Origin of the sequence: Aminobacter aminovorans (assembly GCF_900445235.1) — a bacterium.
GTDB lineage: Bacteria > Pseudomonadota > Alphaproteobacteria > Rhizobiales > Rhizobiaceae > Aminobacter > Aminobacter aminovorans.
The window spans coordinates 2,759,141-2,815,754 of the sequence record NZ_UFSM01000001.1 but is presented as its reverse complement, the minus strand read 5'-3'; the positions used below and the strand labels follow the sequence as shown (position 1 = coordinate 2,815,754).

The window sequence follows — 56,614 nt, the reverse complement described above, 5'->3', positions numbered from 1 at the left end:
AGCTCAACCTGTCCGATCGCGGCCGCCAGCAGGCGCGCAAGATCGGCGCGCTTTTCGACGCCCGCGCCGCGCCGGTCGAGCGCATCCTGGCCAGCCGCTACTGCCGGACGCTGGAAACCGCCCGCCTCGCCTTCGACGACCGCAAGGTCGAGCCGACCGCGGCCCTCGACAAGCCGACCGACGCCACCCGCGAGGCCGACGTCGCCACCGTCATGGACATCATCCGCAACTATTCCGGCTCCGACAACATCGTGCTCGTTACCCATCTCGAGAACATCCAGGCACTGACCGGTGCGGCCGCACGCGAAGGCGAAGCGCTGATCGTCGGCCTGCAAGGAGAAAAGCTGCATGTGCTTGGCCGCATCGTCTTCTAGAGCTTCAGGCGGCCTGCCTTCCCTTGCGTTCGGCGCCGGACGCCTTGACGAAAGCGCAGGATTTGGCCTTTTCCTGTCCGGAAAAACCGATTAGACAGCCCCTCAAAACTATACGCGTAGAATCTGTCCCGGGTTCATGATCGCCCTCACCAAAGGAAAAACCGTGTCCACGACCTTCGACAAAGTCGCCAAGATCATTGCCGAGACCAGCGAGATCGACATCGACACCATCACGCCCGAGAGCCACACCATCGACGACCTGGGCATCGACAGCCTCGACTTCCTCGACATCGTCTTTGCGATCGACAAGGAATTCGGCATCAAGGTGCCGCTCGAGAAGTGGACGCAGGAAGTCAACGATGGCAAGGCTTCGACCGACGAGTACTTCGTCATGAAGAACCTCTGCGCCAAGATCGACGCGCTCGTCGCTGCGAAGAACGCCTGAGCACGCTGAAGCCGCCCATGGCCAATCGCGACGTCGTCATCACAGGCATCGGCCTCGTCTCCTCGCTTGGAGAAGGCGGTGCAGCCCACTGGGACAAGCTGACAACAGCGGGCACCGCCCCGGTGATCGACGCCGAGCGCTTCCAGCCCTATGCCATCCATCCGCTTCCCGAGATCGACTGGGGCCTGCAGATCGCCAAGCGCGGCGACCAGCGCCAGATGGAAACCTGGCAGCGGCTTGGCACCTATACGGCCGGCATGGCGCTCGATGATGCCGGCATCAAGGGCAATGACGAACTCAGCGCGACCATGGACATGGTGGTGGCTGCAGGTGGCGGCGAACGCGACGAGGCGGTCGACGCCGGCGTACTCGCGGCATCCGAAAATCGCTCCGACCGCGACGTGCTGATCAATGAGAAGCTGACGACCGAACTGCGACCGACGCTGTTCCTGGCCCAGCTTTCAAACCTGCTCGCCGGCAACATCTCGATCGTCCACAAGGTCACCGGCTCTTCGCGCACCTTCATGGGCGAGGAAGGTGCCGGCGTTTCGGCGATCGAGACGGCGGCGGCCCGCATCCGCTCCGGCCAGTCGACGCATGTGCTGGTCGGCGGCGCCTTCCAGACCGAACATTCGGACATGCTGCTTGGCTACGAACTGGCCGGCTATCTCCATCGCGGCCCGTGGAAGCCGGTATGGCAGCGCCAGGGTTCGGAAGGCGGCGGAGTCGTCACCGGCTCCGGCGGCGCGTTCCTGGTGCTTGAATCGCGCGATCACGCCGAAGCACGCGGCCAGAAGATCTATGCCGAACTCGGCCCGGTCCTTTCCGGCCGCGCCAGGCGCCGCAATGGCAGCCTCACCGACAATATTGCAGGACTACTGGCCAAGGTCGATCTGCCGCATGGCGACCTGCTGGCGATTTCGGGCGCCTCGGGCGCACATGCCGCAACCGCTGCCGAAAAATCGGCCCTCGACGGCAACCCGGCAATTGCGGCCCGCGCCCTTTCGTCGCTGACCGGCCACATGAAGGAAGCACAGTTTCCGTTCGCGGTGGCGCTTGCTGCCTTGGCCGTCGACCGTGGAGCCGGCTATCCGGCCTTCGAGCCAGGCGAAAGAGCGTTTGCGGGCCAGCCACGCAATGTTCTCGCAACAGCGATCGGCTATCACCAGTTTGAAGGCATGGCGCTCGTATCCGCGCCGCGCTGAAGGGTGTCAGGACAAAAAAATGGCCAATCTGAAGGATCACCTCGGCAGACCCGTCGTCGCCGTCACCGGCATCGGCGTAGTCACCTCGCTTGGCGTCGGCAAGGCCGACAACTGGGCAGCATTGACGTCGGGCAAGTCGGGCATTCATCCGATCACCCGCTTCCCCACCGATCTGCTCAACACCCGCATCTCCGGCATGGTCGATTTCCTGCCGTCGAGCGCCAAGGGTGCCAGCGCGCTGACTTATGAGCTGGCCGAGACGGCAGCGCTCGAAGCCGTCGAAGAGGCAGGTTTTGCCTCCGACGACTTCGACGGTCCGCTGTTCCTCGCCTCGCCGCCGGTCGAACTGGACTGGCGCGACCGCTTCACGCTCTATGCCGGCGACGATGAAGGCTCGGCTTCCGAGCGCCTGCTCAAGGTGGCGCGCAGCCAGAACTCGCTCGACATGTTCGACACCTCGCAATTCGGTTCGATCGCCGACCGCCTCGCCGACCGGTTCGGCACGCGCGGCCTGCCGATCACCACCTCAACCGCCTGTGCATCGGGTGCCACCGCCATCCAGCTCGGCGTCGAGGCGATCCGTCGCGGCGAATGCGAGCGCGCCTTGTCGGTCGGCGCCGACGGTTCGGCTACGGCCGAAGCGCTGATCCGCTTTTCGCTGCTGTCGGCGCTGTCGACCAACAACGACGTGCCGGAAAAGGCCTCCAAGCCTTTCTCCAAGGACCGCGACGGCTTCGTGCTGGCCGAAGGTTCGGCGGCCCTGGTGCTCGAATCGCTGGAAAGCGCACTTGCCCGTGGTGCCGAGGTGCTCGGCATCCTCAGGGGCTGCGGCGAAAAGGCCGACGACTTCCACCGCACCCGCTCCAAGCCCGACGGCTCGCCGGCGATCGCCGCGGTCAAGGCGGCCCTTGCCGATGCCGGCCTCGCCGAAGACGAGATCGACTACGTCAATGCGCATGGCACCTCGACGCCCGAGAACGACAAGATGGAGCATCTGTCGCTGTCGACGGTGTTCGGCGAGCGCATCCGCAAGATTCCGGTGTCGTCGAACAAGTCGATGATCGGCCACACGCTGTCGGCCGCGGGCGCCATCGAGGCCGCCTTCTCGCTGATGACCATGCGTGAAGGCGTCATTCCACCGACCATCAACTACGACAATCCCGATCCTTCGATCGAGCTCGACGTGGTGCCGAATGTGAAGCGGAAGGCCGAGGTTCGCACTGTGCTTTCCAACTCCTTCGGCTTCGGCGGCCAGAACACCTGCCTTGTCATGGCGCGGGAACCGGTCTAAGCGACCGCCTACACGTCCCAGAGACAAGGATTTAGCGACATCATGCGCGCATTGCAGCTCGTTGAGGACCGCCGGCTCGAGCAGGTGGACATTGCACCGCCTCCCCCTCCCGGCCTTGGCGAAGTCACCTTGCGCATCAAGGCCGTGGCGCTCAACCACATCGACGTCTGGGGCTGGCGCGGCATGGCGTTTGCCAAGCGCAAGATGCCGCTGGTCATCGGCGCGGAGGCCTCTGGCGAGATCGACGAAGTCGGCCCCGGCGTTACCGGACTTGCGCCCGGCCAGCTCGTGTCGATCTACGGCGCCCGCACCTGCGGCCTGTGCCGCCCGTGCCGTGAAGGCCGCGACAATCTCTGCGAGCACGTCTCGGGCGTGCACGGCTTCCATCTCGACGGTTTCGCCCAGGAGAAGATCAACCTGCCGGCGCGTCTTCTTGTGCCGGCCCCTCCCGGCGTCGACGCCGTCGGTGCTGCGGTCGCCCCCGTCACCTTCGGCACTGTCGAGCATATGCTGTTCGACAACGCCAGGCTCGAGCCGGGCGAGACGATCCTGATCCATGCCGGCGGCTCGGGCATCGGCTCGGCCGCGATCCAGCTCGCCAAGAAGATGGGCTGCACCGTCATCACGACAGTCGGCTCCAACGACAAGATCGAGAAGGCCAAGGCGCTCGGCGCCGACCATGTCATCAACTATCGCGAAGACCGCTTCGAAGGCGTCGTGCGCAAGCTGACCAAGAAGAAGGGCGTCGACGTGGTGTTCGAGCATGTCGGCAAGGACACCTGGGCCGGCTCGATGTTCAGCCTCAAGCGCGGCGGCCGCCTCGTCACCTGTGGCTCGACCTCTGGCGTGTCGACCGAAATCAACCTGATGATGCTGTTCCAGCAGCAGCTCAAGCTGCTCGGCTCCTTTGGCTGCCGCATGGAAAACATGGCCGACGCCATGCAGAAGATGGCCGCCGGCCTGGTCAAGCCGATCATCGACACCGAGGTCGACTTCGCCTCCATCGACACCGCGCTGAAGCGGATGGAAGGTCGCGACGTGTTCGGCAAGATCATCCTGCGCATCGACTGAGGACGCCAGCGAATTGCCCCGCAGGAAGGCCAGCAAGATCCCCAGCCCCACAATGATGCGCATCATGGGGCGGCTGCGCATGCTCAACTACTGGCTGGTGGCCCAGGTCGCCCTGGTGGCGCTCAAGCTGCTGCGCCTGCTGCCGGTCGACAAGGCGCTCAATTTCGCCGATCGCGCCGCCCGCACCGTCGGTCCGTGGTTCGGCCGCCATCGCGTCGCACTCTCGAACCTGCGCGCCGCCTATCCGGACAAGAGTGAAGCCGAAATCGAAGCCATTGCCCTTGATATGTGGGGCAATATGGGCCGGCTTGGCGCGGAATACATCTTCCTTGAGCAGATTTTCGACCACGATCCTGAGGCCGAGACGCCCGGCCGCATCGAGGTGACCGGCCGCGATCATTTCCTCAAGATCGCCAGCGAGGACAGGCCGCACATCGTCTTCACCGGCCATCTCGGCAATTTCGAGCTGCTGCCGATCGCCGCCGCCACCTTCGGCATGAAGATCACGTCGCTGTTCCGCCCGCCGAACAACCCCTATCTGGCCGAATACATCTTCTCGACACGCGCCTCGAACATGGGCGACCTGCTGGCCTCGCAGCGCGGCGCGTCCTTCGCGCTCGCCGGCATTCTCGACCGTGGCGGCAATGTTGGCGTGCTCGTTGACCAGAAGTTCAAGCGTGGCCTCAGGACGACCTTCTTCGGCCGCGAATGCGAGACCAATCCGGTGCTCGCCATGCTCGCCCGCCACTATGACTGCGACGTCTATCCGGCGCATTGCATCCGCCTGCCCGGCGGGCGCTACAGGCTGGCGATCGAAGACAAGCTGGCACTGCCGCGCCGCGACGACGGCGCCGTCGATGTCCAGGCCACCACGCAGATGCTAAACGACACCGTCGAGCGCTGGATCCGCGAGGATCCGGGCCAGTGGATGTGGTTCCACAAGCGCTGGGGCTTGACCGAAGGCCGACGCCGCAAGGTCAACAAGTCAGGCAAGCTCTCGGCCGATAGCTGAAGCGCTATCCGTCGTAATAGTTCATGACTGCATGGCGGGCTTCCGCGAAAAACAGCCAGCGCTCGACGACAAGGCCAAGCGCGTAGCAGAACACGGCCAGCACGGCAGCCGGCATGGCGGCCGACCCGCCGGCAAGGATCGCCACCACCAACAGCAGCACAGGTGCCAGCCCGCCAGACAGGATCGCCAGCCTGGACAGCTTGAGCGCATGCTTGCGCGCGACCTTGAAGCCCATTTCACGGGTCAGGTAGTTCTCATTGACATGCGGCCGCTCGAACAGCCTGACATGGCCGATATGGCCAAGCCCGGTGGCGCTCTCGGGCGTCGACAACGGCGCGAGTGTCCGCAGCCTTGTCCACCACTTTTGCTTGCAGATCCACGCCGCCACGACAAACAGGATGGCGATTGCGGCGCAAACCGGGCCGCCGCTGCCGGATGAGTAGCCGGCGACGGCTGCGAGCAGGAAGCCCCCGGCTGCCGCGAACAACAGGTAGCAAAGCGGCGTAAGCCCTGTATTCCAGGCCTGGATCGAGCGCAGGGAACCGTAGATCATCGCCGTGCAGTAGACGGTGACGCCACACATCACCGTGCCGGCCAGGCCCGCAACCGCGAGGTAACGCCCCTCGACGATGGCAAACCATGCCGTAGCCGTCAGCGGCACGAAGCTGGCGGTTGCCATCACGCCTTCGCGCGACAGCCAGCTCGAGCGCCATTGCGACAGCGCCCGCCATGCCCGTTGCGGGTTGCCGAGATGCAGTGTCGACGACAGCAGGCCTGCCGCGATAATTGCCAGCGCGCCGAGGTGCGCAAGCTTGACCGACAGGGTCGAGGCGTCGAGCAGGCCAAGTCCGAGCACAGCCGCCAAGCCGTAGCCGAGCCCGGAAAGCGTGGTGAACACGATGATGGAGAATGCGGGATGCATGGTTCAGATCCGGTCCAGCATGCCGTCGAGCCAGGCAAAGAAACCTTTGGCGCCGTCGGTGTTCTCGGCCAGCACGGCAGAACCGGCAGGCGCGGCCAGCGGCGTGCGCGGCCGTGGCGGCAGGTACTTGTTGGTCGGGCGCGTGCCCTGCTCCGGCATCAGGTCGTAGCCGCCGCGCTCGGCCACCATGCGCGAGACCTCTGATGAGGCATCGCCGAGATCGCCGAAATGCCGGGCATTGGCCGGGCACGTCCGGACACAGGACGGCACCCGGTCGACCTCCTTGAGCGTCTCGTTGTAGATGCGGTCGACGCACAAGGTGCATTTCTTCATCACCCCGGCGGCCAGATCCATCTCGCGCGCGCCATAGGCGCACGACCAGGCGCACAGGCCACAGCCGATGCATTTGCTCTCGTCGACAAGCACGATGCCGTCTTCGGCGCGCTTGTAGGAGGCGCCTGTCGGACAGGCGGTGACGCAGGGCGCATCGTCGCAATGCAGGCATGACTTGGGGAAATGCACGATGCGTGCCTCTCCCGCCTCGCCGATCACGTGCCCGCCCTCCGGCACGACCTCGAAGGTGTGGATGCGATTGAGGAAGGTGCCGGAAACATCGGCCCCATACGGGTCCTGGTCGGACAGCGCCGCGCCATAGCCGCCGGTGTTCCACTCCTTGCAGCTGATGACGCAGGCATGGCAGCCGACGCAGACGTCGAGGTCGATGACCAGGCCAAGCTTCTTCGGTGTCGGCAGTGACGGCAGGCTGGTCATTTCGCCCACTCCTGGCCATAGCGCAGCTCGTCGACATGCGGACGCCCTCCGCCGGGTTGCGCGACGGCGGCAAGATGCGGCTCGCTGACCTCGGCCGGTTCGGCTTTCTCGATGCGGACGCGCAGGTCGTACCACGCCGCCTGGCCGGTCACCGGATCCGAGTTCGACCAGCGCATACCGTCGCCCTTCGGGGGTAGAAGTTCATGGATCAAGTGATTCATCAGGAAGCCTTTTTTGGCTTCGGGCGCATCCTTGTCGAGCGCCCAGGCGCCCGCGCGCTTGCCGATCGCATTCCATGTCCAGATCGTGCTCGAATTGACCGCCTCCATCCGCGCGACCTCGACCTTGATGCGGCCGTGATGCGAAATCACCCAGACCCAGTCGCCATCGACGAGCCCGATCTCGTCGCAGATCGGATCAGGCACATAGAGCGGGTTCCGTGTATGGATCTGCCTGAGCCAGGCATTCATCGAGCCCCAGGAATGGTACATCGCCGCCGGTCGCTGGGTGATGGCATGATAGGGATAGTCCTCGCGGCTGACCGCCGCCTCCTCGAACGGCCGGTACCACATCGGCAGCGGATCGAAGGTGGCGAGGATGCGCTCGCGATGCGTCTCGGGCGCCACCGGTTCACGCAGGCCTTCGGCCGAGAGCCGGAATTTCTGCAGTGATTCCTGGTAGAGCTGGAAGGTCACCGGCTTCGGCTCGTCGAAGAAGCCCATGCGCACGGCAAAATCCTGATAGGCCTTGTTGGCGTGCTTGAAGAACTGCGCTTCGAGCGGGATATGCGCTGAGAAGAACGAGCCGTTCTCAATGTAGCGATCGAGCTGGTTACGGTTGATCGCCCCGCGCCCGGCACGGTCGCCATTGCTGCCGCGGAAGCCGGCAAGCGGCCCGATGCCAGGCCGCCTTTCGTGGCGCACGATATAGTCGGCATAGTCCGCATAGAGCGCCTTGCCCCGGCTGTCGACGAAACCGGGCAGCTTGAGCCGTGCGCCAAGGTCGATCAGCACGCTCTGGAAGCCGCGCACATTCCGATCCGGCTCGACCACCGGCCAACGGATGGCGTCCTGGACCGCATCCGGCTCGGAGATCGGCCGGTCAAGCAGCGAAATGCAGTCGTGCCTCTCGAGGTAGGTCGTGTCGGGCAGCACCAGATCGGCATAAGCGACCATTTCGGAGGAATAGGCGTCCGAATATATGATCTTCGGGATGCGGTAGGCGCCCGTCGCGGGATCCTTGTCCTCGAGCATCTTGATGACGCCCGCGGTGTTCATCGACGAGTTCCACGCCATATTGGCCATGTAGAGGAACATCAGATCGATCGGGTACGGATCGCCGGCATGGGCGTTGGCGATCACCATGTGCATCAGCCCATGGGCAGAGATCGGCGCATCCCAGGAAAACGCCTTGTCGATGCGCATCGGTTTGCCGTCGGCGTCGATCAGCAGATCTTCCGGCCCACGCGGAAAACCGAGATGCGGGCCCGACAGCGGCTTGTTGGAGCCGAAATGCTCGGCCTTGCCGTGCGGCGTCGGATGCGCCTCGATCGGCTTGGGATAAGGCGGCTCGAAGCGGAAGGCACCGGGGCAGTCGACGGCGCCGATCAGCACCTGCAGCATGTGCAGGGCGCGCGCCGTCTGGAAGCCGTTCGAATGCGCCGAAAGCCCGCGCATGGCATGGAACGACACCGGACGCCCGACAAACGCCTCATGGCGCTCGCCATTCATGTCGGTCCAGGGCTGATCGATCGTGATCGCCTCGTCGAAGGCGACGCGCGCGATCTCGGCAGCGAGGCCCCGGATGACGTCGGCGGCGACGCCGGTTTCCCCGGCGACCGCCTCCGGCGCATATTGCGGGTCGAGGTATTTTTCGGCGAGCAGTTGGAACGACGGCACGGCAAAGCGGCCGTCGGGCAGCTCGACACGCCCGGAAAGTGCGGCCCGCGCGCCTTTGCTGCCCAAAGCCACGACCTGTTCGGTGACGGATTCGAAGATCTGCGGCTTGCCCTCGGCATCGCGGACGAATAGCCCGTGCTCGGCGGTTCCGGGCGCATCCACGACCAGCCAGGTCGCGTTGGAATAGCGCACGATGTAGTCGACATCGATTTTCCGCGCCTTCAGCAGTTCATGTATGACGGCGAGGATCAGCAGGCCGTCGGTGCCGGGGCGGATGCCGATCCAGTTGTCGGCGACTGCCGAATAGCCGGTGCGCACCGGATTGACCGAGACGAAGCGGGCGCCGCGCTTCTTGAGCTTCGAAATGCCGATCTTGAGCGGGTTGGAATCGTGGTCCTCCGCCACGCCGAACATCACGAACAGCTTGGTCCGGTCCCAGTCGGGCGCGCCGAATTCCCAGAAGGCCCCGCCGATGGTCATGATGCCGGCGGCCGCCATGTTGACCGAGCAAAAGCCACCATGGGCGGCATAGTTGGGCGTGCCGAACTGCTGGGCCCAGAAGCCGGTCAGCGACTGCGACTGATCGCGGCCGGTGAAGAAGGCCAGCTTCTTCGGATCGGCCTGGCGCACGCCGTCCAGCCAGCCGGTCGCCAGTTCCAGCGCCTCGTCCCAGGAAATCTCCTTGAACTCGCCCGAGCCGCGCGGCCCGGTCCTGAGCAGCGGCGCGCGCAGCCGCGCCGGCGCATAGTGCTGCATGATGCCGGCCGAACCCTTGGCGCACAGAACGCCGCGATTGACCGGATGGTCGCGGTTGCCCTCGATGTAGCGGACCTTGCCGTCCTTGAGATGGACGTCGATGCCACAGCGGCAGGCGCACATATAGCAGGTGGTCTTGCGGACCTCGTCGGAGACGGGTTCCGAAAGCGCTACATGCGGTTCTGACGTCATCCGGCGGGCCTCCCTGAACAAGAGTCCTAGCGAGGCGGCAGCTGAAAGGAAATGCCCGAAAACGGCTCTCTACGGCAAAATTTGTCTATAGTGCGACAAGAACTTAGACCAGACGGCTAAAGTCACGCCAGAAATGAAAGGCCGAGGAGCCCCCACTCCCCGGCCTTTTCGCAGGCACGTCGCCCCGAAACTCAATTGGCGGTCACATTAGCACCGTCTTGATCGACGGCAATTCTTGAGCCGTCCAGTTCAAGCTCTTTCATTGCGGCATGAAGCAATTCTGCAACAGAAATGCCGATATCGGCGCAAATGGCACGTATGTTTCCGCCAGCACGCGCTAATTGGTCACGACGATCCGCGTGTTGCCCGCACCGACTTCCCTGACCAGCGAATAGAATCTCGCGGCATTCGCCGTCTGCAGCCGGACGCAGCCATGCGATGCCGGACGGCCCAGTTGCCTGACCGCACCCGTGCCATGGATGGCGTAGCCGCCATTGTAGAACACCGAATAGGGCATAGGCGAATTGTCGTATTTCTGCGAGTACCACATCCGGTGCAGGCGCTTCGGCCGCCAGCTGCCGCGCGGCGTGACATATCCCCTGCGTGCCGTCGAAACCGGCCATTGATGGATCACCCGCCCGTCGAAGCTGACGGTCATGGTCTGCGTCGCGATACTGACCCGCGCGACAAGAACATCTGCAAGTGCCTGAGTTGGAACGCCAGCAAAGCCCAATGCGGCGGCCATGAAGAGAGCCTTGTACATCCTTCGCACACTCCCCGAACCGGCAGTATTTTCCCTGCCCACCGAAGATGGGAGCATGAAAATCTGTACGGATGGTAAAACTGAACGTGGAAGATGAATACAACCGAACTCACCACCTGAGGTAGTGATCGCGAATTTTGCCGGCTTTCAGGTGGCCCAAGTCAGTGCCCCTCGCCGCCCCATCTGGCCCAGTTGACTCGACCCGGCATGGGCATAGGCTGCCCCTCGCAGCTGGAGCCACGTTCCAAGATGCTCCAGCCGGATAACGTGCGGCCAACAGCGGACCGTCGCCCGGAGGATCTCAGAAATGCAACCATCCCAATATTTTAGCGGCCAGTACTTGAGCGGTATGAGCAGGCGAAACCTGCTGTCGTTGATCGGCCTTACGGCCGGCACGGCGGCGATGTACCAGGCGATGACCAGCCTCGGTCTCGCAGTCGAGTCAGGCTACAAGGGACCGGTCAAGCTGGAGGGCGATCCGAAAGGCGCCAGCGTGCTTATCCTGGGTGCCGGCCTCGCCGGCATGACGGCCGCACTCGAGCTCCGGCAGGCCGGATACAAGGTCAAGATCCTCGAATACAACAACAGGTCGGGCGGGCGTAACTGGACGCTGCGCGGCGGCGACACCTACACCGAGCTCGGCGGCGCGACGCAGAAATGCGAATTCGACGAAGGCCTCTACATCAATCCCGGCCCGTGGCGCATCCCTTATCACCACAACGGTCTGCTCGCCTATTGCCGGCGCCTCGGCGTCGCGCTGGAGCCGTTCCAGCAGCTCAACCACAACGCCTTCCTGCATTCGTCCAAGGCCTTCGGCGGCAAGCCGCAGCGCGTGCGCGACATCAAGATCGACTTCCAGGGCCATGTCTCCGAACTGCTCGCCAAGGTTGCCCACACCGGCAAGCTCGAAGGCGGCGTCACCAAGGAAGACCAGGAGATGCTGGTCGAGGCCCTGCGCTCCTGGGGCGCGCTCGACAAGGACTATGCCTACACTAAAAGCATAGCGACCTCCGAATTCCGCGGCTTCGCCAAGGACCCCGGCGGCGGCCTCGGTGCTGCCCCCGTGCCGAGCGATCCGATTGCCCTGACCGACATATTGAGCTCGGGCCTGTGGGGCAGCCTCGCCAATTTCGCCCTCTACGAGTTCCAGACGACGATGTTCCAGCCGGTCGGCGGCATCGACATGATCGGCAAGGCCTTCACCAAGGAGGTTGGCGACCTGATCACCTACAATGCCAAGGTCTCGAAGATCGATCAAGACGACAAGGGCGTCACCGTCACCTATGAGGACGTCCAGAAACCGGGCACGATGGCCGAGGAGAAGGCCGATTGGTGCATCTGCACCATTCCGCTGACCATTCTCAGCCAGATCGAGATCAATGTCGGCGCCCCGATGCAGGCGGCGATCGAAGCCGTGCCTTATGCCTCGTCGGTCAAGGTCGGCCTGCAGTTCAAGCGGCGTTTCTGGGAACAGGACGAGCTGATCTTCGGCGGCGTCAGCTACACCGACCTGCCGATCACCCAGATCTCGTATCCGAGCACCAGCTTCAACACCAACGGCAAGGGCGTGCTGCTCGGCGCCTACACCTGGAACGGGCCGCACTCCTACGAGTTCACCTCGATGGCGCCGGAGGAACGCGTCAAGCGCGCCGTCGAATATGGCACGATGATTCACCCGCAATACAAGGATGAGTTCGAGAACGGCATCTCGATGGCCTGGCACCGCTCGCCCTTCACGCTCGGCTGTGCCGGCGACTGGACCGAGGAGGCTCGCAAGGAACACTACGACAACCTTTGCCAGATCGATGGACGCATCGTGCTCGCCGGCGAACACGCCTCCTACATCCCGGCGTGGATGGAGGGTGCGATCCTGTCGTCGCTCGATGCGATCACCAGGCTGCACCATCGCGTCGTGGCCGGATGACGGCAGCACCGCTCATCCTTCATCCTCATTTTTCGCAAGGCATGTCGACATGACCCAGCAATCGAAACGCTCAACCGGCCAAATCGCCGCCGCCGTCATCTTCGCCACATTTCAGGCAAGTGCTGCCCTGGCCGACTCGGCCGGCGCAACCTTCAGCGACGGTGACAATTTCTCCGAAAAAACCGGCCAGGAACTCTACGCCAATGTCTGCCAGGCCTGCCACATGGACCAGGGCCAGGGTGCCGTCGGCGCGGGCAAATATCCGGCGCTCGCCAAGAACGAGAACCTGGAATCGGGCGGCTACCCCGTCTACGTCATCCTGCATGGCCAGAAGGGCATGCCGCCCGTCGGCAGCATGATGAGCGACGACCAGGTGGCCGCCGTGGTCAACTATGTCAGGACCAATTTCGGCAACGACTACAAGGATCCGGTGACGGCGGAAGACGTCGCCGGGGCACGCTGACGGATCGAGGCCCGATCGGCCACAAGACTGCCTGGATCTACCAGGTTTGGAGCGCCAGCTCCAGCAACCGAAGCAGCCGGTGATCCTGCTGGCTGCTTCATTTCATGCGGCAAAAGGAGAAAGACATGACAACACTGCGGATCTGCGCCGCCACGCTCGTGGCCGGGGTGTTCTTCTCGGGCAACGCGATGGCTGAGGACGTCGTGCGCCACAAGAACCCGAGTTCGGACTTTCCGATCGCCCAGGCCGTCGAAGTCCCCGCCGGCAAGACGACGGTCTATGTCAGCGGCGCGGTGCCCTCGGTCGTCGACGAGAAGGCCGAGAAGGGCAGCCTTGCCGCCTATGGCGACACCAGGACACAGACCGAATCGGTGCTGAAATCGATCGAAAAGACCCTCGAAGGCCTCGGCCTCAAGATGGGCGACGTGGTCAAGATGCAGGTCTTCCTCGTCGGCGATCCGGCACAGAGCGGCAAGATGGATTTCGCCGGCTTCATGGACGGCTACACCAAGTTCTTCGGCACCAAGGAACAACCGAATCTGCCGGCCCGCTCGGTCATGCAGGTCGCCGGCCTCGTCGCGCCCGGCTGGCTGGTCGAGATCGAGGTCACCGCCGTCCGCCCGTGAGTGGAATGGTTCGCGCGGGTTGCCCCGAAACAGGCAGCCTGCGCGCTCGACAGCGGCTGACGGATGCGTAAGACTGGCAACGATCCGGGCAAGGTGAAGCCAGACAAAGTGAACAATGTCGACCGCATGTATGACAAGCTTTTCAAGATCATAGACGACCGCCGTGAAGAACTGGCGGAACTGACTGCCGAGCTGATCCGTTTTCCCACCATCAATCCGCCCGGCGACGCCTATCGCCCTTGCGCTGAATATCTCGGCAATCGCCTGGCCAGGCGCGGCTTCGGCGTCGAATACATCAGGGCCGAAGGCACGCCAGGCGACACCGACCGCTATCCGCGCATCAATGTCGTTGCCCGTTTCGACGGCCGGGTTGCCGGACCCACCGTCCATTTCAATTCCCATATCGACGTCGTCGAGGCGGGCGAAGGCTGGTCGGTCGATCCATTTGCCGGCACGATCCGCGACGGTCGCGTCTATGGCCGCGGCGCCTGCGACATGAAGGGCGGGCTGGCGGCCTCGATCATCGCAGCCGAAGCCTTCATGGAAGCCAACCCGGATTTTCCCGGCGCCATCGAGATATCAGGCACTGTCGACGAGGAGTCGGGCGGTTTCGGTGGCGTCGCCTATCTCGCCGGCAAGGGATATTTCTCCAGGCCCAGGGTCGACCACGTCATCATTCCCGAGCCGCTCAACAAGGACCGTATCTGCCTCGGTCATCGCGGCGTCTGGTGGGCGGAAATCGAGACCAAGGGCGAGATCGCACATGGCTCCATGCCGTTCCTCGGCGACTGCGCCGTCCGCCACATGGGGGCCGTGCTCGAAGCCTTCGAGCGGGAGTTGTTTCCCGCGCTCGACCGCAAGGCGACGCGCATGCCGGTGGTGCCGGAAGGCGCCAGGCGCTCGACGATGAACATCAACTCGATCCACGGCGGCCAGACCGACGATTTTCGCCCCGGCCTGCCCTCGCCCAACGTGCCCGATTCCTGTCGCCTGACCATCGACCGCCGCTTCCTGCTGGAAGAAGACATCGTCGACGTCAAAGGCGAAGTCACCAGCATCCTCGACCGCCTCAAGCGCGAGCGGAAGAAGTTCGACTACGAGATCCGCGACATCATGGAGGTCCAGCCGCTGATGACCGAGCGCGATGCGCCGGTGGCGTCGGCCATCGCCATGGGCATACGCGAGATCTTCGACAAGGAGCCGGAATATGTCATCTCGCCCGGCACCTATGACCAGAAGCACGTCGCTCGCATCGGCCATTTGTACGATTGCATCGCCTATGGCCCGGGTATCCTCGACCTCGCCCATCGGCCGGACGAATGGGTCGGCATCGACGACATGGTCCAGTCGGCGAAGGTGATGGCAATAGGCCTCGATATCTTGCTGCGCGGCCAGTTCAACGGCTGAGCGGGCAAGCAACGGCTGTTGGGCGGTGAGAAATCATTTCCGCAGCACTGCTGCAATTGCAACAAACGCGATTTACTCGGCCGGGAAATCACGCTTCTATCCGGCCCGTCGAAGTCGAAGCGGGGAGATCTGAGCATGAAGCAATGGAAAACCATACTGGCGGCCGCAGCGCTGGCGCTGGCCTCCGGCACCGCCGCGATGGCCGCCCGCACCGACCTCGTGCTCGGCATGCCTTTGGAGCCGCCGCATCTCGACCCGACCGCAGGTGCAGCCGCCGCCATCGACGAAGTCTTCTACGCCAACGTCTTCGAAGGCCTGACGCGCATCGGTTCGCGCGGCGAGGTGCTGCCCGATCTGGCCGAGAGCTGGACGATTTCCGACGACGGCAAGACCTACACCTTCAAGCTGCGCTCCGGCGTGAAATTTCATGACGGCAGCGACTTCGACGCCTCCGACGTCAAGTTCTCGCTCGACCGCGCCCGTGGCGAAAGCTCAGTCAACGCCCAGAAAGGCCTGTTTGCGCCGATCGACACCATCGAGGTCGTCGATCCCTCGACTGTCAAGGTGACGCTCAAGAACCCCCTCGGCTCGTTCCTCTACAATCTCGGCTGGGGCGACGCGGTGATCGTTGCGCCGGAGAGCGCCGAGACCAACAAGGAAAAGCCTGTCGGCACCGGTCCGTTCAAGTTCCAGAACTGGGCCAAGGGCTCGTCGATCACGCTGGTCAAGGCCGATGGCTACTGGGGCGATCCGGTAGCGCTCGACAAGGCCGAGTTCCGCATCATCCCCGACGCCGCCGCCGCCATCCCTGCCCTGCTTTCGGGCGACGTGCAGGCGCTGCCCAACTTCGCGCTCGGCGACGCGCTCGCCCAGGTCAAGGCCGACCCACGCTTCAAGGTGGTCATCGGCACCACCGAGGGCGAAACGGTGCTGTCGACCAACAACAAGAAGCCGCCCTTCGACAATCTCAAGGTGCGCCAGGCAATCGCGCATGCCATCGACCGCAAGGCGCTGATCGACGGCGCGACCGGCGGTCTGGGAACGCCTATCGGCTCGCATATCGCCCCGCACAACCCGGCCTATGTCGACCTGATCGGCACCTATCCGCACGACATCGCCAAGGCCAAGGAACTGCTCAAGGAAGCGGGCCACGCCGATGGCTTCAAGGCGACGCTCAAGCTGCCGCCGGTCGGTTACGCCCGCCAGGGCGGCGAGATCATCGCCTCGCAATTGCGCGAGATAGGCATTGACCTGCAGATCATCCCGGTCGAATGGGCCGACTGGCTCAAGCAGGTGTTCACCGACAAGGATTACGACCTGTCGATCGTCTCGCACACCGAGCCCAACGACATCGATATCTATGCCCGCAAGGACTACTACTTCAATTACGACAACCCGGCCTTCAACAAGGTCATCGACGAGCTCAACCTGACCTCCGACGAGGCCAAGCGCACCGAGCTCTACAAGCAGGCGCAGAAGATTCTTGCCGACGATGCCGTCAACGGCTTCCTGTTCGAACTGCCCAAGGTCGGCATCTGGGACGCCAAGGTCGAAGGCCTGTGGGAAAACTCGCCCATCCAGGCCAACGACCTCACCAAGGTGAAGTGGGTCGACTGATGACAAGGTGGCGCGCCTTCGGGTGCGCCACCACCCGCTTGGCGGAAGCACGGCATGTTGCCTGCCCATGTGAAGCCGCTCACGACGAGGTTCAGCGCCGCTATTTCCGGGAGCATCGCAAGAGTTCTGTGAACTGCGCCTGTCCGCAACCCTGGCGAGCTTTCGAAGCGGCATTTTCTCGGGCAGTTTGCGCCTGATGACGATCTATCTGCTCAAACGCCTGTTGATCGGAATTGCGACCCTCGTCGTCGCCTCGCTCGTCGTGTTCCTGATGCTCGAGGTCGTCCCCGGAGATCCGGCCCGGCTGATGTTGGGCATGAACGCCAGTGACGCGCAGGTCAACCTGCTGCGCGAGCAGATGGGGCTGAACCAGCCGCTGATCCTGCGCTATGTCGACTGGATCCGCGGCCTGCTGCGGCTGGATTTCGGCAAATCCTACACCTATTCGGTACCGGTGATCGACCTGATCAGGGAGCGGCTTGTCGTCTCCTTCCCGCTTGCGGTGATCTCCCTGACGCTCTCGACGCTCATTGCCATTCCCGTCGGCCTGTTCGCCGCCGCGCGCCGTGGCAAGGCCGGCGACACCGCTGCCATGGCCATGGCACAGGTCGGCGTCGCCATGCCCAATTTCTGGTTCGCGCTGCTGCTTGTCTATGTTTTCGCCGTCTGGTTGCGGCTGGTGCCAGCCGGCGGCTTTCCCGGCTGGGGCAACGGAATCTGGCCGGCGCTCAAGGCGCTGGTCTTGCCGGCGCTCGCCCTCGCCTTGCCGCAGGCAGCAATTCTGGCCCGCGTCACCCGCGCCGCCTTGATCGAGGTGCTCAACGAGGACTACATCCGCACCGCACGCGCCAAGGGCATGCCGATGCGCGCGGTGCTGTGGCGGCACGCGCTGCGCAACGCCATGATCCCGGTGCTGACCATTATGGGCCTGCAATTCGCCTTCCTGCTCGCCGGCACCATCATCATCGAAAACGTCTTCTATCTGCCGGGCCTGGGACGCCTTGTCTTCCAGGCGATCACCCAGCGCGACCTGATCGTCGTCGAAAGCGTGGTGATGCTGCTGGTCGCCGCCGTGGTGCTGGTCAACCTGATCGTCGATCTGTCCTATGCGCTGGTCGACCCGCGCCTGAGGGCACGGCAATGAACGAAAAGACACCTCAAAGCGAAGGTTTCGGCGAATTCGTCGGCCGCGCGTTCGGCAACCGCTCCTTCGTCATCGGCCTCGTCATCACCCTGGTCGTCGCTGCCATGGCGGCCGTCTCGTTCTTCTGGACCCCCTTCGACGTCATCAGGCTCGTCGTCGCGGACCGCATGCAGCCGCCCTCCGCCGCGCACTGGTTCGGCACCGACCATTTCGGTCGCGACGTGCTGTCGATGATCATGATCGGGGCCCGCAACTCCATCGCCGTGGCGCTTGTCGCGGTCGTCATCGGCATGGGCATCGGCGTGCCGCTCGGCTGCTGGGCGGCAGCGCGTGGCGGCTGGGTCGACGAGTCGCTTATGCGCTTCAACGATCTCGTCTTCGCCTTCCCCGCCTTGCTGTCGGCGATCATGATCACCGCCGTCTTCGGACCGAGCGCGATCAATGCCATCATCGCCATCGGCATCTTCAACATCCCGGTCTTCGCCCGCGTCGCGCGTGCCGGCGCATTGTCGATCTGGCCGCGCGAATACATCCTTGCCGCCCGTGCCGCCGGCAAGAACAAGAGCCGCATCACGGTCGAGCATATCCTGCCCAACATCGCCAACCTGCTCCTGGTGCAAGGCACCATCCAGTTCGCGCTCGGCATCCTGGCCGAGGCCGCCCTGTCTTATGTCGGGCTCGGCACGCAACCGCCGATGCCGAGTTGGGGCCGCATGCTGTTCGACGCCCAGACGCTGATGATGGTGTCGCCATGGCTGGCGTTGTTCCCCGGCTGCGCCATCCTGATCACCGTGCTTGGGCTCAACCTGCTCGGCGACGGCATATCGGATATCTTCGATCCGCGGTCGAGGCGCCGCCCATGAGCCTGCTCGAGATCGAAAAGCTGTCGCTCAGGATCGGCCGGACGCAGGTGCTGAAGGAGGTCGACCTCGCCATCGAACCCGGCGAGGTGATGGGGCTCGTCGGCGAATCCGGGTCGGGAAAATCCATGACGGCACTTGCCGTCATGCGCCTCACGCCTGCAGCAACACAGATGACGGGGCGTGTCACCTTTGACGGCATCGACATTCTCTCAGCCACCGAGGCTCAGATGTGCGCGCTGCGCGGCGACGACATCGGCATGGTGTTCCAGGAGCCGATGACAGCGCTCAATCCGGTCAAGACGATCGGCGAGCAGGTCGCCGAAGGCATCAGGTGGCACACAAGGGCGAGCCGCGCCGAGGCTGAGGCGCAGGCACGCAAGATCCTCGACCGGGTCGGCATGCCGGAGCAGAAATTCCCGCTGTCGCGCTATCCGCACGAATTGTCCGGCGGCCAGCGCCAGCGCGTCGCCATCGCCATCGCCTGCGCGTTGAAGCCCAAACTGCTGATCGCCGACGAGCCGACGACCGCACTCGACGTCGTGCTGCAGGCGCAGATCCTCGACCTGCTCAAGGAACTGGTCCGCGAAAACCGGATGAGCCTGCTGTTCATCTCGCACGACCTCGCCGTCGTCACCGAAATGGCCGACCGGATCACCATCCTGCGCCAGGGCATGGTGACGGAGTGTGGCGACACCGCACGAACGCTGTCGGAGGCAACCCATCCCTACACCCGCCAGCTGGCGCTGGCCTCGATGCACGTGCCGGCCCGCGTCAGGCCTCATATCGACGAAACCGCACCCGACACACTGCTCGACGTCGCCAATCTGACCAGGGACTATCCCGGCCGGCGACGGTCGCTGTTTTCGAAGCCGGAACCCGTCCGCGCCGTCGACAACGTCTCGCTCAAGATGAAGCCGGGTGCTTCGGTGGCGCTTGTCGGCCGCTCCGGCTGCGGCAAGTCGACCCTTGCGCGGATGATCCTGGCGCTCGACACCCCCACCGATGGAACCATCAAGTTTCGCGGCATGGACATTACCCGCGCCGACGAGACCGCCATGCGCCGCGCCCGCCGCAACATGCAGGTGGTGTTCCAGGACCCTTACGGCTCGTTCGACCCGCGTCACACCGTCGAGCGGCTTGTCGGCGAACCGCTGCATCTTCTCGAGCGCAAGCCAGGCCGCAAGGAACGCCGCGACATGGTCGGTCGCGCCCTGCATGAAGTCGGCCTCAGCCGTTCCGACATGGAGAAATACCCGCACGAGTTTTCCGGCGGCCAGCGCCAGCGCCTGTCGATCGCCCGCGCCATCATCACCCGGCCCAAGCTGGTGGTGGCGGACGAGCCTGTGTCGGCGCTCGACGTCTCGATCCGCGCGCAGATCCTCGACCTGTTCGCCGAGCTCAACCAGAAGCTGGGCGTCGCCTATCTCTTCATCACCCACGACCTGACCGTTGCCCGCGCCATATCAGACGACGTTCTGGTCATGCATGAAGGGCGGATCGTCGAGCGCGGCAAGACATCTGACGTGCTCGACCATCCGCAGACCGAGGCCGCGCAGGCGCTTGTCTCGGCAGCCCCCGACCTGCACCGGGCAATCGCCCGGCGGCTGCAGGAACAGGGGTGAGCAGCCGGTTCGCGCAGCGAATTCATCGTGCCAGTTGCACGTTGAAAGGCTAGCCAACGCCGGGACGATGCGAAGCAGCGTGGACCCGGCGATCAAGCCTGGAAAAAAGCTAGATCGTCGGCTTCACCACATCGACAGGGCTGATGCCAAGCAGATCGAGCGTGCGGCGCAGCAGCTTGACCTCGTTTTCCGCCAGATGGGCGTCGGCCTTGGCGATCTCGGCCATATGGCGGGCCAGTTGCCGGCGTCGTTCGACATCGAGATCGCGGAACATGGCGATGGCCTGCGAACCGTTGGTCTCGTAGCCGAACTCGTTGAGATATTCGATGACGCCATCGATGCTGCTCTCGGCGATGCCGAAGGCCTCGGTGCAGATCCGGCGAAAGGCGATCATCTCGGCTTCACTGGCGACACCGTCGGCGAGGATCATCCGGAACAGCAGCAGCAGCTCGGCCGAAAGCACGGGATCGTCGGCGACCTTGCGGACGCCGGGGTCGCCCTCGAACATGTTCAGAATCTGGGTCAGCAATCCTGTTACCATGCGAATCCCTTCCGTCGAGGCAACTGCAGTTCCGATATAGAGCAATACACGGCGAAAAACACTTGGCCCAATGGCTGGGCCAGCATTGCCGCCGACGCGCTATTGCGCAAGCGGATGCGCTGTGGTCGAAGGCCTCATCCTCCTGGACAGATCTCCAACCGATGTTCGACATAGCCACCGAAACCCTGCTGATCCTGATCGCGGCCGCCTTCATCGCCGGCTTCATCGATTCCATAGCGGGCGGCGGCGGCCTGATCGCCATTCCGGCACTGCTGCTCGCCGGCCTGCCGCCGCTCGAGGCGCTCGGCACCAACAAGCTGCAGTCGCTGTTCGGCTCGGGCTCCGCCACCATCAGCTACGCCGCCAAGGGCCATGTCGACCTGCGCAAGCAATTGCCGTTCGCAGCCATTTCATTCGTTGGCGCGATGCTCGGTGCCATGCTGGCGACGGTCCTGCCCGGCGACATCCTGCGCATCTTTCTGCCGTTCCTGCTGATCACCATTGCGCTGTATTTCGCGTTCAAGCCCAACATGGATGACGTCGATCGCGTCGAACGCCTGCCGCCCCTGCTGTTCGGACTGACAGTGGTGCCGCTGATCGGCTTCTATGACGGCGTGTTCGGCCCCGGCGCCGGCTCGTTCTTCATGCTCGCCTTCGTCACCCTGGCCGGCTACGGCGTGCTCAAGGCCACCGCCCATACCAAGCTGCTCAACTTCGCCTCCAATGTCGGCAGCTTCATCGCCTTCGCGCTTGTCGGCGTGGTCGCCTGGAAGATCGGGCTTCTGATGGGCATTGCCCAGTTCCTCGGCGCACGGCTTGGCGCCCACATGGCAATGCGCAACGGCGCAAAGCTGATCAAGCCGCTGCTGGTCTGCACCTGCGTCGCACTGGCCATCCGCCTGCTCATCGACCCCACCAACCCGCTGCGCGTGATGATCGGCCTGTGACGGCGTTTTGACCGTCTGACCCCTGGCTGATATCGTCCGTTTGCCCCAGCGGAGCCATGACATGGCAAGCGGCCAACGCGACGAGACACCTGATGAGCCTGCCCCGGCGCAGTTCGAATTCGTGCGGCGCACGCCTTCGCCACAACTCGCCGGCATCGTCACCGAACTCATAGGTTTTCGCGAACTTGTCCCGGTCTATGTCAGGCAGACCGAGGTCGCTTCGCTACATGTTCCGCTGATCATCAGTTTCGGCGAAGCCTTCGCCATCGGCCTGAGCCGGGCACCCCTAGACAATGATCGCTTTGCAAGCTTTGCCGCTGGCATCCACGCCGGACCGGTGATCATCGATTCCTTTGGCCGGGCCTGCTGCATCCAGGTCAATTTCACGCCGCTTGGCGCCAGGCGCTTCTTCAGCCTGCCGATGAGCGAGCTTGCCGACCGCATGGTAGCTTTCGACGAGGTGCTCGGCAGCGCCGGCCATCGGCTTCGACAACGGCTTGGCGATGAAACCCAATGGCATCGGCGGCTCGACATGACCGAGGCTTTCATCATCGAACGGCTGACGAGGATGCCGGCCATCTCCGATGAAATCGGCTGGGCCCTGGCAAAGATCGTCGCCAGCGGCGGCCGGGCCCGTGTCGCATCCATCGCCGACGAGATCGGCTGGAGCCGCAAGCACCTGGCCGCCCGCTTCGCCGACCAGGTCGGCGTCGGGCCGAAATCCATCGCGCGTATCGTCAGGTTCAATCGCGCCGCAAACCTGTCAAAACGGGCGGATCGCACAGGCTGGGCCGATCTTGCGGTTGAGTGCGGATATGCCGATCAGGCCCACATGGTGCGCGAGTTCCGCGCGCTTGCCGGCGCCACACCGACCGGGCTCGGCTGAGCCGGTTACATTTGTTCAATACCGCCATCAGGCACGCGGCCACACTGGGTGATCGTTCAACGCCACAGGAGGCGCCAGATGCCTACCCCGGAAGCTCCCCGCATATTCCCGACGCTGCGCTACGCCAATGCCGCCGCCATGATTGACTGGCTCGCAACAGCCTTCGGCTTTCTCGTCCATGCCAAATACATGGACGGCGCCGACGTCGGTCACGCCGAACTCGGGCTCGGATCGTCGATGATCATGATCGGGTCGTCTCGCGCCGATGCCTTCGGCGCCATCGTTGGCGAACCCGGCCACAATGGCGGCAAGGCCATCTATCTGGCGGTCGAAGATGTCGACGTCGTCCATGCCAGGGCCAAGGCGGCAGGCGCCGATATCGTCCAGCAACTCACCGATCGCGCTTACGGCAGCCGCGAGTTCATCTGCCGCGACCCCGAGGGCAATGTCTGGAGTGTCGGCACCTACTGGCCGAAAGCAGGCGAACCGGCCGCCTGACAAACTTCAGCGCGCGGCAGCAAAAATCGCGTCGCAGTCGAGGTGGCGTTCGAGCTGTTCGGCAATCTCGTCGAGGGCGCGCTCGACTTCGGCGCGGTAGTCGATGCCGCCGCCCCTGATGCCAAGACTTTCGAGGAACCGCCCGCGGAAACCGTCGGCGCCGAACAGGCCGTGCATATAGGTGCCGAACACCTTGCCGTCGGCCGAGGTCGCACCATCATCGACGCCGTTGATGACGGCTGTCGGCCTGACGCAATCGGCGCCCGTGGTCTTGCCCAGATGGATTTCGTAGCCGGACAGTGGCTCGCCATAGCGCACCGAGCGCGCCTCGACATTGCGCACGGTCTTTTCCGGCGCCATCACCGTCTCGACGTCGAGCAGACCGAGACCTTCGGCGCGCGTCACGCTGCCTTCGATGCCCAGCGGGTCGTGCACAATACGGCCGAGCATCTGGTAACCGCCGCAGATGCCGACGACATGACCGCCGCGCCGGCGATGTGCCTCGAGGTCGCGGTCCCAGCCATTTTCGCGGAACAGCAGCAGGTCGCCGATCGTCGATTTCGACCCCGGAATGACGACCAGCCCGGCATCCTCGGGCAGCCGCTGCCCCGGCGGCACGAAAACCACTTCGACCTGCGGTTCGGCACGCAGCGGGTCGAGATCGTCGAAATTGGCGATGCGGCCGAGCATCGGCACGGCAACCTTGAGCGCCCGCTCTTCCCCGCCCGCCAGCCTTTCGAGGATCACCGAATCCTCCGAAGGCAGCAGCGCTGCCGCCTTGAGCCACGGCACGACGCCGAAGCATGGCCAGCCGGTGAAATGCCCGATTGCCTTGATGCCGTCGTCGAACAGGCTGGCATCGCCGCGGAACTTGTTGATCAGATAGCCGACGATCATACGCCGATCGTCTTCCGGCAGGATCAGATGCGTGCCGGCAACCGAGGCGATGACCCCGCCGCGATCGATATCGCCGACGAGGATGACGGGCACGCCGGCGCGGGTGGCGAAGCCCATATTGGCGATATCGCGCGGGCGCAGGTTGATCTCGGCCGGCGAACCGGCGCCCTCGACGACGATCAGCTCGGCGCCCTCGCCCAGTTTCTGCCAGGAATCGAGCACCGCGCCCATCAGCTTGGGCTTCAGTTCCTGATAATCGCGCGCCTTGGCGTAACCGAAGACCTTGCCCTGCACCACGATCTGGCTGCCGATGTCGCTCTGCGGCTTGAGCAGCACCGGGTTCATGTGGATCGACGGCTTGACCCCGCAGGCTATCGCCTGAAGCCACTGCGCGCGGCCTATCTCGCCGCCGCCTGCCGCGCCGGGAATGTCGGCGACCGCGGCATTGTTCGACATGTTCTGCGGCTTGAATGGCCGGACCTGCATGCCGCGATTGCGCGCCGCCCGGCACAGGCCGGCCACCAGCACTGTTTTGCCGACATCCGAGCCGGTGCCCTGGAGCATGATCGCCTTGGCCATGGTTCAGGCCCTTCCGCCAGCGGCTGTTCCTGAAACCGTCGACTTGGCCGCCAGCGGCCCGCCGCGCCAGAGATAGAGCGCGAGCAGCGGCTCGCCGCCGGTGCGCATGGCGTGGTTCACATTGGCGGCGTGGTGGATCACTTCTCCTGCATCGCGCGGGCCGAACGGCGCATCGCCCATTCGCCACGCCGTGCCGCCGGTCAGCGGGATGTAGATCTCTTCGGCAAGGTGGTGGTGGTCGGGATATTCGACATCAGGGCCAAGCACGAGGAAGCCGCCCGCCACCGTGTCGTTGGCATAGTGGCCGCGCGTGCCGAACATCTCCACCCAGCCGTAATTGTCGAGGAAGCGCTGCCCGAAATCCGCCGCCGTGTAGGTCTGGCCCCAGTGCAGTTCGCCGCGATGCCGCACCACAAGCTCAGCCAAGGGACGGCAGCCGGCCGTAGCCAATTCGACGGCGCGGTCGAGAAGGCGTGCGCACGCGACAGCATGCGGCTTCAACGGACGCACAGGCATGTCCCAGTCGATGTCGCCGAGGAATTCGCCCACTGGCGTCACCGAATCGGTTGCCTCGAGAAAACCTCTGAAGGCCTGCAGCAGCCCATCAAAATTTGTCGCCACGTTCGTTCTCGCCCATGCATTTGCGCACAGCCGCTCTGTTGAAGGTCGGGTTGCGCGGCCGCATCATTGGTCTAGATTGAGCCCCGCGCATAGCCAAAAAAACGACAGGGAGGCCGACATGGACGCCGCAATCGATGCGACCGCCGGTCAGTTTGAGCTCAATGAAGATCAGCTGGCCATCCGCGAAATGGCGGGCAGTTTCGCCGCCGAGAAGGTGGCGCCCTTTGCCCTTGAATGGGACAAGGCCAAGCACTTCCCCGAAGACGTCATCCGCCAAACCGGCCAGCTCGGCTTCGGCGGCCTCTACGTCAAGGAAGATGTCGGCGGCTCCGCCCTCACCCGTCTCGACGCCGTGCTGGTTTTCGAACAGCTGGCACATGCCTGCCCGGGCTTCTCGTCCTTCATCTCGATCCACAACATGGCCGCGTCGATGATCGACCGCTTCGGCAACGAGGAGCAGCGCCAGCGTCTCCTGCCCAGGCTGACATCGATGGAATGGCTCGCCAGCTATTGCCTGACCGAGCCGGGTTCCGGTTCGGACGCCGCAGCACTCAAGACCAAAGCGGTACGCAGCGGCGGCAACGGCAGCGACTTCGTCGTCAACGGCACCAAGCAGTTCATCTCGGGTGCCGGCGACAGCGACGTCTATGTCGCCATGGTCCGCACCGGTGCCGACGGCCCCAAGGGCATTTCGACGCTGGTCATCCCCAAGGATGCGCCCGGCCTGTCCTTCGGCGCCAACGAGCACAAGATGGGCTGGCATATGCAGTCGACCCGCCAGGTCATCTTCGACGATTGCAAGGTGCCGGCCGAAAACCTGCTTTCCACCGAAGGTGCCGGCTTCGGCATCGCCATGGCTGGCCTCGACGGCGGCAGGCTCAACATTGCCGCCTGCTCGGTCGGCGGCGCCCAGTCGGCGCTGGACAAGGCGCTGGCCTACACCGCCGAGCGCAAGGCCTTCGGCCAGACCATCGACCGCTTCCAGGCGCTGCAGTTCCGCCTCGCCGACATGGAAACCGAGCTCCAGGCCGCCCGCCTGTTCCTCTATGCCGCCGCATCCAGGCTCGACCGCAAGGCGCACGACGCCTCGAAATGGTCGGCCATGGCCAAGCGTTTCGTCACCGACACCGGCTTCGACATTGCCAACGACGCGCTGCAGCTGCTCGGCGGCTATGGCTATCTGCACGACTATGGCATCGAGAAGCTGGTGCGTGACCTCAGGGTCCACCAGATCCTCGAAGGCACCAACGAGATCATGCGTGTCATCATCGCCAGGCATCTGATCGGCAAGTAGCAGTTCGAGGACAGTAGGGGGGCACTCCCATTGCCCCACTGCCTTGTCCCCTGTTCCCTTACTCCCTACCGCCCTACTCCCTTCCCACTGGAGGAACCAACCAATGACCACCATCGCCTTCATCGGACTGGGCAACATGGGCAACCCCATGGCCGCCAATCTCGTCAAGGCCGGCCACGCGGTGCTCGGCTTCGACCTGATGCCCGAGCATCTCGAGACCGCGCGCAACAACGGCGTCACCGTCATGGCCAATGCCGCCGCCACCGCCAAGGACGCCGATGTGGTCATCACCATGCTGCCCGCCGGCAAGCATGTGCTTACGGTCTATGAGGACATCGCGCCGAAGCTGAAGAAGGGCGCGCTGCTCATCGATTCCTCGACCATCGACGTCGATTCAGCCCGCAAGGCACATGCGATTGCTGCCAGCAATGGCCTGCTGTCGGTAGACGCGCCGGTCTCGGGCGGCACCGGCGGTGCTGCGGCCGGCACATTGACCTTCATGGCCGGCGGCGCGCAGGCGGCGTTCGACGTGGCCGAGCCGGTGCTCGAGCCGATGGCCGGGCGCATCGTCCATTGCGGCGACGCCGGCGCCGGCCAGGCAGCCAAGATCTGCAACAACATGATCCTCGGCATTTCGATGATCGGCGTTGCCGAAGCCTTCGTGCTCGCTGAAAAGCTCGGCCTGTCGCATCAGGCGCTGTTTGACGTCGCCTCGACCTCCTCGGGCCAGTGCTGGTCGCTGACGTCCTATTGCCCGGTCCCCGGCCCGGTGCCCAATTCGCCGGCCAACCGCGACTACCAGCCCGGCTTTGCCGCAGCCCTGATGCTGAAGGACCTGAAGCTGTCGCAGGAAGCGGCGCAGCAGGCCGGTGCCGTCACCCCGCTCGGTGCCGAGGCAACCCAGCTCTATGCCCTGTTCACGGCTCTCGGCAATGGCGGCACGGACTTCTCCGGCATCATCAGGTTCCTGCGTGGCGAAGCGGCCTGATTAATCCAAAAAAGTTCAAAATTTAGGTTTGCTTAAGCTCTCGATAACCACGCGGTAACGATGTCCAGCTAAAACGGTTTGCAAGGGCGGGCTTCGCAGCCGCCTCTGGCTCCGGATCAGGTCTCGCGTACCGGAGCTGTAAACCTTCGCTGGTCAAGCGTCGCGAAGGGCCATGCGTAATAGTGGCAAAGCCGCGTTCCCGTCCGGGACGCGGTTTTTGCGTTGTGCCCACCCCTCATGTCCCGGATTTCGTCGCCAGCCGGCGAAAATTGGCGCGCACGCGCTTGCTAGCCGGCTTCAACGCGGCTGCAACCGACTTTTGCGCGGCAACGCCGTTCAGCACCGATGGCGTGCGGCCCGACAGCACTTCCGGCCAGAACTGCAGCGCCGACTGGAAGTAGGATATCTGCGCCGCCACCATGCCTTCGGCCATGGCGGTCGTCTTTTCGGTTACAGCCGCCAGGCTTTCGCCTTGCAGCGGCCCACCCTTGCGCGCTTCGGTCGCCATCATCGGCAACCGCATCGCCATGACCATCGGCGCCAGCATCAGATTGCCGGCAATGGCGCCGGATTGGCGCGAGGCCCTTGCCAATCGTCTATTCTTCATCTCGCGCACTCCGGTTTGCCCGGGCGATTATGCGCGCGAGCTTATTGTGCAGTGCACAATATAAGCCGCGGCACTGTCATGAACAAGCCGATCGCCTCAGTCCCTTGGTTCGAACTGCACGTCGACCGGCGGCCGCAAGCCGTTGGCGAGGCGGTTTGTCTCGTTGGCCATGCCGACGACAGCGAGCAGTTCCATCAGCTGGGCTTCACTCATGCCTTTGCTGCGCGCCGCCGCCGTATGGGAGTAGGTGCAATATTCGCAGCCATTGGTCGCCGAAACGGCGATATAGATCAGTTCCTTGGTCAGCGGATCGAGCGCGCCGGGCGCCATCACCTCGCGCACCGACTCCCAGGTGCGCTTGAGCAGCGCCGGGTCATGCGCCAGCACCTTCCAGAAATTGTTGATCCAGTCGACCTTCCTGAAAGCCATGATGTCGTCATAGACGGCGCGGACCGCCTCGTTTGCATCCTCATACTGGATCAAAGGCACGATCGGCTTGCCGCTCATCGTTCGCTCCCGGGGTAGGCCGGGCAGAAATCCCCTGCCCGGCAATCTGGCATCAGGCTTTGCTGAGATCGGCTTCGGCGAGGTCGAGCGCCTTCAAGATACGGTCGCCGGCCATGTCGATGGTGGCGCGGGTCCAGATCAGCGGCGGCGACAGGATCATCGAGTCGCCGGTCGCGCGCATCATGATGCCGTTGGCAATCGCATGGTCGCGCACCACGACCGCGGCACTGCCGCCGGGTGAGAACCGCTCCTTGGTCGCCTTGTCCCTGACGATCTCGATGGCGCCCATCAGGCCCACCGAACGGACTTCGCCGACGAGGCCGTGGCGAGCGATGCGCTCCTTGAGCATCTGGGCGAAATACGGGCCGGTGTCGGTCTTCACCCGCTCGACCAGCCCTTCACGCTCGATGATTTCGAGATTCTTGAGCGCCACCGCACAGGCCACCGGGTGACCGGAATAGGTGTAGCCGTGATAGAACTCACCGCCCTTCTCGACCAGCGTCGAGGCGATACGATCGCCGACCAGCAGCGCCGACAGCGGCTGGTAGCCCGAGGTCAGCGCCTTGGCGGTGGTGATCGTGTCGGCCTCGATACCGAAGGTCTGGGCCGCAAACCACTCGCCGGTGCGTCCGTAGCCGGTGATAACCTCGTCGAGCATCAGGAGCACGTCATATTTGCGGCAGATGCGCTGGATCTCCGGCCAGTAGCTTGCCGGCGGGATCTTGACGCCGCCCGCCCCCATGATCGGCTCGCCGATGAAGGCGGCGACATTGTCGGCACCGGCCTCCAGGATCGCATCCTCGACCGACCTGGCGGCGCGCAGGCCGAAATCATCATCGCTCTCGCCTGGTAGCGCCAGTTCATAGGCGTAGGGCATCATCACATGGACGATGTTGGGCACGGCACCGCCAAGCTGCTGGTGCATGCCATCCATGCCACCGAGCGATGTGCCGGCGACGGTCGAGCCGTGATAGGCCATCTTGCGCGAGATGATACGGTTCTTCTCTGGCTTTCCCTCGAGCGCCCAGTAGTGGCGCACCAGGCGGAGCGCCGTGTCGTTCGATTCCGAACCCGACGAACCGTAGAACACCTGGTTGATGTTGCTGGGCGCCAGTTCCGCGAGCTTCTTCGACAACAGCACCGGCGTTGGCGTCGAGCATTTGAAGAAGGAATTGTAATAGGGCATTTCCTTCATCTGGGCGTAGGCCGCTTCGGCCAGCTCGTCACGGCCGTAGCCGACATTGACGCACCACAGCCCGGCCATGCCGTCGAGCAGTTCGGTTCCTTCCGAATCGTAGATGAACGGCCCTTCGGCGCGGGTGATCATGCGCGAGCCTGCATCGCGCAGTTCCTTGTGGTCGGTGAACGGGTGGAGATGATGCGCGGCGTCGATCTGCTGAAGCTGCTTCAGCGAATAGTTCTGATAAGTCATTGGCTTGTGCCTTTCTCTTGAATCGATCCGGCAGGCGCCGGGGCGGATTCGAGTTCAGGCGGGTGGCGAGTAGCCAATGCGCGCGCAAAGCCGCAGAAGCTCGGTGTGCCGCGTCCGCGGCGACGGCTTCGATGCGGCGTCCGCTGCCGGGGTATGAGCATGAAATGCGCACATGCCGGCACTCTAACCCGGCGTTTCGCCAATCTACAAGCGCCGGCCACAAGTGCTGGAAAAATCCTCTCCTGCGCCTCATGGCGGGAATAGATCGGCGATGGCAAGCGTTGACTGCCCGTGTGGCCGGCATTTTGCGGCCAACCCAGGGAGAACCATCATGAAGACCGTACTGTCCGCATTCGCCCTCCTGCTTGCGAGTTCAGCCCTCTCCTTCGCCGCCGAACCGGCCAAGATCGCCGAAGGCGCCGGCGGCAAGATGTACACCGACGCCAACGGCATGACGCTCTACACCTATGACAAGGACAGCGCCGGCAAGTCGGCCTGCAATGGCGACTGCGCCGTCAACTGGCCGCCGCTGATGGCTGCGGCCGATGCCAAGGACGAAGGCGACTGGACGGTCGTCACCCGCGACGACGGCTCCAAGATGTGGGCCTATGAAGGTAAGCCACTCTACACCTTCGTCCAGGACAAGAAGGCCGGCGACGTCACCGGCGAGGGCAAGGGCGGCGTCTGGCACATCGCCAAGGCCGACTGACCTTTTGCTGCGCGACGGGGCCACCTCGTCGCGCAGCCCGCCCCAGTCCGCCCCGCCCTAATCCGTTTTGTGCCATCGGACGGCAGCGCGATAGAAGGCGAAGGCCAGCAGGGTGATATTCAGGCTCGCCAGCACCGCCGGCAGCCCGATCGGGCCGAAAGTCTGCATCACCAGCCCCGAACTTGGCGGCCCGACAATGCCGCCCATGCCCCACATCAGTGCAAAGGCCGCGTTGCCGGCGACGAGCACGCTGCCGTTGAAGCGGTTGCCGAGCTCGACCAGTGCCATGGTGTAGACGCCATAGCCCACGGCCCCCATCACCACGAGCACGGGCCAGATCAGCCTCGTCTCGATCAACAGCGGCAAAAGCACGGCGCAGATGGCCGTCGCCGCGGCGCAAAACAGGATCATGGCCCGGCCGCCGACCCGTTCCGCCATCAGGCCAAGCGGAATTTGCAGCAGGATGTTGCCCATCGACAGTGCCGTCAGCATCGCGGCGAGCATTGCTTCGGGCAGCCCGTGGCCGGCGCCGAAAACCGGCAGCAGCGAATAGGTGCTTTGCTGGTTGGCCGCCGAAACCAGCACGGCAAACAGCAGCGCCGGCGCAAGCGCCGCAAAGCCCAGCACGCCCCCCTTGGACTGGCCATCATCCTCGAAGCCCGACAGGTCCGACAAGATGCGCAGGACGGTGGCACAGGCGAGGAAGCCGACGATTGCAATGACGAAAGGTGTCCAGCCTGCGGTGCCGACGAAGGTCAGCACCAGCGGCCCGCTGGCATAACCGACCCCCATCAGCGTGTTGAACACGCCCATGACGCGCCCGCGCCGCGATGGCGGCGCCATCGACAGCGCCCACACCTCGCCGAGGATGTAGAGCGGGTTGATGACCACCCCGATCATGAAGCGCAGGACGAACCAGGCGAACCAGTCCTGGAGATAGCCGATGAGCAGGAAGCAAATGGCAGCCGCGATCGAGCAGCCGACCGCCAGGTTTCTCGCCCCGACGAGGCGCACGGCCCAAGGCACGAAGGCGGCGGAGGCGATCAGTCCCAGTGGCATCATCGCCGCCGACAGGCCGATCATCGCCGGCGGCATGCCCTGTTTTTGCATCAGCAGCGAAAACAGCGGATAGCTCAGCCCTTGCGCTGCGCCAAACATCGCAAGTGCTGCGGTGACGCCGACAAGCGGTGCCCACCTGAGAGGCGGTTCGGCGGCCGTGGAAGCGGGAGAGGTCAAAGCAGTCACCAGGAGAATCGAATGACGGCGATCCTATAGATGATGCGCCCTGTGCCGGATGCCTCACCACGACGGAGAACGTCGGTCCAGTCCCAATCGGTCGCTGTCCCCACGGCACCCGTCGACGATGTCGTTTCCCTCGCGCTACTTGTCGCCACCTCCGCAATGAGCAGCACTGCCCCGGTCCATTATGCCTCCCGACACTGAAGCTTGCCGTGAGGATTCCATGACCGTGGCCCTGCAAACAGCCGAACAGGCTCCTGCCTCCGACCGCGCTCGACGCGGCGGTCGTGCCGGCAAGCGCGCCGGCGGCGCCCAGGCATTCGAGCAGCCGCCTTTCCGCCAGCTCAAGATCCCGTTTGCACCGACCAAGCTGATCTCCGACGACGAGCTGGAGTCCATCCACCTCGCCTCATTAAGGGTGCTCAAGGACATCGGCGTCGACGTGCTGCACGACGAGGCACGCCGCATCATGAAGGCCCATGGCGCCGACGTGCGCGACGGCACCGAGCGCGTCCGCTTCGATTCCGACATGATCCTCGAGTTGATCTCGCATGCCCCGGCAGAGTTCACCCTGCATGCCCGCAATCCGGCCCACAATGTGCGCTTCGGCGGCAACAATCTCGTCATTTCGCAGATGGCGTCGGCGCCCAACTGTTCCGATCTCGATCGTGGCCGTCGCCCGGGCAACCAGGCCGACTACCGCAACTTCCTCAAGCTCGCCCAGATGCACAACATCCTGCAGACGACTGGCGGCTATCCTGTCGAACCAGTGGACATCCACCCCTCGATCCGCCATCTCGAATGTATCCGCGATCTGGCGACTTTGACCGACAAGGTGTTTCACATCTATTCGCTCGGCAAGGAGCGCAACGTCGACGGCATCGAGATCACCCGCATCGCCCGTGGCATCTCCCGCGAGCAGATGATGGTGGAGCCCTCGGTCTATACCATCATCAACACTAACTCGCCGCTGAAGCTCGACGTGCCGATGATGGAAGGCATCATCCAGATGTCGTCGATGGGCCAGGTGGTGATCGTCACCCCCTTCACCCTGTCAGGTGCGATGGCGCCCGTCACCATCGCCGGCGCCCTGGTGCAGCAGAATGCCGAGGCGCTCTCCGGCCTCGCCTTCACCCAGATGGTCAGGAAGGGCGCTCCGGTCGGCTATGGCGGCTTCACCTCCAACGTCGACATGAAGTCGGGCGCGCCGGCTTTCGGCACGCCCGAATACATGAAGGCCCAGCTTGTCGGCGGCCAGCTCGCCCGCCGCTACAACATCCCCTACCGCACCTCCAATGTCTGCGCCGCCAATGCCGTCGACGCCCAGGCGGCCTATGAGAGCGTCTTCTCCTTGTGGGGCGCGATCCAGGGCGGCGCCAACTTCATGCTCCACGGCGCCGGCTGGCTCGAGGGCGGCCTTCGCTGCTCCTACGAGAAGATGATCCTCGACATCGACATGCTGCAGATGGTGGCCGAATTCCTGACCCCGCTGGACCTGTCGGAAGACGCGCTCGCCGTCGATGCGATCCGCGACGTCGGCCCCGGCGGCCACTTCTTCGGCACCGCGCACACCCAGTCGCGCTACAAGAATGCCTTCTATTCGCCCATCATCTCCGACTGGCGCAATTTCGAGACCTGGGCCGAAGCCGGCAGCCCGACGGCGGTGGAAAAGGCCAATCGCGTCTGGAAGGAGCGCCTCGCCTCCTACGAGGAGCCCTGGATGGACCCCGCCATCCGCGAAGAGCTCAACGCCTTCGTCGACAAGCGCAAGGCCGAAGGCGGCGCCCCGACCGACTTCTGATCGCCATCAAGCCGATTCTATTTCTTACAACTCGGACATAACCTTATGAAATCCCATGTGAAAGCAGTTGTTATCGGCGGCGGCGTTGTGGGCTGCTCGGTGCTCTATCACCTCGCCCGCGCCGGCTGGACCGACATCATGCTGATCGAGCGCTCGGAGCTCACCTCAGGCTCGTCCTGGCACGCCGCCGGCGGCTTCCACACGCTCAACGGCGACCCCAACGTGGCCAAGCTGCAGGCCTACACCGTCCAGCTCTACAAGGAGTTGGAGGAGATTTCCGGCCAGTCCTGCTCGCTGCACCTCACCGGCGGCGTCATGCTCGCCGACAGCCCCGAGCGCATGGATTTCCTGCGCCTGGCCCATGCCAAGGGCCGTTATCTCGGCATGGACACCGAGCTCATCACGCCGTCCGAAGCCAAGAAGATGTTCCCGCTGATGGACGAAAAGCATTTCGTCGGCGCGATGTGGGATCCCGTCGAAGGCCATCTCGACCCGTCAGGCACAACCCACGCCTACGCCAAGGCGGCGAAGAAGCTCGGCGCCGAGATCGTGCTGCGCAACCCGGTCAAGGAACTGACGCAGGACCCCGACGGCACCTGGAACGTTGTTACCGAGCAGGGCACCGTCAGGGCAGAGCACGTGGTCAACTGCGGTGGCCTGTGGGCGCGCGAGGTCGGCCGTATGGTCGGCGTCGAGCTGCCGGTGCTGGCCATGGAGCACATGTACCTGTTGACCGAGCCGATGCCGGAGGTCGAGGCCTTCAACAAGGAAACCGGCCGGGAAATGATCGGCGTGCTCGATTTCAAGGGCGAGATCTACACGCGCCAGGAACGCAACGGCATCCTGCTCGGCACCTATGAGAAGGCCTGCAAGCCGTGGTCGCCTGTTAATACGCCGTGGGATTTCGGACATGAACTGCTCGCGCCCGACCTCGACCGCATCGCGCCGTCGCTGGAAATCGGCTTCCAGCATTTCCCCGGCATCGCCAATGCCGGCATCAAGCAGGTCATCAACGGACCCTTCACCTTCGCGCCCGACGGAAACCCGCTGGTTGGCCCGGTCCAGGGCCTGACCAATTTCTGGGTCGCCTGCGGCGTCATGGCCGGCTTCAGCCAGGGCGGCGGTGTCGGCCTCGCTCTGTCGAACTGGATGGTCAACGGCGACCCGGGCTTCGACGTCTGGGGCATGGATGTCGCGCGCTGGGGCGAATGGGCCAGCCTGCGCTACACCAACGCCAAGGTGCGCGAAAACTACTCGCGCCGCTTCTCGATCCGTTTTCCGAATGAAGAACTGCCCGCCGCCAGGCCGGCCCAGACCACCCCGCTCTACGACACCATGGTCACCAACAACGCCGCCATGGGCGACAGCTGGGGTCTGGAAACACCGCTGTGGTTCGCGCCTCAGGGAACCGAGCCCAAGGATATCGTCTCCTTCCACCGCTCCAACGATTTCGAGCATATCGGCAATGAGGTTCGTGCGACCCGCGACCGCGTCGGCGTGACCGAGATCGCCAATTTCGCCAAGTACGAAGTGTCGGGTCCGGCATCGGAGGATTTCCTCAACCGGCTGATGACCAACCGCATGCCGAAGAAGGGCCGCATCGTGCTGACGCCGATGCTGAACGAGTTCGGCCGGCTGATCGGCGACTTCACGATTGCCAAGTCCGGCGACGACAAATTCATGATCTGGGGCTCGTCGGCGGCGCAGAAGTATCACATGCGCTGGTTTGAACAGCACCTGCCCAAGGACGGATCGGTGCGCATCCACCGCTTCGACCAAACGCTCGTCGGCCTGTCGATTGCAGGCCCGAAGTCGCAGGCGCTGCTGGCCAAGCTGGTCGACGAGGACGTCTCCAGCAAGGCCTTCCGCTTCATGGATTTTCGCGAGATGGCCGTCGGCGGTGCGCCCTGCATGGTCAACCGCATCACCTATACCGGCGACCTCGGCTACGAGATCTGGATGGCGCCCGCCTACCAGCGCCTCGTCTACAAGGCGATCAAGGACGCCGGCGAAGAGTTCGGCATCGTCGATTTCGGCATGCGGGCGCTTTTGTCGATGCGCCTCGAAAAGAACTTCCCGACCTGGTTCCGCGAGCTTCGCCCGATCTATGGGCCGTTCGAGGGTTCGATGGAGCGCTTCATCAAGCTCGAAAAGAACGACTTCATCGGCCGCGAGGCAGCCGCCAGGGAGCACGCCGAGGGGCCAAAGCTGCGCCGTGTCTCCTTCTATGTCGACGCGCAGGACGCCGACGTGATGGGCGACGAGCCGATCTGGGCCAAGGTCGGCGCCAAGGATTTCGGCACGATCGAAAAGCCGCACGGCTATGGCGCGCCACGCTTCGATGAGACCGGCAAGGAAGTGCGCGGTTCGGACGCCGCCACCGGCGCATCCGCCGTGCGCGGCATCGTCGACGGCGACTGGCGTGTGGTCGGCTGGGTGACGTCGGGCGGCTATGCCCATTATGTCCGCAGGTCGATGGCCCAGGGCTATGTGCCCGCAGCGCTTGCCGAAAACGAGGCGGAAGGCCTGTTCGAGATCGAGATCCTCGGCCACCGCCGTCCCGCCCGCATCAATGTCGAGCCGCCTTTCGATCCGTCTGGCGACAAGATGCGGGGGTAGTGTTGAAGCGTTTCGCCCGATGACCGGCAACTACCCCCACGCCGTCGCGCTCCGCGCGCCACCTCTCCCCCTGCCTGGGGGCGAGAAACGCCGACACGTTATGCTCGGCGGACCGGAACGAGGCCTGGCGCGGACCCACGGTGAGCAAAGGCGCGAGCTGTGCCACCGGCCTTCCTCTCTCGCGTCGATCGGGGGAGAGGTGGTTTGCGCAGCAAACCGGAGTGGGGGTCGCCCCTTCAGCGAAACGCCATGAACACAGGGACCAATTTCGGCCGCCACCGCAAGATCATGCCGTTCGAGCCGGGCTCGGTGGAGGATTTGCGCGCGCAGGCGCGCGCCAAGGCGGCTGGGCTCAACAGCCACGTTCTAGGTTATGGCGCGCAGGCCGAGGCCGAATGGGCGGCGGCCGGCATTGCGGCACCCGACATGCCGGCCCTGCGAAAATACCGGCTGGAGCGCATCCGCACCGAACTCGCGCGGCGCGGTTATGCCGGCGCCCTGCTCTACGATCCCGTCAACATCCGCTACGCCACCGACTCGACCAACATGCAGTTGTGGGTGGCGCACAACCCGACCCGTCACTGTTTCGTCGCGACCGACGGCCCGGTGGTGCTGTTCGACTATTTTTCCTGCGAGCACCTGTCCGATCATTCCGGCGTCGTCGACGAGGTTCGCCCGGCAGTGTCGTGGATGTATCTCTACAGCGGCGAACTGACGGAAATGAAGGTCGAGCGCTGGGCGCAAGGCATCGCCGATGTTGTTCGCCAGCACGGCGGCGGCATCAGGCGCATTGCCGTCGACCATCTCGACCATGAGGGCGTCGACGCGCTGGCACGGCTTGGCATTTCGGTCGGCAATGGCGAGGCGGTGATGGAGAACGCCCGGCTGATCAAGTCGCCTGACGAAATCCTCTGCATGCGTCGTTCGATCGTCGCCTGCGAGGCGGCGATGGGCGAGATGGAAGCGGCGCTCCGGCCGGGCATCTCCGAGAACGAACTCTGGGCCGAACTGCATCGCGGCAACATTGCCCGCGGCGGCGAATGGATCGAAACACGCCTCCTGGCATCGGGACCACGCACCAATCCGTGGTTCCAGGAGTGCTCGTCGCGCGTGGTCGAGGCAGGCGATCTCGTCGCCTTCGACACCGACCTCATCGGGCCCTACGGCTTCTGCGCCGATCTGTCGCGCACCTGGCTGTGCGGCGACGGCGCGCCCACGAGCGCGCAGTGCGACCTCTACAGGATTGCCGCCGAACAGATCGCCCACAATACGGCGCTGCTCAGGCCCGGCCTCGGCTTCCGCGACCTGGTGGAACGCGCGGCCGTGCCGCCGCCCGACTGCTTCGCGGCGCGTTATGGCGTGCTGTTTCACGGCGTGGGCCTAGCCGACGAATATCCCACCCTGCCCCACGCCTCCGACTGGACGGCCGATACGCCGGACGGCGTGCTCGAGCCCGGCATGGTGGTCTGCGTCGAGAGCTATATCGGCCGCCTCGGCGGGCATGAGGGCGTCAAGATCGAGGAGCAGATCCTGATTACGGCAAGCGGATACGAGCAACTGTCGAGTTACCCGCTCGACAAGCGCCTGCTTGGCTAGGCGCGCCCCAAGCCCCGGCTTTCTGTTCGAGATTTTCCATTGGCGAAGAACAGTTGATCGGCAGTCGAAATCGCACGCCGCCGACTTTATTGCGATGGCGCAAGATCACTGGCCTGCCGGATTTGATGTGGACAGGAGCGTTGGCGAGTGGCTTCCGCGGCAAACTGCACCGATAGTGAAAACGGGCCTGAAACGGCGCCGTTTTTCTTTGTCAGATCGGATCGCATATGACGCACTTCTATCGGATTGGCCTTTCGGCCCTCGCCCTGGCCGGCGGTCTCGCCTCGAACGCATCAGCGGCGTCGGCACAGCCGCTGGCCCCCAAAGTGCTTGTCATAACGATGTTCGGAGGCGAGGCAAAACCATGGCTCGAGGGGCGCAAGCTGGAGACCAGACTGACAATTCCGGGCTTCGCCAAGGAGTATCCGGAACTTGCCTGTGACGCCGCCGGCCTGTGCGTCATGACGACGGCGATGGGTTATGCCAACGCGGCCAGCTCGGTTTCAGCGCTCGTCTACAGCGGTCTTGTCGACCTCAAGCAGAGCTACATCGTGATTGCCGGCATTGCCGGCGTCGATCCCAGCGATGGCACGCTGGGTTCGGCACATTGGGCGCGTTATGCCGTCGATGCCGGCCTGCGCCACGAAATCGATCCGCGCCAGATTCCCGCCGACTGGCCTGATGGCGTTGTCGGGCTGGGTGCCAAGCGCCCCGGCGAAAAGCCGAGCTGGGGATCGGCAACCGAGGTTTATCAGCTCAACGAACAGCTTCTGCAGAAGGCATTTGCCCTGACCAGGAGCGTGGAACTTGCCGACAGCCCCGAGGCGAAGGCCTATCGGGTGGCCTATGCGACTGCACCCGGCAACGCCGCCCCTGAGGTCAGCATCTGTGACACGCTGTCCACCGACACCTACTGGCATGGCTCAATGACAGCCAAAAGCATGGGCGATTGGGTATCGTTGCTGACCGAGGGCAAGGGCAACTATTGCACGACCCAGATGGAGGACAATGCCTCGCTGACCGCGCTGCGGCGCGGCGCCGATGCCGGCCTGCTCGATTTCGACCGCATCGCCTTGCTGCGCACGGCATCAAACTTCGATCGCGAACCCGCCGGCATGAGCCCCATCGATTCGCTGAGCGCCAAGTCGGGCGGTTTTGGCCCTGCAGCCACCAACGCCTATCGTGTCGGCGCAGCCTTTGCAGATGCGGTCACAGGCGATTGGACGAAATGGGAAAAGGGCGTTCCGTCCGAATAGGCCCGAAAGAGCGAGGCAGAGCGGGCGGTTCAGGCCGCCCGCTCTGTCAAAGTGCGGGTTTCAAAGTGCGGCCTGGCTCAGCGCCAGGCTCAGCAACGTCACCGAAACGGGCGGCGTCTTTAGTCCGGTGATGTAGGGCAAACCCTTGCGCTTTGCCGTCCAGCCGATGATCACGACGTCCCGGGCAGCCGGCTCGAAGCGCTGCGCCAGCGCCCAGCTGCGACAATCGATGGTCGCCACGTCAGCCCGGCCTTCGGCAATCGAGACGATCGATGCGCGATGGCCGCCGCTTTCGATCCGTTCGGAAAAAATCCGCAACCCCTCGCCCATGGCGGCAAGATCGCGCGAAATACCGATGAATCCCGACATCGAATCGTGGCTGTTGAAGGCAAGGCGCTTGTCACGGATCAGATCGAGCGGAATGAGCGTCGCGTCGCCATCAGGCGCATGCGCATGATCGGCGGTCACGGATCCGCGCCGCACGACGATGGCGCTGGAATAGAGTTCGCCACGACCGCCTTCGATGCCGTCATAGTTCGGCTGGCCGATCACCTTGACCTGAGCCGCAAGGCCCGTGCTTTCCATCGGCCCCCAGCAGGTCTGGCCGAATAGCAATTGGGGATGCCGCCACAGCGTCGGCAGGTCGAATTCTTCGGGCGGCAGCGTAGCCGGATCGGGCGCGATCACCGTAGCCGATGCGTCGCGAATACCACCTGGAACCGCCGGCAGATCGGCGTTGCGCCTGACAAGGCGTTCCGGCGCGTCCAGACCAAGCTGACGCAACGCCGTTCGCAGCCTTGCCCATTGCGCATCGACCTCGTCGTGCATCTCGGGCCAGTCATACATCGGCAGTGCGGCGATGAAGTCGCTCATTGCATCATTTCAGGCTCGAACGCGGGAATTGGCAAGGTCTGAAAGGATCATTCCTTCGGCGGCTCAGCAGGCACAGGTGCTGTGCCCAGCCCATTGACGTTGCGCGCCCTGACGCGCGGCACGAACGCCCGGCCCGGCTCGGGCGCGCGGCGTAGTGCTGGGTGGCACACCGGTTCCTTGGCACGGAAGGCATAGGCTTTGACCAGCGCGAAATAGTTCGGATAGGCATAACCCTTGTTCATCCGGAGCCACTCTTCGCGGCGAGCGCGGAACAGTTCCGGCAGCTTGTACCAGGCGACGGTCGGGCTCTTGTGGTGAACGAAATGCAGGTTGTTGTTGAGGAACAGGATCGAAAGCGGCGAACGTTCGACGATGACGGTGCGCCCTTCCGGATGCTCCGACCATTGATGCTCGGCAAAGGTGCGGATCGAGATCAACGAATGGCCGAGCCAGACCGGCACCAGAATGTAGAGCCAGAGCGGCAGGCTGAAGCCGAACTGGATGACCGGCAGGACGATGGCCAGCCCTGCCGCGTGCAGCAGCCAGGCAGTGCGGACAGCCTTGTCGCCGCCGGCGATCGCTTTGGCATCGTCAATGACAAAGCCGATGCAGGACAGCAGCGGCCCGAGCACGAAACGACCGGCCATGGTGTTGTTGATCCTGAGCACCAGCTTCATCGCCTCGGGCAGGTCATCGTGCTGCCAGAGCGCGCGGTAGTAGCTCTCGGGATCGTCGAACGGGTCGGTCAGCTTCTCGTCGGCGTGGTGGCGCAGGTGAATGGTTTTGAAACGACGGTAGGGCCAAAGCAGACCAATGGGCAGAGAAACCAGCGCTTCGTTGATGCGCGCGTTGCGGGTTGGGTGGCCGTGCAGCACCTCATGCACCAGCGACGATTGCAACGCCACCGTCAGCACCATCAGCACCAGCGCAGCAACCGGATAGCTGGGCCACACCAGCAGGCCCGCCACCAGCCAGGCACCGTAGCAGGCAGCGATCAGAAACACCGTCGGCCATTCGACCCTGGTGGTCGTGCCGCGTTTGTTTCCCCTGTTAGCCATGCTGCTGCCTGCTGTCCTTGGATGCCTGGAACTCGATGATTCCTGACATAATGCTGTCAGTAGGCTTGCGTTTCTGCAACGAGACAATGCGCACAGATTGTTTACATTGCGCTGCTTAAGCCGCAAGTGTTACACTTAGTAAACAAACTGGAAGATGAATCTATTTTTCGCTGGCACCTTGCCTGCGTTCCGCAAAACCATTCCACCTTGGGCAGGCCATGGACAAACGCGATCTATCCGAAGTTTTCCGCGAGCGCCTCAAGGCGTTGGTCCAACGCTCCGGCCTCAATCAGTCGGCCTTTGCCACATCGGTCGGCATCGACCGCTCGGCGCTGTCGCAGCTGCTCTCGGGGGCAACGATAAGGCTGCCGCGCGCCGAAACCCTGCTGACAATCGCATCCGCTCACAAGGTTTCGCTCGACTGGCTGCTTGGCCTCAGCCAGGACGAAGGGGTCACCGGTGAAATCCGCGAAAGCCTCGAGATCGAGGAGGCATCTGGCGGTTTCGAACGCACGCTGATCGCCAAATGGCATGCCGAGGCCGCCGGCACCAAGATCCGCTACGTGCCCGCCGGCATTCCCGACCTGCTGCGCACCGAAACGCTCATCGACTACGAGGCCGGCATCTCCAACAAAAGCCGCGAGAGCCAGGCCGGCGAGACGCAGTATCGTATCGATTACAACCGTCGGCCCGAAACCGACATGGAAGTCTGCATGCCGCGCCACACGCTCGAGATTTTTGCGCGCGGGCTTGGCGTCTGGTCGGGTTTTCCAGACAAGGACCGCAAGCAGCAGCTCCGCCACATGGCCGACCTTCTCGACGATCTCTATCCGACATTCCGGCTGTTCCTCTATGACGGCCGCATGCGCTATTCCGTGCCTTATACGATCTTCGGCCATTCCCGCGCGGCGATCTATGTCGGAGACATGTACCTTGTGCTCTACGCCACCGAACCGATCAGGACGCTGACCCGCCATTTCGACAATCTGATCCGCGCCGCCGACATCAACGCCCACGAAACTGCGGCCTTCGCGCGACGGCTGGCGGTGGCGTCGTTCCCGGCCACTTGGGGTTGACTGGCGCTCTGGTTGAATTTGCCGCCACGATACGGCAGCGTGCGCCGCGATCCCCGAGGAAACCCATGCCATATCAGCGTATCGTCATACCTGCCCAGTCGGGCCGTTCCATCCGCGTCTCCAGCGGGGACTTGGTCCGCATCATCGACATCAAGGGCCAGCAGGTCGCCGACCTCTGGGCGTTCACGCCTGACATGAAGGACTGGCTCAGCACCTCCAACACCCGCGATATCGGCGAGCGGCTGTTTCCGAAGACAGGCGAATACTTCTACGGCACGACAGGAAACAAACTGCTGACCCTGGTAGAAGACGCCTCGCCCGGTCCGCACGACATGCTCTACCCCGCCTGCAACCACGCCCTCTATGTCCGCGCGGGCTTCGACGAGCATCCCAGTTGCCAAGACAATCTGCACCAGGCACTTGCCTCGGAAGGGCTCGCCTTGCCCTTCACGCCGGACCCGGTCGACCTGTTCCAGAACTCGCTGCCGCAGCCCGATGGCAGCATCGACGTCTTCGCCTCGATCAATCCGCCCGGCGGCTACGTCGCTTTGCGCGCCGAATGCGACCTGCTGCTCGTCGTCACCGCCTGCTCGGTCGATCATTATCCGACCAATGGCGGCGTCTGCACCGAGATCGCGGTCGAGGTGACGCCGGCAGCATGGCCGGCCATGCAAACGCGTTGACTGGACATAAAGACTTCTTTATATCCTTATCCAGTCTCCTGATATGAAAGTCGCTGCGATGACGACCAATCCGATCGATGCCCTGCTGGCCGAAAAGGGCGTGCTGCTCGCCGATGGCGCGACCGGCACAAACCTGTTTGCCATGGGCCTCGAAGCCGGCGAAGCCCCCGAACTGTGGAATGAAAGCGCGCCCGAGAAAATTTCGACGCTGCACCGGAAATTCGTCGAGGCCGGCGCCGACATCATCCTCACCAACTCGTTTGGCGGCACCCGTCACCGGCTCAAGCTGCATCACGCCCAGGATCGCGTGCACGAACTCAACAAGCGGGCCGCCGAAATCGCCCGGGCCGTTGCCGACAAGGCCGGCCGCAAGGTTGTCGTCGCCGGCTCCGTCGGCCCGACCGGCGAGCTTCTGGTTCCGCTCGGCGCCATGACCTATGACGAGGCGGTAGATGCCTTCGCCGAACAGATCGAAGGCCTCAAGGCCGGCGGCGCCGAGGTCGCATGGATCGAAACGATGTCCGCGCCGGACGAAATCCGTGCGGCAGCGGAAGCTGCCATCCGCGTCGGCCTGCCCTACACCTATACCGGCTCGTTCGACACCGCCGGCCGCACCATGATGGGCCTGCTGCCCAAGGACATCCACGGCGTCGTCGACGGCCTTGCCGAGACGCCGCTCGGCGTCGGTGCCAATTGCGGTGTCGGCGCTTCCGACATCCTGGCCTCGCTGCTCGACATGAGCGACGCCAGGCCGGATGCGACCATCATCATCAAGGGCAATTGCGGCATTCCGGAATTCCGCGGCACCGAGATCCATTATTCGGGCACGCCGGAACTGATGTCCGACTATGTCCGGCTCGCTGTCGACGGCGGCGCGAAGATCATCGGCGGCTGCTGCGGCACCTCGTTCGAGCATCTGGCCGCCATGCGCAAGGCGCTCGACGCCCACAAGAAGGACGTGCGTCCGACCGTCGAGGCGATCGTCGAGCGCATCGGCCCGATGCGCAACAAGCTTGCTGCGCCGAACACCGCCGAAACCGGTGAAGGCCGCCGCGAACGCCGTCGCCGCTGCTAGGACCGCTGCCCGTCAGCTGTTTTCTTCGTAGCGCGCGAGTGCCGACCTGATGTCGGTGCCCGCGCCTTCGACCGGGCGCATCATCATCACCGCGTCCGATGTGCGCACATCGCCCAACTTCTCCATCGCCAGCCGGAAGCGCTCATTGTTGAGCGCCGACCATGCCGTGCGGTGTGCGTCGTCGACATCGCTCATGCGTGCGCGCGAGGAACCCTGGGCAACGATGTGCTGTGCCTGCTGGACAGGCTTGGCGGGTACGTAGATGTGGCTGCTGGTGGCGGGCGCCGGCGCCGCGGCATCCGCCACGACTTCACTATTGCGGTTGGCAGCTTCTGGCCGGGTCGGCATCGTCAAGGCATCGGCGGTGCGAGAAATTGAAACCGCACCCACCATCACACGTCCAACCAGCATTCTCAAATCACCCCTTGTTCACCCGCAGCTGTATTAGCCGGGGATCGTTGCGATCGGGTTCCGGGGCGGGTCGGCCTTTGATTCAAATTGTCGGAAACGGCCCACAAACCTGGCCATTTGCAGGGTTTTGCACAGAAAAAGCTCCCGCCTTGCGGCGGGAGCTTCAGACGTTTCAAGGCCTCGGGGAATCACAGATCTTCGAGGTCGCGACGCGCCTTCTTCAGGATCTCGCGTGCCTTCTCGGCCTGTGCTGCGGTCAGCGAACCGCTGCGCAGCCGGCTGAACACGGCAAAGTTCAGCGCCTTGACCTCGTCACCGAGGGCAACACCACTGACCTGCGTCGAGTTCTCCTCGATCTGCCCGTTGATCTTTGCCAGCTCGGCGGCGTTTTCGTCGAGATAGGCCTGGCCCGCTTCGGTGATCGAATAGAGCTTCTTGTTGCCATTGGCGACGGAGACGACGAGATCCGCCTCTTCCAGCATCTGCAGCATCGGATAGATCGCGCCCGGGCTCGGGCTGTAGGCGCCCTGGAACTTGGCCTCCAGCGCCTTGATGATGTCGTAGCCATGGCGCGGCTCTTCGGCAATCAGGCCGAGCACGACCAGGCGCAGCGCGCCGGGATCGAACATGCGCGGGCCGCGGCCGCCGAAGGGACCGCCACGATGACGGCCGAAGGGACCGCCGCGGCCATGCCGGCCGCCGCCCCTGCCGCCTTCATTCTGGCCCGACATGGACCATTCTCCACGGCAACGGTCGTTGAAATTCGGGTGGTTGAACATGTGAGTACCTCTCCAGGATGTTTGCTTCATGCCGCTATATCTGTTCAAAGATATATCTTTTGCAAGATAGAACGTAAGGAATTTTCGCGCCGGTGCGCCAAAGCATGCAGAAACAGACCGGAAAGGAGCGCCGTCCCCGGTTCGTCATATAGTCGATTTCATCTTGCTTTCAGACACTTACGGCTGGATCGAGATGTTCTTGCAGGACCACGGCGCTGGCATGCAATTTCGCTTCCGTCCGGCGCCTAGGCGCCGACAACCATGTCGCTCAGAACATGACTGAAGTGCTTTTCCTGCCGTTCCAGCCACTCGTAAGCCTGGGGCCAGTTGGCAGGATCTGTCATCGCGACCGGATGGTTGAACAGGTAGCAGAGCGCGTATTCGCCGCGCAGGCTGACGCCCAGCGCCTTGCCCAATGCGGGCTCGAAGGCGGTCAGCCGGTTTGCAGTGGTGGCATAACCCTCGCCGCGTTGGCCCCTGACGAACAGCCCGACGCTGCGATTGGTCAGATAGAGCGAAATCACCAGATCGTCGGCGACATGGCGCCAGCGCGAATAGAGGCTACCATGGCGTATCCTGGGATCGTTGCGGCGGGCGAGATAACCGTCCCAGAAAGCCTTGATCTCGCGCGACGACAGCGAGCGCAGCCCGCCATGCGCGATATCCCATTCGTCCAGTTGCCGGTCGGCCATCACTAGTCTCCGAAACACCACCCCAGCGTTTTTCGGCTGGACGCCTAGACATCACAAAAGAACGGCCGACGGAAAGCCCCCCTTTCCGCCGCCTGAGATGATGAAGAACGGCCGGCGGAAAACCCCCTTTCCGCCGGCCGGCCCACCTGCCCTTGCCTGTTGCCTTATTGCTTGTTGCCCTGCAGCGACGATGCCAGCCGCACCAGCGACAGGAATTCGGCGCGATAGCCATAGGGGTCGGCCCCGCGCGCCGCCGAGGCGATCTCGGCGATCCGGTCGAAGCCGAACTGGGCTGTCGCGTCCTCGTCGCGCAGTTTCTGGCCGAAGGCCGCAACCGCCACCGAGAAACGCTGGTCGGTACCGGCGCCGTCGAAGCTCGCGACTTCGTTCGTCTTCGTCACCGGCGTGGTGATCAGCTTGCTCACGTCGCCGTCAGGCGCCTTGTAGCGGATCTTCACGAAAGCATACTCGTCGGCATTGGCGACGCCGCCATTGCCTGTCGAAGCCTGGCCGTAGCGCAACGGGTCCATTGCCAGCGACGGGCTGTCCTTGGGCGTGATCTCGTAGATCGCCGTCACCGAATGGCCGGAGCCGATCTCGCCGGCATCGACGCGATCGTTGTTGAAGTCCTCGCGATTGAGTGCGCGAGTCTCGTAGCCGATGAGCCGATATTCGGCGACGGCAGCCGGATTGAACTCGACCTGTATCTTGACGTCCTTGGCAATCGGGAACAGCGTCGAGGAGGCATCCTGCACCAGCACCTTCTCGGCTTCGGCCAGCGTGTCGATATAGGCCGCCGTGCCGTTGCCGTTCTGGGCGATGGTCTGCATCATCTGGTCGTTGAGATTGCCGCGGCCGAAGCCGAACACCGACAGGAACACGCCCGACTTGCGCTTGTCCTCGATCAGCCGCTTGAGCTCGTCGTCATCGGTCTGGCCGACATTGAAGTCGCCGTCGGTCGCCAGCATCACACGGTTGATGCCGTCCTTGATGAAGGATCTTTGCGCCAGCCGATAGGCTTCGCGAATGCCCGCTTCGCCGGCAGTCGAGCCACCAGGGGTCAGCGTGTCGATGGCCGACAGGATCTTTTCCCGGTCCGACGCCTTGGTCGGTTCGAGCACGGTGCCGGCGTTGCCGGCATAGGTGACGATCGAAACCGTGTCGTCGGCATTGAGCTTGTTGACCAGGAGGCGGAAGGCCGAGCGCAGCAGCGGCAGCTTGTCCGGCTCGTCCATCGACCCCGACACATCGATCAGGAACACCAGGTTGGCTTTCGGCTGCTCGGCAGGCCGCACATCATAGCCCTTGATGCCGACATGCATCAGCTTGGTGTGCTCGTTCCACGGCGTCGGCATGACGCTGACGGTAGTGTTGAACGGCGTGGTGATCGCTTCAGGCCCCTTCCAGTCGTAGGGGAAGTAGTTGATCATTTCCTCGACACGCACAGTGTCGGCATGCGGCAGAACCCCTTCCTTCAACAAACGGCGGGCGAAGGAGTAAGAGGCCGTGTCGACATCGATGGAGAAAGTCGAGACCGGATCCTCGAGTGCCGAACGTACCGGATTGGTCTTGAAATCCTCGACGCGGTCGCGGTTTTCCGGCAGCGGCATCGGCACATCGGATGGCGCGATCACACCGTGGAGCTCGGTTGTCAGCGTCGGAGCCGACATCCGACTCATTTGTGTCGCGGCATCCTGCAGCGGCGCTGGCACAGGCATGGCGGGCGCTGCCTCGTTCATCACGACCGCTTCGTCAGCGCTTGCCTCTTCGGCCTTACCCGCCTGCGAAGCAGCCAACGGCTTGGCCGCGACAGCCGGTGTCGTGCCTGTATCGGTCTTCTTCAACTTGGTATCAGGCGCGTCCTTCAAGCGCGCCGAAGGAGCCTCCGCGATCTCCTGGTCGGCACCAAAATTGAATGGCGATCCCTCCATCAGGTAGAATGTGGCATAGCCGGCGATCGGCAGGGCAACGAGACCGGCAAAGGCCGGCGCTGCAATCAGCTTCTTTTGCATGATGTCTCTCCAGAGCTTTCGTGCTCGTTGGGTGAGACGATCGGTGTTTTGAGTTCCTTGGGTGGCCGCGGGATTTTTTTCGAGATCGTAGGCCGCCATCGCCGCGGCGAGCGCGCGCGCCTTGGCCCCGCTGCCTGGAGCGGGCGTCGGAATGTTGCGCAGCATGTCGAGTTCGTTGTCGTCGACCATGGTCACTCTTCCCCGGCCGAGCGCATGAGCAGCTTAAGCCGATTCTTCGCTTCATGGATGTGCCAGGACACGGTGGCCTCGGCGATCGCCATGGCATCCGCCGCTGCCGCATGGCTCAAGCCCTCGCCATAGACGAGAAGGATTGCGTCGCGCTGCTTGTCCGGCAACTGCCTGACCGCCGCCCACATCCGCTCCGTCGGATCTTCCGTTTCCGGCCCGCCATCTCCCGCGACAAGCGCATGGACGCCATAGGCGGTGGTCTTCGCCGTCTCTCGCGCCGATTTGCGCTGCATGTCGCGCGCGGCGTTCAGCGTCATCGCATAGAGCCATGTCGTGAAGGCAGAGCCGCCGCGATAGTCGCGGATGGCCCGGCCCAACCGCGCGCAGACCTCCTGAGCGATGTCTTCGGCATCCGACCTGTTGCCGCACCAGCGCCAGGCGACACGATGGACGAATCCGTAATGCCTCTCGACGAGTTCGCCGAAAGCTGTCCTGTCGCCATCGCGCGCTCGTCCGACCAGATCGCCGTCGGAGGCTTCGCTTTCGTCCAGCATCATCGCCATCATTTGTCCGTTGGACGAAAGCTTTGAGGCAATCCTTGGGGTGCTGCGAAGAAAAAAGTTTCGGCGCCAACCCAAGACATGCCGGGCGGCGCGACACCTCCGTCACGAGCCGGGGCAGACCAGCTTGACGTTCACCGTGTTCTTGCCGCTGACGGACATACCGCCGGTGACATATTTGGCGAAGGGCAAGGTGCTGACATCCTGGGACACCTCGGTGTCGACGGTAAAGCTCTCATTGGCAAAGACATTGCCGCCGTCGACTTCTCCTTGCGGGCGCATCGACATGCCATGGCCGCCCTTGCAGCGGATCTTCACGTCGCCCGGCCTGCCTTTCGATTTGTTGTCGAGAGCCATGGTCAGCCCGTCGAGTTCCAGCGCCATGTCGATGTCGTCGTTGATCTGACCGCTCGAGGTGCATGACATGCCGGCAATCCTTACGCTCTTGATCTTGCCTGCCCGACGCGTTTTCCCCTTCAGCATCCATGTGTCGGATCCCGGCGAACTGTTGCCCTCCATCTCCACCGACTGGGTGACATAAGAGTAGGTCACGTCGAACTGCGGCCCCTTGATGCGCGGCTCGAGCTTTGCCTCGATGGTAACCGTGCCTTGGTCGACGATGCGCTTGAGCAATGACCGTGTCGCTTTGGCCTGTTCGCGATAGCGCTCCGCTTCCTCAGCCGCGAAGTGGCTCGGCAGTCTGTCCCAGTAGACGGTGGCGGTGTCTCTTGCGCATTTCGCCCGGTGAACAGCTTCGTGCTCGAGCGCGAAATCAGCAAGTTCCTTGCATTGCGAGCCCGCTCGCAGGGCTTCGAGTGCAGCGGGTTGCTGCTCGCAACTGCCATATTTCATGTCGACCGTCGCTGGCCCGGTATAACCATGGGCGGGACGGTGGGGTAAGCGGAACCTCCCCATGATTTCGGTCCGTTTCAGCGACGAGCGGTGATAGATGCTGACGTCGGAATCCGGATGCGTCGGGATTTTGTGCGCCTCGATCAGCGGGTCCTCGACTGCCTTGAGCTGTGCTGCCATGTCGGCGAAGAACTTTGCCGCGTAGTCTGCGTTTCTGAGCTCTTCCTGGACGCTTTGCAGGTTCTTGCACGAGCATTGTTGCTGGTCGGCCAAAACAGGCATCACCAGCGCGCCGCCGAGCGCCAGCGAAACGGCAAACGCCTTGATTGTCGAGAACATCCGCACCACACCTTTTGATTGATTCAGGTGGCAGTCGGTATCGGAAACCTGTGTATCCGCAGGATGTTGCGATGCGGATGCGTTGGATGCACAACGAAAACAGGGATGAGCAGGATCAGGCTGCCCGCCCGGCCGCCCAGCCCGACGACCATGCCCACTGGAAATTATAGCCGCCGAGCCAGCCGGTGACGTCGACGACCTCGCCGATGAAGAAAAGGCCCGGCACCGATTTCACCTGCATCGTCTTCTGGTCTAGCGACCTGGTGTCGACGCCGCCAAGCGTCACTTCCGCCGTACGATAGCCCTCGGACCCGGCAGGCTTGATACGCCACTGATTGACAGCGGCATCGACGGCTTTCAGATGCGTATCGTTCAGATCGGCGAGATTGCCGTTGAAGCCGAGCCGCTCGGCAATTGCCTGGGCCAGCTTCTTGGGCAGGTGGGCGGCGAGAACGGTCTGCACCGCCTGGCGCCCGTTAGCGCGCTTGGCCTCGCGCAGGATCGCCGCGACATCGGTGCCCGGCAGCATCGAGATCGCAATTTCGTCGCCCTCGCGCCAGTAGGACGAGATCTGCAGGATCGACGGCCCGCTGATGCCGCGGTGGGTGAACAGCATGGCTTCGTAAAAGCGGGTCTTGCCGCAGGCAACATCGGCATCGACAGCGATGCCGGCAAGCGGCGTCAGTTTCTGCAAGGTGTTGGCGTCGAAGGTCAGCGGCACCAGCGCCGGCCGCGTCTCGACAACAGGCAGCCCGAACTGCGCGGCAATCTCGTAGCCGAAACCGGTCGCTCCCATCTTGGGGATCGACTTGCCGCCGCAGGCGACCACCAGCGACTTGCACGCCACCCGGCTGCCGGAGACAAACAGCTCGAACCCGTCGGCGGTCCTGCTGATGTCCTCGACCGTGGTCGACAGCCTCAGCTCGGCGCCGTTTTGCTGCATTTCCTCGACCATCATCTCGATGATCTGGCGTGCCGAGCCGTCGCAGAACAGCTGGCCGAGCGTCTTCTCGTGATAGGCGATGCCGTAGCTCTCGACGAGGCCGATGAAATTGCGCTGGGTGTAGCGGCTCAGCGCCGAGATGCAGAAATGCGGGTTCTGCGACAGAAAATTCTTCGGGCTGGCGTGGATGTTGGTGAAGTTGCAGCGCCCGCCGCCGGAAATCCGGATCTTTTCGCCGGGCGCCGAAGCGTGATCGACGACCAGCACCGAGCGGCCGCGCTTGCCGGCTTCCACGGCGCACATCATGCCGGCCGCGCCGGCGCCGATCACCACGACATCAAAGGACTGCATTCCGGAGTGTTCCCGCTGGCCTCGGCGCCTCGCCGGCGCGCGAACCCTGTTTGTCGGATCAAGCTGTTCGGTGCCTGATAGCCGAAGCTGTCAGGATGGCAAAGTTGGAAGTTACGCCAGCGTTTCCTCAAACAACGCCGTCAGCCGCTTCCAGTGGCGCTCGGCGCCGACAGCGTCGTAGACGCCGTGGTCGGATACGCACCAGCCATGGCCCATGCCGACATAGTTTTCGAGTATGTGGTCGACGCCGGCAGTGCGCAGGCTCTCGGCCAGGATTGCCGACTGTTCCGGCGGGAAGCTGGCGTCGACACCGGCAGAGCCGACATAGACGCGCGCCTTGATCTTTGCCGCGCTGCGGTGCGGGCTATCGGGCGCATCGCTGGCCAGATTGCCGCCATGGAAGCTTGCCGCGGCCACGATGCGACCCGGATGGGCGGCGGCGGCGTTGAGCGCACGCGAGCCGCCCATGCAATAGCCGACAGTGCCAATCGGGCCCGTCGCGCCGACCTTTGCCAACGCGTCGATGAAGGAGCCCGTGTCGCGTACGGTCATCTCCTGCGTTGTGCCGCCGATCAGGGCACGCAACTCGGTCCGCGTCTTCTCCTCGACGAAGCCCGTCTTGGCGTCGAACGGACCATAGGCGCCTGCACGATAAAACAGGTCGGGCACCAGCACCGCATAGCCGTGGCTGCCCAGCCGTTCAGCCATCTCGCCCAGCGCCGGGCGCGGACCGAAGGCATCCATATAGAGGATCACACCGGCTTTCGCCTTGGCAGCTGCGAACAGCCCAGCCTTGCAGACGCCATCCGCCGTCCTGATCTCGATCTCGCGCTTGGTCGACATGGCAAGGCTCCTTCTGTCTGTCCCGTCGCGAACATAGGGACTTCAGCCCGCCAGACAAGCTCAGGCGGCAGAGGTCCGCTCGGTGCGCGCGCCGACATGCAGCGCCCTGCCCGCGCCCAGTCCCGTGATCGCGACGCCAAGGCCAAGGGCGACGAACAGCACCGAAGAGGCGGCGAAGCTGCCGGTCCAGTTGCGGATCAGCCCGACAAGCAGCGGGCCGATGGCCGCCAGCGTGTAGCCCACGCCCTGCGCCATGCCGGAGAGATGGGCCGCGACATGGGAATCCGGCGAGCGCAGCACGATCAGCGTCATGGCGGCGGCAATCAGCCCGCCCTGGCCGATGCCCTGCAGCACGGCCCAGAACAGGATCGTCGAGGTCGGCGCAAACAGAATGCCGAGCAATGCCGTCACGGCAGCCACGACGAGCGCCACATTGACGCCGCGCTGGTCCTTGCGGCGAATGGCGATCGAGGGCACGGCAAGGCAGGTCACGACCTGCGCCATGACCGACAAAGACACGATCGCGCCGGCCGTCGTGGCATCGAAGCCGCGCTCGCGCAGGATCGGCGCCAGCCAGCCGAAGACGCAATAGGCGAGCGCCGACTGCAGCCCCATGAACAAGGTGACCTGCCAGGCCAGCCGGTCGCGCCACAGGCCGACGACGCGGTAGCCGCTTTGGCTCGCCTGCCTGTGGCTGCCGAGCGCCTGCGGCGTCCAGATGAGCAGCACGATGAAGGCGGGAACCGCCCAGGCGGCGAGCGCGCCGGACCAGGAGCCCGTCAGCAGATGTTCTATGGGCAGTGTCAGTCCCGAGGCCGAAGCAGCCCCAGCGCAAAGCGCCATCGTATAGAGCCCGGTCATCATCGCCGCCTTGTCGGGGAAGTCGCGCTTGACCAGCCCGGGCAGGAGCACGTTGCCGATGGCGATTGCGGCGCCGGCCATGAAGCTCGCGATGAACAGCAGCGGCACGGTGCCGAGGCCTCGCAGGACAGTGCCAAGGGCCAGCAGCGCCAGCGCGAACAGCAACGTGCGCTCGGCGCCGAAGCGCTGCGCCAACTTTGGGGCCAGCGGCGCAAACAGGCCAAGGCAGAGCACCGGCAGCGTCGTCAAAAGGCTGGCGCCGGCGGGCGACAGGCCGGTTGCCTGCATCACCTCCGGCAACAGCACCGAGAGGCTGGAAAAGATCGGCCTGAGATTGAAGGCGATCAGCACCAGGCTGGCGCCGAGCACGAAACGCGCCATGCCGCTGCGCAGGACGGGCGCCTGCGGTGCCGGCAGGCTGTCGATCTCGGAATCGACGAGCTGGTCGTCGAGACCATCGATGGCGACGGCCTGGGCCGGCCGGCCGGCCGGAACAAAGCTCTGGTTCATCGGGCAAGCAACCTGTCGAGTTCGAGAAGCACCGGCGCCATGAAGGCGCGGACTGCCGCGGCAGCCCTGTCCGGGTCGCCGGAGGCGACGGCATCGACGATGGCCGCATGGGCCGGCGCGTCAGGCTCGGGCAGTTCGCCGGCCAGCGTCGCCTTGATCGTCTCGGCGATGGCGCCGGTGAAGAAGTCGTAGAGTTCGATCATTGCCCGGTTGCCGGAGGCCTCGACGACCGACTTGTGGAAGGCGATGTCGCGGCGAATGAAGGCCTCGTGCCCGCCATCGGCAACCGCGCCGCGCGCCGCCAGCAAGCGGCGCATTTTCACCAGATCGGCTGGCGTATGGCGCTGCGCTGCCAGCCGCGCCGCCTCGGCGTCCAGGGCGGCGCGCGTCTCCCACTGGTCGCGCAGGCCGGCGCGCTTGACGCGATCCAGCACCGCCGACGGATCGACCGCCGAGCGGACATAGGTGCCGGACCCTTGCCGCGTATCGAGCAGGCCTTGCGAGACCAGGACGCGGACAGCTTCGCGCACCGTGCCGCGGCTTACCGAAAGCAGGTCGGTGAGCGCCGCTTCATTGGGAATACGCTCGCCCACGGCCCAGCGGCCGCTGACGATTTCTGCGCGCAGGCTATCGGCGGCGCTGTCGGTGAGATTGGTTCGCGTGGCTGGCTGCATGGTTATATTCATCAAGTCATCTGATGACTTCGAATAGGCCGATCGACAGCGAAAGGCAACAAGGGAGCCGGGAAAGCGATTGGGCCAGCAGCAAGCGAGCTCAGAGGCTGGCGTAGCTTTTCATGTGAAAGGCCTGGACATCCGCCGGATAACGATAGGCCAGCCCATAGGGACAGGCATTGCGATCGAGGCACCCTTGCGTCCGGCAGGCACCTCCCGAGGCGCCGCGCACATGCCCGAGGCATTTTTCATACGCAAAGCCGGCATCCGAATATGCATCGACCGGGCAGGGTTTCAGGCAAGGTTTTCCGGGACATAAGTCGCAAAGGTGACTCTGTTCGCGACGTTCCGCGAACGCCAGTTCGACCTCGAACAGCAGCGCTCCGCGATAGGCATGCCAGAGCCCGTATGCGGGATGCATCAGTATGCCCAGCGGCGACGGCCTGAGCCCTTCCGCCCGCATCGCCCATTGCTGGAACGGCAGGTAGGGCTTGTCGGATGGCGACACCGCGCGCGCCCCGAACTCGCGCGCCACGGCACCGATCACTTCGCGCGACCAGCTGTCGAGCGGATTGGCGAGATTGGCCGGCTGCTGCTCGCGCCAACGCAGGAAATGCGGCCAGAGTGCCGCACCCGCCTGCCCCACCAGCAGCACCGACCGCGCCGCCCGGCCTGCCGGGCCGTCCGGCACGACATCTTTGCCTTGCCCGACAGCTTTGCCTTCCCCGACACCTTCGCCTTCCCCGACACCTTCGCCTTCCCCGACACCTTCGCCTTCCCCGACACCTTCGCCTTCAAAGACAAAACCGCCGCGCTGGATGAGGCCATGACCGGCCAGCGCGGTGGAAATCTCATCAAGGTCGGGGGACGGCAAGCGTCACCCCTTCTTGTCCGGATCGGAGAATGCGCTCCGCCAGACTTCCTTGTGAATGATGCTGGCGACTTTAGCCCCGCCTGAAACGGGCTCCTTTCACGTGAAGGCGTCGGGCATCGACGCCTTCTTCGCGGCGATGAAGTCCTTGAGGCCGTCGTCGATGCTGGGATCGAGATATGGTGCCTCGTAGCTTTCGAGCCAGCGACGGGCAAGCTCGTTGGCACGCTGCGGCGCCGTCTTCTGCCCCTCGGCCAGCCACTGCTCGTAGGAATTGTTGTCGGCGATGCTGGAACGGTAGAACGCGGTCTGGAAATTGGCCTGCGTATGGTCGCAGCCGAGATAGTGGCTGCCAGGCCCGACCTGGCGGATGGCGTCCATCGCCTGGCCGTTTTCGGAGAGATCGACGCCTTCGGCGAATTTTTGCTGCATGCCAAGCTGGTCGATGTCCATCATGAACTTCTCGTAGCACGAGGCGAGACCGCCCTCGAGCCAGCCGGCCGAATGCAGCACGAAATTGGTGCCGGCAAGCAGAGTCGAATTCAGCGTGTTGGCGCTTTCATAGGCCGCCTGCGCATCGGGAACCTTCGACGCGCAGAGCGAGCCGCCGGTGCGGAACGGCAGGCCGAGACGGCGCGCCAGCTGGGCGGCGCCGTAGGACACCAGCGACGGCTCCGGCGTGCCGAAGGTCGGCGCGCCCGACTGCATCGAGATCGACGAGGCGAAGGTGCCGAACAGCACCGGCGCGCCCTTGCGGATCAGCTGGGTGAACGAGGCGCCGGCCAGAACCTCGGCCAGAACCTGGGTCAAGGTGCCGGCGACCGTCACCGGGCTCATCGCGCCGGCCAGGATGAACGGCGTGACGATGCAGGCCTGGTTGTGGCGCGCATAGACCTTGGCTGCACCCAGCATGGTCTCGTCGAAGACCATCGGCGAGTTGGCGTTGATCAGGCTGGTCAGCACCGTGTTGTTTTCGACGAAGTCGTCGCCGAACACGATCTTGGCCATGGCCACCGTGTCCTCGGCGCGCTCGGGCGCGGTCACCGAGCCCATGAACGGCTTGTCCGAAAATTTGATGTGGCTGTAGATCATGTCGAGGTGGCGCTTGTTGACAGGCACGTCGACAGGCTCGCACACGGTGCCGCCCGAATGGTGGATCGACGGCGCCATAAAGGCGAGCTTCACGAAATTGCGGAAATCCTCGATCGTGGCATAGCGCCTGTTGCCGTCGAGGTCGCGCACGAAGGGCGGACCGTAGACAGGTGCGAAAACGGTCGCGTTGCCGCCGATCTGCACCGAGCGCTCGGGATTGCGTGCATGCTGGGTGTAGACGGAAGGCGCGGTCTTCAGCAGTTCGCGGCACAGCCCCTTGGGAAAGTGCACCCGCTCGCCCTTGACGTCGGCGCCGGCTTCCTTCCACAGCGCCAATGCCTCGGCGTCGTCACGGAACTCGATGCCGATCTCCTCGAGCACCGTGTCGGCGTTCTTCTCGATGAGGGCGAGGCCCTCTTCGTTGAGCACCTCATAAAGGTTGATCTGGCGCTTGATGTAGGTGAGCTGGGTGCCGGGCCCGCCACCG

Annotated in this window: 52 protein-coding genes (2 of these 52 cut by a window edge); 27 read left to right on the top strand and 25 right to left on the bottom strand. The window is 64.0% G+C overall.

Going from position 1 to position 56,614, the window contains the following annotated elements:
- The 6 genes from DY201_RS13835 to DY201_RS13810 all read left to right on the top strand — a co-directional run.
- On the top strand, positions 1–374 hold the 3' portion of the coding sequence (locus tag DY201_RS13835) for a histidine phosphatase family protein (protein WP_115731697.1). Its footprint begins 172 nt before the window's first position; only the last 374 of its 546 coding nucleotides appear in the window; its start codon lies beyond the left edge, outside the window; its stop codon occupies positions 372–374.
- Between the two features lie 136 nt (positions 375–510).
- Entirely contained in the window at positions 511–819 is a 309-nt protein-coding gene (locus DY201_RS13830) for an acyl carrier protein (protein WP_154383938.1), read from the top strand.
- 17 nt (positions 820–836) lie between these two features.
- Positions 837–2,024, top strand: coding sequence for a beta-ketoacyl-ACP synthase (locus DY201_RS13825; protein ID WP_115731696.1), 1,188 nt, complete (start codon positions 837–839; stop codon positions 2,022–2,024).
- Positions 2,025–2,043: 19 nt separating this feature from the next.
- Positions 2,044–3,315, top strand: coding sequence for a beta-ketoacyl-ACP synthase (locus tag DY201_RS13820; RefSeq protein WP_115731695.1), 1,272 nt, complete (start codon positions 2,044–2,046; stop codon positions 3,313–3,315).
- Positions 3,316–3,357: 42 nt separating this feature from the next.
- Positions 3,358–4,386 (top strand): zinc-binding dehydrogenase, encoded by a 1,029-nt coding sequence (locus DY201_RS13815; protein ID WP_115731694.1) that lies wholly within the window; start codon positions 3,358–3,360, stop codon positions 4,384–4,386.
- A 52-nt stretch (positions 4,387–4,438) separates the two neighbouring features.
- Positions 4,439–5,398 carry a lipid A biosynthesis lauroyl acyltransferase gene (locus DY201_RS13810; RefSeq protein ID WP_115731693.1) on the top strand — a complete coding sequence of 320 codons (960 nt, stop codon included), beginning with the start codon at positions 4,439–4,441 and terminating at the stop codon, positions 5,396–5,398.
- A 4-nt stretch (positions 5,399–5,402) separates the two neighbouring features.
- Here the strand turns inward: DY201_RS13810 and DY201_RS13805 are convergent, their stop codons facing one another.
- The 4 genes from DY201_RS13805 to DY201_RS13790 all read right to left on the bottom strand — a co-directional run bounded on the left by DY201_RS13805 (position 5,403) and on the right by DY201_RS13790 (position 10,700).
- Positions 5,403–6,320 carry a dimethyl sulfoxide reductase anchor subunit family protein gene (locus tag DY201_RS13805; RefSeq protein ID WP_115731692.1) on the bottom strand — a complete coding sequence of 306 codons (918 nt, stop codon included), beginning with the start codon at positions 6,318–6,320 and terminating at the stop codon, positions 5,403–5,405.
- A 3-nt stretch (positions 6,321–6,323) separates the two neighbouring features.
- Positions 6,324–7,091: a 4Fe-4S dicluster domain-containing protein gene (locus tag DY201_RS13800; protein WP_115731691.1), complete on the bottom strand. Its 768-nt coding sequence runs from the start codon at positions 7,089–7,091 to the stop codon at positions 6,324–6,326.
- A complete protein-coding gene (locus tag DY201_RS13795) occupies positions 7,088–9,937 on the bottom strand; it encodes a molybdopterin oxidoreductase family protein (RefSeq protein ID WP_115733782.1) in 2,850 nt (949 codons plus the stop codon). Before DY201_RS13795 ends, DY201_RS13800 begins: the two co-directional genes overlap by 4 nt.
- 337 nt (positions 9,938–10,274) lie before the next feature.
- The gene (locus DY201_RS13790) at positions 10,275–10,700 is read right to left on the bottom strand and encodes a L,D-transpeptidase (RefSeq protein WP_115731690.1); all 426 of its coding nucleotides are present in this window, start codon (positions 10,698–10,700) and stop codon (positions 10,275–10,277) included.
- 307 nt (positions 10,701–11,007) lie between these two features.
- On the opposite strand from DY201_RS13790, the gene DY201_RS13785 reads away from it, so the two are divergent.
- The 8 genes from DY201_RS13785 (at position 11,008) to DY201_RS13750 (ending at position 20,366) form a co-directional block, all read left to right on the top strand.
- Positions 11,008–12,624: a flavin monoamine oxidase family protein gene (locus DY201_RS13785; protein ID WP_245431993.1), complete on the top strand. Its 1,617-nt coding sequence runs from the start codon at positions 11,008–11,010 to the stop codon at positions 12,622–12,624.
- Positions 12,625–12,673: 49 nt separating this feature from the next.
- Positions 12,674–13,087: a c-type cytochrome gene (locus DY201_RS13780; RefSeq protein ID WP_115731688.1), complete on the top strand. Its 414-nt coding sequence runs from the start codon at positions 12,674–12,676 to the stop codon at positions 13,085–13,087.
- 125 nt (positions 13,088–13,212) lie between these two features.
- Positions 13,213–13,713, top strand: a complete 501-nt coding sequence (locus tag DY201_RS13775; protein WP_115733781.1) for a RidA family protein — start codon at positions 13,213–13,215, stop codon at positions 13,711–13,713.
- A gap of 126 nt (positions 13,714–13,839) precedes the next feature.
- Positions 13,840–15,120: an acetylornithine deacetylase/succinyl-diaminopimelate desuccinylase family protein gene (locus DY201_RS13770; RefSeq protein WP_115733780.1), complete on the top strand. Its 1,281-nt coding sequence runs from the start codon at positions 13,840–13,842 to the stop codon at positions 15,118–15,120.
- Positions 15,121–15,255: 135 nt separating this feature from the next.
- Positions 15,256–16,737 carry an ABC transporter substrate-binding protein gene (locus DY201_RS13765; protein WP_115731687.1) on the top strand — a complete coding sequence of 494 codons (1,482 nt, stop codon included), beginning with the start codon at positions 15,256–15,258 and terminating at the stop codon, positions 16,735–16,737.
- A 196-nt stretch (positions 16,738–16,933) separates the two neighbouring features.
- Positions 16,934–17,881, top strand: a complete 948-nt coding sequence (locus tag DY201_RS13760) for an ABC transporter permease (RefSeq protein ID WP_115731686.1) — start codon at positions 16,934–16,936, stop codon at positions 17,879–17,881.
- Positions 17,878–18,744 carry an ABC transporter permease gene (locus DY201_RS13755; protein ID WP_115731685.1) on the top strand — a complete coding sequence of 289 codons (867 nt, stop codon included), beginning with the start codon at positions 17,878–17,880 and terminating at the stop codon, positions 18,742–18,744. Before DY201_RS13760 ends, DY201_RS13755 begins: the two co-directional genes overlap by 4 nt.
- Complete coding sequence (locus tag DY201_RS13750) at positions 18,741–20,366, top strand: ABC transporter ATP-binding protein (protein WP_115731684.1); 1,626 nt, start codon at positions 18,741–18,743, stop codon at positions 20,364–20,366. The genes DY201_RS13755 and DY201_RS13750 overlap by 4 nt, the downstream gene beginning before the upstream one ends.
- 109 nt (positions 20,367–20,475) lie before the next feature.
- Here DY201_RS13750 and DY201_RS13745 read toward each other — a convergent pair whose 3' ends face one another.
- Positions 20,476–20,907, bottom strand: coding sequence for a tellurite resistance TerB family protein (locus DY201_RS13745; protein ID WP_115731683.1), 432 nt, complete (start codon positions 20,905–20,907; stop codon positions 20,476–20,478).
- Positions 20,908–21,068: 161 nt separating this feature from the next.
- Here DY201_RS13745 and DY201_RS13740 point away from each other — a divergent pair, with 161 nt between their 5' ends.
- From DY201_RS13740 to DY201_RS13730, 3 genes are all read left to right on the top strand, one after another.
- A complete protein-coding gene (locus DY201_RS13740) occupies positions 21,069–21,854 on the top strand; it encodes a TSUP family transporter (protein ID WP_115731682.1) in 786 nt (261 codons plus the stop codon).
- Between the two features lie 61 nt (positions 21,855–21,915).
- Positions 21,916–22,740: a helix-turn-helix domain-containing protein gene (locus tag DY201_RS13735; RefSeq protein ID WP_115731681.1), complete on the top strand. Its 825-nt coding sequence runs from the start codon at positions 21,916–21,918 to the stop codon at positions 22,738–22,740.
- A 78-nt stretch (positions 22,741–22,818) separates the two neighbouring features.
- A complete protein-coding gene (locus DY201_RS13730; protein WP_115731680.1) occupies positions 22,819–23,238 on the top strand; it encodes a VOC family protein in 420 nt (139 codons plus the stop codon).
- Positions 23,239–23,244: 6 nt separating this feature from the next.
- Here the strand turns inward: DY201_RS13730 and DY201_RS13725 are convergent, their stop codons facing one another.
- Both DY201_RS13725 and DY201_RS13720 read right to left on the bottom strand, forming a co-directional pair.
- On the bottom strand, positions 23,245–24,714 hold the full coding sequence (locus tag DY201_RS13725) for a cobyric acid synthase (RefSeq protein ID WP_115731679.1): 1,470 nt from the start codon (positions 24,712–24,714) through the stop codon (positions 23,245–23,247).
- Positions 24,715–24,717: 3 nt separating this feature from the next.
- Positions 24,718–25,335, bottom strand: coding sequence for a dimethylsulfonioproprionate lyase family protein (locus DY201_RS13720; protein ID WP_115731678.1), 618 nt, complete (start codon positions 25,333–25,335; stop codon positions 24,718–24,720).
- A 118-nt stretch (positions 25,336–25,453) separates the two neighbouring features.
- Here DY201_RS13720 and DY201_RS13715 point away from each other — a divergent pair, with 118 nt between their 5' ends.
- Both DY201_RS13715 and mmsB read left to right on the top strand, forming a co-directional pair.
- The gene (locus DY201_RS13715) at positions 25,454–26,629 is read left to right on the top strand and encodes an isobutyryl-CoA dehydrogenase (protein ID WP_115731677.1); all 1,176 of its coding nucleotides are present in this window, start codon (positions 25,454–25,456) and stop codon (positions 26,627–26,629) included.
- A gap of 103 nt (positions 26,630–26,732) precedes the next feature.
- Entirely contained in the window at positions 26,733–27,617 is an 885-nt protein-coding gene (gene mmsB, locus DY201_RS13710; protein WP_115731676.1) for a 3-hydroxyisobutyrate dehydrogenase, read from the top strand.
- A gap of 235 nt (positions 27,618–27,852) precedes the next feature.
- Here mmsB and DY201_RS13705 read toward each other — a convergent pair whose 3' ends face one another.
- From DY201_RS13705 to DY201_RS13695, 3 genes are all read right to left on the bottom strand, one after another.
- Complete coding sequence (locus DY201_RS13705) at positions 27,853–28,224, bottom strand: hypothetical protein (protein WP_115731675.1); 372 nt, start codon at positions 28,222–28,224, stop codon at positions 27,853–27,855.
- 96 nt (positions 28,225–28,320) lie between these two features.
- Positions 28,321–28,731 (bottom strand): carboxymuconolactone decarboxylase family protein, encoded by a 411-nt coding sequence (locus DY201_RS13700; RefSeq protein ID WP_115731674.1) that lies wholly within the window; start codon positions 28,729–28,731, stop codon positions 28,321–28,323.
- Between the two features lie 52 nt (positions 28,732–28,783).
- Positions 28,784–30,163 carry an aspartate aminotransferase family protein gene (locus tag DY201_RS13695; protein ID WP_115731673.1) on the bottom strand — a complete coding sequence of 460 codons (1,380 nt, stop codon included), beginning with the start codon at positions 30,161–30,163 and terminating at the stop codon, positions 28,784–28,786.
- A gap of 331 nt (positions 30,164–30,494) precedes the next feature.
- Here DY201_RS13695 and DY201_RS13690 point away from each other — a divergent pair, with 331 nt between their 5' ends.
- Entirely contained in the window at positions 30,495–30,872 is a 378-nt protein-coding gene (locus tag DY201_RS13690) for a COG4315 family predicted lipoprotein (protein WP_067961015.1), read from the top strand.
- A gap of 57 nt (positions 30,873–30,929) precedes the next feature.
- Here the strand turns inward: DY201_RS13690 and DY201_RS13685 are convergent, their stop codons facing one another.
- Positions 30,930–32,030, bottom strand: coding sequence for an MFS transporter (locus tag DY201_RS13685; RefSeq protein ID WP_245432128.1), 1,101 nt, complete (start codon positions 32,028–32,030; stop codon positions 30,930–30,932).
- Positions 32,031–32,334: 304 nt separating this feature from the next.
- Between DY201_RS13685 and DY201_RS13680 the strand changes: the two genes are divergently transcribed.
- From DY201_RS13680 to DY201_RS13665, 4 genes are all read left to right on the top strand, one after another.
- Positions 32,335–33,912 carry a trimethylamine methyltransferase family protein gene (locus DY201_RS13680; protein WP_115731671.1) on the top strand — a complete coding sequence of 526 codons (1,578 nt, stop codon included), beginning with the start codon at positions 32,335–32,337 and terminating at the stop codon, positions 33,910–33,912.
- A 45-nt stretch (positions 33,913–33,957) separates the two neighbouring features.
- Positions 33,958–36,531 carry a GcvT family protein gene (locus DY201_RS13675; RefSeq protein WP_115731670.1) on the top strand — a complete coding sequence of 858 codons (2,574 nt, stop codon included), beginning with the start codon at positions 33,958–33,960 and terminating at the stop codon, positions 36,529–36,531.
- Positions 36,532–36,780: 249 nt separating this feature from the next.
- Positions 36,781–38,127, top strand: a complete 1,347-nt coding sequence (locus tag DY201_RS13670) for a M24 family metallopeptidase (protein ID WP_115731669.1) — start codon at positions 36,781–36,783, stop codon at positions 38,125–38,127.
- A 227-nt stretch (positions 38,128–38,354) separates the two neighbouring features.
- Entirely contained in the window at positions 38,355–39,383 is a 1,029-nt protein-coding gene (locus DY201_RS13665) for a purine-nucleoside phosphorylase (protein ID WP_115731668.1), read from the top strand.
- A 60-nt stretch (positions 39,384–39,443) separates the two neighbouring features.
- On the opposite strand, the gene DY201_RS13660 is transcribed toward DY201_RS13665, so the two are convergent.
- Entirely contained in the window at positions 39,444–40,256 is an 813-nt protein-coding gene (locus DY201_RS13660) for a phosphate/phosphite/phosphonate ABC transporter substrate-binding protein (RefSeq protein ID WP_115731667.1), read from the bottom strand.
- Positions 40,257–40,303: 47 nt separating this feature from the next.
- Complete coding sequence (locus DY201_RS13655; protein WP_115731666.1) at positions 40,304–41,314, bottom strand: fatty acid desaturase; 1,011 nt, start codon at positions 41,312–41,314, stop codon at positions 40,304–40,306.
- Positions 41,315–41,532: 218 nt separating this feature from the next.
- On the opposite strand from DY201_RS13655, the gene DY201_RS13650 reads away from it, so the two are divergent.
- The 3 genes from DY201_RS13650 (at position 41,533) to bmt (ending at position 44,148) form a co-directional block, all read left to right on the top strand.
- A complete protein-coding gene (locus DY201_RS13650; protein WP_115731665.1) occupies positions 41,533–42,390 on the top strand; it encodes a helix-turn-helix domain-containing protein in 858 nt (285 codons plus the stop codon).
- Between the two features lie 65 nt (positions 42,391–42,455).
- Positions 42,456–43,073 carry a DUF1989 domain-containing protein gene (locus DY201_RS13645; RefSeq protein WP_115731664.1) on the top strand — a complete coding sequence of 206 codons (618 nt, stop codon included), beginning with the start codon at positions 42,456–42,458 and terminating at the stop codon, positions 43,071–43,073.
- 58 nt (positions 43,074–43,131) lie between these two features.
- Entirely contained in the window at positions 43,132–44,148 is a 1,017-nt protein-coding gene (gene bmt, locus DY201_RS13640; protein WP_165915880.1) for a betaine--homocysteine S-methyltransferase, read from the top strand.
- Positions 44,149–44,160: 12 nt separating this feature from the next.
- On the opposite strand, the gene DY201_RS13635 is transcribed toward bmt, so the two are convergent.
- From DY201_RS13635 to DY201_RS13580, 12 genes are all read right to left on the bottom strand, one after another.
- Positions 44,161–44,559: a hypothetical protein gene (locus tag DY201_RS13635; RefSeq protein WP_131922295.1), complete on the bottom strand. Its 399-nt coding sequence runs from the start codon at positions 44,557–44,559 to the stop codon at positions 44,161–44,163.
- A gap of 188 nt (positions 44,560–44,747) precedes the next feature.
- On the bottom strand, positions 44,748–45,290 hold the full coding sequence (locus tag DY201_RS13630) for a PadR family transcriptional regulator (protein WP_245431992.1): 543 nt from the start codon (positions 45,288–45,290) through the stop codon (positions 44,748–44,750).
- Positions 45,291–45,583: 293 nt separating this feature from the next.
- Positions 45,584–46,030 (bottom strand): hypothetical protein, encoded by a 447-nt coding sequence (locus DY201_RS13625; protein ID WP_115731660.1) that lies wholly within the window; start codon positions 46,028–46,030, stop codon positions 45,584–45,586.
- A 164-nt stretch (positions 46,031–46,194) separates the two neighbouring features.
- Positions 46,195–48,231: a vWA domain-containing protein gene (locus tag DY201_RS13620; protein WP_115733779.1), complete on the bottom strand. Its 2,037-nt coding sequence runs from the start codon at positions 48,229–48,231 to the stop codon at positions 46,195–46,197.
- 2 nt (positions 48,232–48,233) lie between these two features.
- A complete protein-coding gene (locus DY201_RS13615; RefSeq protein ID WP_115733778.1) occupies positions 48,234–48,794 on the bottom strand; it encodes an RNA polymerase sigma factor in 561 nt (186 codons plus the stop codon).
- Positions 48,795–48,896: 102 nt separating this feature from the next.
- Positions 48,897–49,982 (bottom strand): hypothetical protein, encoded by a 1,086-nt coding sequence (locus tag DY201_RS13610; protein ID WP_115731659.1) that lies wholly within the window; start codon positions 49,980–49,982, stop codon positions 48,897–48,899.
- 115 nt (positions 49,983–50,097) lie between these two features.
- Positions 50,098–51,276, bottom strand: a complete 1,179-nt coding sequence (locus DY201_RS13605; protein ID WP_115731658.1) for a BaiN/RdsA family NAD(P)/FAD-dependent oxidoreductase — start codon at positions 51,274–51,276, stop codon at positions 50,098–50,100.
- 111 nt (positions 51,277–51,387) lie between these two features.
- A complete protein-coding gene (locus DY201_RS13600) occupies positions 51,388–52,119 on the bottom strand; it encodes a dienelactone hydrolase family protein (protein ID WP_115731657.1) in 732 nt (243 codons plus the stop codon).
- Between the two features lie 60 nt (positions 52,120–52,179).
- A complete protein-coding gene (locus DY201_RS13595; RefSeq protein ID WP_115731656.1) occupies positions 52,180–53,490 on the bottom strand; it encodes a CynX/NimT family MFS transporter in 1,311 nt (436 codons plus the stop codon).
- Positions 53,487–54,164, bottom strand: coding sequence for a FadR/GntR family transcriptional regulator (locus DY201_RS13590; protein WP_115731655.1), 678 nt, complete (start codon positions 54,162–54,164; stop codon positions 53,487–53,489). The genes DY201_RS13595 and DY201_RS13590 overlap by 4 nt, the downstream gene beginning before the upstream one ends.
- Before the next feature lie 100 nt (positions 54,165–54,264).
- Entirely contained in the window at positions 54,265–55,038 is a 774-nt protein-coding gene (locus DY201_RS13585) for a hypothetical protein (protein ID WP_245431991.1), read from the bottom strand.
- 96 nt (positions 55,039–55,134) lie between these two features.
- On the bottom strand, positions 55,135–56,614 hold the 3' portion of the coding sequence (locus DY201_RS13580; RefSeq protein WP_115731654.1) for a trimethylamine methyltransferase family protein. Its footprint extends 95 nt past the window's final position; the window shows 1,480 of its 1,575 coding nt (coding positions 96–1,575); its start codon lies beyond the right edge, outside the window; its stop codon occupies positions 55,135–55,137.

Excerpts from the sequence above, each read along its gene's own strand:
- DY201_RS13830 (WP_154383938.1), top strand. The coding sequence starts at position 511 with ATGATCGCCCTCACCAAAGGAAAAACCGTGTCCACGACCTTCGACAAA.
- DY201_RS13825 (WP_115731696.1), top strand. The coding sequence starts at position 837 with ATGGCCAATCGCGACGTCGTCATCACAGGCATCGGCCTCGTCTCCTCG.
- DY201_RS13820 (WP_115731695.1), top strand. The coding sequence starts at position 2,044 with ATGGCCAATCTGAAGGATCACCTCGGCAGACCCGTCGTCGCCGTCACC.
- DY201_RS13815 (WP_115731694.1), top strand. The coding sequence starts at position 3,358 with ATGCGCGCATTGCAGCTCGTTGAGGACCGCCGGCTCGAGCAGGTGGAC.
- DY201_RS13810 (WP_115731693.1), top strand. The coding sequence starts at position 4,439 with ATGATGCGCATCATGGGGCGGCTGCGCATGCTCAACTACTGGCTGGTG.
- DY201_RS13805 (WP_115731692.1), bottom strand. The coding sequence starts at position 6,320 with ATGCATCCCGCATTCTCCATCATCGTGTTCACCACGCTTTCCGGGCTC.
- DY201_RS13800 (WP_115731691.1), bottom strand. The coding sequence starts at position 7,091 with ATGACCAGCCTGCCGTCACTGCCGACACCGAAGAAGCTTGGCCTGGTC.
- DY201_RS13795 (WP_115733782.1), bottom strand. The coding sequence starts at position 9,937 with ATGACGTCAGAACCGCATGTAGCGCTTTCGGAACCCGTCTCCGACGAG.
- DY201_RS13790 (WP_115731690.1), bottom strand. The coding sequence starts at position 10,700 with ATGTACAAGGCTCTCTTCATGGCCGCCGCATTGGGCTTTGCTGGCGTT.
- DY201_RS13785 (WP_245431993.1), top strand. The coding sequence starts at position 11,008 with ATGCAACCATCCCAATATTTTAGCGGCCAGTACTTGAGCGGTATGAGC.
- DY201_RS13780 (WP_115731688.1), top strand. The coding sequence starts at position 12,674 with ATGACCCAGCAATCGAAACGCTCAACCGGCCAAATCGCCGCCGCCGTC.
- DY201_RS13775 (WP_115733781.1), top strand. The coding sequence starts at position 13,213 with ATGACAACACTGCGGATCTGCGCCGCCACGCTCGTGGCCGGGGTGTTC.
- DY201_RS13770 (WP_115733780.1), top strand. The coding sequence starts at position 13,840 with ATGTATGACAAGCTTTTCAAGATCATAGACGACCGCCGTGAAGAACTG.
- DY201_RS13765 (WP_115731687.1), top strand. The coding sequence starts at position 15,256 with ATGAAGCAATGGAAAACCATACTGGCGGCCGCAGCGCTGGCGCTGGCC.
- DY201_RS13760 (WP_115731686.1), top strand. The coding sequence starts at position 16,934 with ATGACGATCTATCTGCTCAAACGCCTGTTGATCGGAATTGCGACCCTC.
- DY201_RS13755 (WP_115731685.1), top strand. The coding sequence starts at position 17,878 with ATGAACGAAAAGACACCTCAAAGCGAAGGTTTCGGCGAATTCGTCGGC.
- DY201_RS13750 (WP_115731684.1), top strand. The coding sequence starts at position 18,741 with ATGAGCCTGCTCGAGATCGAAAAGCTGTCGCTCAGGATCGGCCGGACG.
- DY201_RS13745 (WP_115731683.1), bottom strand. The coding sequence starts at position 20,907 with ATGGTAACAGGATTGCTGACCCAGATTCTGAACATGTTCGAGGGCGAC.
- DY201_RS13740 (WP_115731682.1), top strand. The coding sequence starts at position 21,069 with ATGTTCGACATAGCCACCGAAACCCTGCTGATCCTGATCGCGGCCGCC.
- DY201_RS13735 (WP_115731681.1), top strand. The coding sequence starts at position 21,916 with ATGGCAAGCGGCCAACGCGACGAGACACCTGATGAGCCTGCCCCGGCG.
- DY201_RS13730 (WP_115731680.1), top strand. The coding sequence starts at position 22,819 with ATGCCTACCCCGGAAGCTCCCCGCATATTCCCGACGCTGCGCTACGCC.
- DY201_RS13725 (WP_115731679.1), bottom strand. The coding sequence starts at position 24,714 with ATGGCCAAGGCGATCATGCTCCAGGGCACCGGCTCGGATGTCGGCAAA.
- DY201_RS13715 (WP_115731677.1), top strand. The coding sequence starts at position 25,454 with ATGGACGCCGCAATCGATGCGACCGCCGGTCAGTTTGAGCTCAATGAA.
- mmsB (WP_115731676.1), top strand. The coding sequence starts at position 26,733 with ATGACCACCATCGCCTTCATCGGACTGGGCAACATGGGCAACCCCATG.
- DY201_RS13705 (WP_115731675.1), bottom strand. The coding sequence starts at position 28,224 with ATGAAGAATAGACGATTGGCAAGGGCCTCGCGCCAATCCGGCGCCATT.
- DY201_RS13700 (WP_115731674.1), bottom strand. The coding sequence starts at position 28,731 with ATGAGCGGCAAGCCGATCGTGCCTTTGATCCAGTATGAGGATGCAAAC.
- DY201_RS13695 (WP_115731673.1), bottom strand. The coding sequence starts at position 30,163 with ATGACTTATCAGAACTATTCGCTGAAGCAGCTTCAGCAGATCGACGCC.
- DY201_RS13690 (WP_067961015.1), top strand. The coding sequence starts at position 30,495 with ATGAAGACCGTACTGTCCGCATTCGCCCTCCTGCTTGCGAGTTCAGCC.
- DY201_RS13685 (WP_245432128.1), bottom strand. The coding sequence starts at position 32,030 with ATGTTTGGCGCAGCGCAAGGGCTGAGCTATCCGCTGTTTTCGCTGCTG.
- DY201_RS13680 (WP_115731671.1), top strand. The coding sequence starts at position 32,335 with ATGACCGTGGCCCTGCAAACAGCCGAACAGGCTCCTGCCTCCGACCGC.
- DY201_RS13675 (WP_115731670.1), top strand. The coding sequence starts at position 33,958 with ATGAAATCCCATGTGAAAGCAGTTGTTATCGGCGGCGGCGTTGTGGGC.
- DY201_RS13670 (WP_115731669.1), top strand. The coding sequence starts at position 36,781 with ATGAACACAGGGACCAATTTCGGCCGCCACCGCAAGATCATGCCGTTC.
- DY201_RS13665 (WP_115731668.1), top strand. The coding sequence starts at position 38,355 with ATGACGCACTTCTATCGGATTGGCCTTTCGGCCCTCGCCCTGGCCGGC.
- DY201_RS13660 (WP_115731667.1), bottom strand. The coding sequence starts at position 40,256 with ATGAGCGACTTCATCGCCGCACTGCCGATGTATGACTGGCCCGAGATG.
- DY201_RS13655 (WP_115731666.1), bottom strand. The coding sequence starts at position 41,314 with ATGGCTAACAGGGGAAACAAACGCGGCACGACCACCAGGGTCGAATGG.
- DY201_RS13650 (WP_115731665.1), top strand. The coding sequence starts at position 41,533 with ATGGACAAACGCGATCTATCCGAAGTTTTCCGCGAGCGCCTCAAGGCG.
- DY201_RS13645 (WP_115731664.1), top strand. The coding sequence starts at position 42,456 with ATGCCATATCAGCGTATCGTCATACCTGCCCAGTCGGGCCGTTCCATC.
- bmt (WP_165915880.1), top strand. The coding sequence starts at position 43,132 with ATGACGACCAATCCGATCGATGCCCTGCTGGCCGAAAAGGGCGTGCTG.
- DY201_RS13635 (WP_131922295.1), bottom strand. The coding sequence starts at position 44,559 with ATGCTGGTTGGACGTGTGATGGTGGGTGCGGTTTCAATTTCTCGCACC.
- DY201_RS13630 (WP_245431992.1), bottom strand. The coding sequence starts at position 45,290 with ATGTCGGGCCAGAATGAAGGCGGCAGGGGCGGCGGCCGGCATGGCCGC.
- DY201_RS13625 (WP_115731660.1), bottom strand. The coding sequence starts at position 46,030 with ATGGCCGACCGGCAACTGGACGAATGGGATATCGCGCATGGCGGGCTG.
- DY201_RS13620 (WP_115733779.1), bottom strand. The coding sequence starts at position 48,231 with ATGGTCGACGACAACGAACTCGACATGCTGCGCAACATTCCGACGCCC.
- DY201_RS13615 (WP_115733778.1), bottom strand. The coding sequence starts at position 48,794 with ATGGCGATGATGCTGGACGAAAGCGAAGCCTCCGACGGCGATCTGGTC.
- DY201_RS13610 (WP_115731659.1), bottom strand. The coding sequence starts at position 49,982 with ATGTTCTCGACAATCAAGGCGTTTGCCGTTTCGCTGGCGCTCGGCGGC.
- DY201_RS13605 (WP_115731658.1), bottom strand. The coding sequence starts at position 51,276 with ATGCAGTCCTTTGATGTCGTGGTGATCGGCGCCGGCGCGGCCGGCATG.
- DY201_RS13600 (WP_115731657.1), bottom strand. The coding sequence starts at position 52,119 with ATGTCGACCAAGCGCGAGATCGAGATCAGGACGGCGGATGGCGTCTGC.
- DY201_RS13595 (WP_115731656.1), bottom strand. The coding sequence starts at position 53,490 with ATGAACCAGAGCTTTGTTCCGGCCGGCCGGCCGGCCCAGGCCGTCGCC.
- DY201_RS13590 (WP_115731655.1), bottom strand. The coding sequence starts at position 54,164 with ATGCAGCCAGCCACGCGAACCAATCTCACCGACAGCGCCGCCGATAGC.